The following is a 56,630-nucleotide window of genomic DNA, read 5'->3' on the forward strand; positions in this document are numbered from 1 at the left end:
TGGACATCGGCCGCCTGCCAGAACTCCGCGGGATCGCGGTCCATGAGGAGTCCGTCTCCATTGGCAGCGCCACGACGCACGCCGAACTCGAGGCGAGCGCGGAACTGAAGCGGCTGGCACCGCTGTTCCCGCTCGCCGCCGCGGTGATAGCCGATCCGACCGTCAGGAACCGTGGCACGATCGGCGGTGCGCTGGTGCACGCGGATCCGTCGGCAGACTGGCCGGCCGTGGTGCTCGCCATGGACGCCGAGATGGAAGTCGTGGGCGCACACGGGAGCAGGCGCATTCCCGCGCACGAGTTCTTTGCCGGCTTCATGGCGACCGCCGTCGAGCCGGACGAAATCCTGACGCGCATCCACGTGCCATTGCCGGCGCCGGCCCGGGTCGGCTACCGCAAGTTCCGCCATCCGTCGTCCGGCTATGCGGTCGCCGCGGCGGCCGTTGCGATCAATGTCGGCAAGGACGGCTACAGCTGGGGGCGGATCGCCATCACCGGCGTTGCCGATACGGCATTCCGCGCATGGGAGGCGGGGGCATTGCTGGAAGGCAGCTTCGCGGAGCTGCCGGACAAGGTCGATGCCATCGTCGAAGCCGCATTCGCCAATGTGCCCCCGCTGGAGGACAACTTTGCCGATGGGGCATACCGGCTGCAGCTTGGCCGGGTGATGCTCAGGCGCGCGCTTGCCGATGCGCTGAAGCCGCCTGGCGCTGACTGAGTCTCCCGGGGGAGGGTTACGCTTGCGCGGCGCTGCGTGACCTCGCCTTCGGCTTGCCTGCGGCGGCTTCAACAGCCGCCGCAGCTTTTTTCCGGCCCGCGGCCAGCAGGCCGGTCAGCACGAATTCCTGTACGCTCTGCCGCCATTGGCCGAGCGCCACGCGCGGGCGCGGGCTGGGTCCCGCCGGCCTGGCACTGAAGAACATGCTGACACCATGCATGGCCGACCACGCGCAGCGCACCATCATGTCGTCGAACTGCCCGGCAAGACCGTTCTCGCCGAAGTAGTCCTGCACGGCGCCCGACAACAGCTGGTAGGACGCGCTGCCGGCTTCGAGCAATTCCGGATACCGCTCCTTGTCCTCGATCTGCGGCCCGAACATCAGGTAGAACAGCGCCGGATGCTTGACGGCGAACTCGATGTAGCCATCCATGACCGTCAGCAGCCGTGCTTCGGCGCTCATGTCCGGCGAGAGGCGGGCCCGGCGCACCGCGACCAGTTCCCGGAACCCTTCGGCGGCGATCGCGGCCAGCAGGCCCTCCTTGTCGGAAAACTGGTTGCGCGGCGCGCCGTGTGAAACCCCGGCGAGCTTGGCCGCGGAGCGCAGCGTCAGTCCATGGACGCCCTGGCTGGCGAGGATTTCGCGGCCGCAACGGATCATTTCTTCCCGCAGGTTGCCATGGTGATAGCTTTGGCGGGCCGGGCGCTTGGTGGAGGTGGTCATGAAAATGCGGGTGGCGATATCGTCAGGCCTCAATATTAGCGCCAACCCGTGCCGTGTTAGTGCGCGTCGTTGCGCACCGGCGGGCCAATGACGGCGCGGGCGGCAACGGGCAGTTAGCGTACCAGGGCGTCGATGACCTGGACGTCGTCAAAGGCGATCGGCGAGCCATCGGCGCGCGACAGCGGCGGCGCCACGATCTCGCTGCCGGTCTGCTTGTCGACGAAACGCTTGGCGCGCCGCTTCGGTTCCTCCACCCATCGCTCCGCCCACGCCTTGAGGCTCAGGTACGTAGGCAGGAAATCGCGCGCGCTGTCGGTCAGGAAATAGGCGCAGCGCGTGCTGCCCTCAAGCTTCCTGCGCTCCAGCAGGCCATGGTCGGTCATTGCCTGGAGCCTCGCGCTCAGGATGTTGGAAGCGATGCCGAGCCGGCGCTGGAACTCCTCGAACCGTGTCGACCCGTAATACGCTTCGCGCAGGATCAGGATGACCCAGCGCTCGCCCAGCACTGCCGATGCATGGGCGACAGGACATGGCATGGCAAGGAAGCGGGATTGGCTCATGTCGGCTCGGATGCTGGCGCAGGTGGCGTTCGCGCTATACGTCCTGTACGCCCTACAGGCCGGCGTGAAGGCCGGCCTGGACGGCATCCAGGATCTCGCCGGACATCGCTTCCGACCTGACCGAACGCGCCAGCACCATCCCGCCGACCATGGCCGCCAGCGTGACGATGGCGTCCTTGCGCGCGGCCTCGTCATCGCCTCCGGCAATGGCGTCGATCATCGCTGTCACGCGCGCCTCGAAGCGCTTGCGCGTCCTGGCGTCAAGCCGCGATACATCGGCGCCGAGCGCCGCGATGGCGCAACCCGCGCCGGGATTGTCGCGGTGCTTCTTGTTCACATAGGCCTGGACGACGGCTTGCTTGCGCTGCCGCGAAGATGCCACCGACGTCGCATCCTCCAGAAAATCCATGGTCTGGTCGAAGGCCGCGTCGATGGCCTCGGCGACCAGCGCGTCCTTGGATTCGAAGTGTGCGTAAAAGCCGCCATGCGTGAGGCCGGCGCTTTTCATCAGCTGCGCAACGCCGATGCCGTTGACGCCATGCTTGCGGAATTGCGTCGAGGCGGCCTTGACGATGTGCTTGTGGGTTTCAGCCTTTTGGTCGAGCGAGTAGCGCATGATGGGGAGACAGCGATGGAAGGTCAGTCTCTGCAATATATAGCATTACGATCGTCATTGCATCGGGCGCTTCCCCAAGTCTGTCGATTGCGCCGGGAATGTGGCTGCCAGGAGGCTCGCGCCACCCGCTTTACTAGGGATAGCACCGAGGCAGCGGCAGGGTGATCGTCCTTGACCATGGCGCATCGCCTGACTAGCATGTAGACGCTGGATACATCAGCGGGGGCATTGCAGAAATCTCGCGACGAGCGGCATTGGGGAGGTCATGGCCGCTGCGATCGTTCGCCCTTTGATATGACGATCATCATTGCATGACAGACAACGGAGACAACGCGCATGAAACCACAGCAATCCAGCTCGCCGGGGACGGTTGACGTCCAGGCGTTCATCGACAACCAGCGATTCTCGCCTTACCAATGGATGATCCTTATCGTCTGCTTTCTGGTGGTGGTGGCGGATGGCTTTGACACCGCCGCGATCGGCTATGTGGCGCCGTCGCTGACGAAAGAGTGGGGCGTTTCCAAGCTGGCGATGGGCAATGTGCTGAGCGCTTCGCTGGTTGGCCTTGCGCTCGGCGCGCTGATCGCCGGGCCCTTCGCGGACCGCTTCGGGCGCAAGCCCGTGCTGGGTGTGTCGGTGGCGGTCTTCGGCCTGTTCAGCCTTGCCACCGCATCGGCGGCCTCCGCCGTCGAACTGTCCGGCTGGCGCTTCCTGACGGGCATGGGGCTGGGCGCCGCCATTCCAAACGCAACCACGCTGCTGGCCGAGTATGCGCCCGCCAGGCGCCGCGCCTTCCTGGTGAACAGCATGTTTTGCGGGTTTACGCTGGGTGCCGCGGGCGGCGGCTTCCTTGCCGCGGTCATGATTCCGGAATTCGGCTGGCGCAGCGTCTTTATCGTCGGCGGCGTGGTGCCGCTGGTCCTTGCCGTCATGGTGCTGGCGTTGCCGGAATCGATCCGCTTCATGGTGCTGCGCGACTGGCCGGCGCAGCGGATCGGTACGGTGCTGCGACGCATCGCAGGTTCCGCGCAATTCCAGGCGTCGCGCTTTACCTTGCCGGATGACCAGGCCGACAAGCTGCGCTCGCCGCTCGCGCTGATCCTGTCGCAAAAATACCGGGTGGGCACGTTCATGCTCTGGACCACCTACTTCATGGGTGTCCTGGTCTTCTACCTGGTGACGAGCTGGATGCCGACGCTGGTCAACGAAACCGGCGCGACCCAGGCCGAGGCAGCGCTGATCGCCGCACTGTTCCCGCTGGGTGGCACGCTGGGCGCGATGGCGTGTGGCTGGCTGATGGACCGCATGGATCCGCATCGCGTCATCGGCCTGGCCTACTTCTTTGCTGGCGTGTTCACGCTGGCAATGGGTCACGCGACCAGTGGCTCATACCTGACCATGCTGACGCCGGTCGCGGGGCTGTTCATGGGGGCGGGGCTGGTATCGATGCCGGCGCTGGCCGCCTCATTCTATCCAACGCAGGGCCGCGCCTGCGGCGTCGGCTGGATGCTCGGCATCGGGCGCTTTGGCGGCATTCTCGGCGCCGTTGCCGGTGGCACGCTGTTGCAGCTGGGTCTCGGCATGAGCGCGATCCTGAGCATCCTCGCCGTGCCATCCGTTCTCGCTGCCATCGCTGTCGCCGCAAAGGGAATCGCGGCGGAGGGGAAGCCGTCCCGGCAGGCCGCTGTCGCCAACGAGGCATGACCCATCTGTTGGCCCCCGGGCGTTGACCCAGACATGAGCCTGCCCCGCTTGCCCGGGGGCGCGGGCGCGGGCTCCACGGCAGGAACGATCATGGAAAGCGTGGATCTTGAAGTCTTGAGAAGCAGTGTCCGCTGGAGCGGGCAGGGGCACCGCAGTTTGCTGGTGACGGTGGTGCGGACCTGGGGTTCGTCGCCAAGGCCGGCCGGCGCGATGCTGGCGGTGCGCGACGACGGCCTGGTAGTGGGCTCGGTTTCCGGCGGCTGCATCGAGGACGACATCATCGACCAGACCCGCCGCGAGGGCATTCGCGACGGTAGCCCCGAGGTGCTCCGGTATGGCGTCAGCGCCGAGGAGGCACACCGGTTCGGCCTGCCTTGCGGCGGAACCATCGAGCTGGTGGCGGAGGCTGTCTCCGCGAAGAGCGGACTGCGCGAACTGCTGCAGGCGGTGGAGGATGGCCGGCTGGTGACACGCACGCTCGACGTCGTGACCGGCGTCGCGACGCTCGGACCGGCCGCGGCCGCCGACGGCCTGGCGTTCGACGGCAGGTTCCTGTCGACCATCCACGGACCGCGCTATCGCCTGCTGGTGATCGGCGCCGGCCAGCTTTCGAAGTACCTCTGTGAAATCGCCGTCGGGCTGGGCTTCGACGTCACGGTGTGCGACCCGCGCGAGGAATATACCGATACCTGGACGCTCCCCGGCATCACCATGGTGCGAACCATGCCGGACGATACGGTGATGGAGATGGCGCTGGACGAGCGCAGTGCGGTGGTGGCGCTGACACACGACCCCAAGCTCGACGACCTGGCCCTGATGGAGGCGCTGCGCACCCCGGCCTTCTACGTCGGTGCACTGGGTTCGCGCCGCAACAACCAGGCGCGGCGCGAGCGCTTGAAGGAATTCGACCTGGACAGCGGGCAGCTGGCGCGGCTGCATGGCCCGGCCGGCATCTATATCGGCAGCCGCACGCCGCCGGAAATCGCCATTTCGATCCTTGCCGAGGTGGTGGCAGCGCGAAATCAGGTGCGTTTGCCGGATGACCTGAAGGTCGAACACGCCAAATCCCTCCGGGAGATCTCGGCGGATACCATGAGCGCGTGCGGGATATCGGCAGGCCGTAACGGCGTTCCGGCCTGACCGGACTGACCAGCGTAAAGGCCGCGGCCGCGCAATCGCGGTCGCGGCCGCCTGCGTCATGTGGTGCTTGCGGGAGTGCCCGCGCCACCGTCGTCCATATCCATGCGATGCTGCGTGACCGCGGGCTTGCCCGGATCCCTCTCGTTCGCATCGGCAGGCACCCTGATCCGGTACCAGATCGCATACATCGCCGGCAGGAACACCAGGGTCAGCACGGTGCCGGCAAGGGTGCCGCCGATCAGCGTGTAAGCCAGCGTTCCCCAGAACACCGATTGCGTCAGCGGGATGAAGGCCAGGATTGCCGCCAGCGCCGTCAGGAGCACCGGACGGGTACGTTGCACCGTCGCTTCGACCACCGCGTCGAACGGCGCCATGCCCGCGTGCTTGTTCTCGTGGATCTGCCCGATCAGGATCAATGTGTTGCGCATCAGGATGCCGGACAGCGCGATCAGCCCGACCAGCGCGTTGATCCCGAACGGCTGCCGGAACAGCAGCAAGGTCGGCACCACGCCGATCAGTCCCAGCGGGCTGGTGGCAAGCACCATGACCATGGCCGAGATCGAACGCACCTGCAGGATGATGATCAGCAAGGTCAGGGCCAGCATGATCGGGAACAGCGGCAGCAACGCCCTGGTGGCCTTGCCGGATTCCTCGATGGCGCCCGCCTGCTCGATCCGGTAGCCTGCCGGCAACCTGGCCAGGATCGGCTGCAGTTGCTGCTGGATCGCCGCGGACACATCGGGCGGCTGCAGTCCCTCGGCGATGTCGCCGCGTACCGTGATCGTCGGCGTACGGTCGCGGCGGCGCAGGATCGGATCTTCCATGCGCACATCGACGGTGCCTACCTGGGACAGCGGAATGCGCTGTCCTGCCGCCCCGGTCAGCGTGAAGCCGGAGATCTTCGCCGGGTCCAGGCGGATGTCTCCCGCGGCGCGCGCCAGCACCTGTACCGAGCGGATGTCCTCGCGCACTTCGGTGACCGGCAGGCCGTTGAGGAGGAGCTGCAATTGCTGCGCGACGCCGCTGGAAGTCAGCCCTACGGCCTGCAAGCGGTCCTGCTGCAGCGTAAAGTGCAAGGCGGGCGCACGCGATCCCCAGTCGGTATTGACGGTTCGCATCAGGGGGCTGCTCTCCATCACGCGGCGCACGTCCGCGGAAATCGCACGCAGCTTGTCCGGATCCGGCCCTGCGACGCGGAATGCCACCGGGAAGGGCGAGTAAGGGCCGAATACCAGCTGGCTGACGCGCACGCGGGCCTCAGGCGCCAGCCCACCGGCAATTGCCTGGCGCAGGCGGGTCTTCAGCGCTTCGCGTTCGGCCTGGCTGTCGGTCCGCACCACGAGCTTCGCAAAGGACGGATCCGGCAGTTCCGGCGACATGGCGAGATAGAAGCGGGGCGCCCCCTGGCCGACATAGGCCGTCACGATCTTCGCTTCCGGCTGGCGGGCTAGCCAGGCCTCGACCTTGGCCGTGGCCGCGCTGGTCCGGCCAATCGCCGTGCCATAGGGCATCTGGACTTCGACCAGCACCTCGGGGCGATCGGAAGTCGGGAAGAATTGCTTCTTGACGATGTCCATGCCCAGCACCGAGACCACGAAGCTGCCCACCACCACCGCGGCCACGAGCCACTTGCGCCCGATGACGCGCCCCAGCAGGCGGCGGAAGCGGTTGTAGTTCGGCGTGCCATAGATGGCATCGTGGCCGCCTTCGGCCTTGCCGATCTCGGGCAGCAGCTTGACGCCCAGGTAGGGCGTAAAGGCGACTGCGACGATCCAGGACACGACCAGCGCAATGCCCACGATCCAGAACATGTTGCTGGTGTATTCGCCGGCCGTCGAGCGCGCAAAGCCGTTGGGCATGAAGCCCACCGCAGTGACCAGCGTGCCGGACAGCATCGGCGCGGCGGTGTGGCTCCAGGCATAGGCGGAGGCGGCGATGCGGCTGTAGCCTTCCTCCATCTTGACCACCATCATCTCGATCGCGATGATGGCGTCGTCCACCAGCAGGCCCAGCGCCAGGATCAGCGCGCCCAGGGTAATGCGGTCGAAATTCTTCCCTGTCGCCGCCATGACCACGAACACCGCGGCCAGCGTCAGCGGCACGGCGGCCGCCACGACGATGCCGACGCGCCAGCCCATGCTCACGAAGCACACCACCAGCACCACCATCAGCGCGACAAAGAACTTGACCATGAACTCGTCGACCGATGCGCTGATGTTGACGGACTGGTCGGTCACCTTGGCCAGGCTCATGCCCAGCGGCAACGCTTCATTGATCGCTGCCACTTCCGCATCCAGCGCCTTGCCGAGATCCAGGCCGTTCCAGCCGTCGCGCATCACCACGCCCAGCAGCAGCGCGGGCTCGCCGTTGTTGCGGACGAGGAAGGTCGCCGGATCCTCGTAGCCGCGCTCCACCGTGGCGACATCCGAAAGCTTGAGCGTGCGGCCCTGCGCCACCACCGGCGTGTCGCGGATCTTCTGCAGCTTGTCGAAGGCGCCGTCGAGGCGAATGAAGACCTGCGGACCCGCGGTGTCGATCGACCCGGCGGGCGTGAGGGCGTTCTGGCTGTTCAGGGCCGCGAAGATGTCCTGCGGCGCGATGCCCAGCGTGGCCAGGCGATCATGGGAAAAGCTGACGAAGATGCGCTCGGACTGTTCCCCGATGATATTCACCTTCTTCACGCCCGCGACGTGCAGGAGGCGCTGGCGCAATGCCTCGGCGTCGCGGACCAGCGCCCGCTGCGGCTCGCCCTTCGCCTTCAACGCGAACAGCGCGAAGGTCACGTCCGAATACTCGTCATTGACGATCGGGCCGATCACGCCTGCAGGCAGTGCGGCGGACTCATCCCGCAGCTTCTTGCGCGCCTGGTAGAACTCTTCCTGGACCTCCGCTGGCGGGGTGCTGTCGAGCAGGGTGACGGTGGTGAACGCCAGGCCGGGGCGGGTGTAGGTCTCCGTCCGGTCGTACCAGCGCAATTCCTGCATGCGCTTTTCCAGCCGTTCCGCCACCTGGTCCTGCATCTCCTGCGCCGTCGCTCCCGGCCAGGCCGTGATGACGGTCATGGTCTTCACCGTGAAGGCGGGATCTTCCGCGCGGCCCAGCTGGAAGAAGGCGATGACGCCTGCCGCCGACACCAGGATGATCAGGAAGAGCGTGACGGAGCGCTCGCGCACCGCGAGCGCCGAAAGGTTGAAACCACTCATTGCTGCGCTCCCTGGCCGGAAGCCTGCGCGGCCCCGGTCCCGATTGCCGCGATCCGTACCTGCTCGCCCTCGCGCAGCAGGTGGGCGCCCAGCGCGATGATCCGGTCGCCGGCGCGGAGGTCGCCGGCGACACGCGCGGCATCGTCGCCCAGGCTGCGTACCTTCACCGGGCGCCAGCTGACGCGATTGGACTTTCCGTTCAGCACCCATACGCCCGGGCCTTTGCCCGGATCGAAGAGCGCGCCGATCGGTACCTGCAGGTCGGCTTGCGCCGAAGCGCGGCTGACTTCCGGGATCTGCAGGACAACGGTGGCGCCAAGCGGGGCCTCGGCCAGCGCGCCTTCGAGCACGTACCTCGCTTCGTAGGTGCGGGTCTGCCGGTCCGCCGCATTGGAAAGCTGCCTGAGCTTTGCCGGTACGGTCAGCGTGTCATTGCCGTAAAGCGTCGCCTTGCCGACCGAACCCACCGGCGGCAGAAGGGTTTCCGGGAGGTGGACCACGGCTTCGCGCCGCCCCGCATGCGCCACGCGCACCACCACCTGGCCGGCATTGACGACCTGCCCGGCATCGGCCAGCGTTTCCACCACCACACCGTCGGCGTCGGCGACCAGGACTGCGTAGCCGGTGGCATTCTTCGCCACGTCGGCCTGGGCTTCCGCCGCCTTGAGCTGTGCCCTGGCCGATTCCGCCGCGGCCTTGATCTGGTCGTAGGCCGAGGCCGATACGGCGCCGGTCCCGACCAGGTCGCGATAGCGGGCTTCGTCCTCCGACGTTTGCCTGGCCCGGGCCCGCGCGGCAACGACGGTTTCCTGCTGCGCGTGCGCCGCCAGCTTCAGGTCGTTGGGGTCGATGCGCATCAGCGGCTGGCCGCGCTTGACGGTCTGGCCCGTATCGACTAGCCGCTCCAGGACTTTGCCCGAGACACGAAAGCCCAGGTCGCCCTGGACCCGGGCGGCAACGGTTCCGGTGAAGGAGCGTGTGGCGGCGGCCGGGTCCTGGACGATTCCGACCCGGACCAGCGGGGGCTTGACGCGGGGGTCGGGCGCCGGCGGCTCGCCGCAAGCGGCTAGTACAAGTGGCAACACGCACGCGGCGGCGGATGAAGCGATTCGGCGCTGAAGCATAAGGTCCTCTCTACGCGAGACTGAACCTGAATTATTGTTCTTGTGACCAATTTAGTCAATGGTCACAAGCGACCGCAGGAACGCTGCAACGAATATGCCGCTTGCAACGACGCGCAGGTGCTTCTTACGGGGCGAGGCTGCGCAGTATCAGGCTGGAAAGCTGGGCGTGAGCTTCTGCGGCAACGTCGAGGTTGTGCTGCAGCAGCAACGGATCGATGTAGGGGCGCATGACGAGGTAGATGCCGTTGGCGGTCTCGTCCAGCGGTGTCTTGCGCTCGAATTCACCGGATTTCCGACCCTCCAGGACGATCCGCATGGCGATATTCCGGATGTAGTCCTCATAGGCGAGAACCGGCTGCCACCGCTCCTGCGCGGCCGCCGCGGCAATCGCGTAGAGCTTGCGGTCCTGGAAAAACAGGCGCACGCCGGCTTCGACCAGCGTCTTGAACAACCGCCGCAATCGTTCGGAAGCTGTCGGGACGGCAGCAAGGGCCTCGTCGACCTCACTGGTGATCGCGCCCAGGCAGTTTGCGCAGATCACTTCACCGATCGCCTGCTTGGAATCGAAGAACTTGTAGATGTACGCCTTGGAGAAGCCGATCGCCTTGGCGAGGTCGGAAACCGTCGTCTTCTCGTAGCCGTAGAGGCTGAAGTGCTCGGTGGCCGCCTCAACGATCTGGGAGCGGACATTGTGATCTGCGGGGCCCCGGGAAGGCAGGGCGGAGGGTGTGGTTTCGGTCATTCGGCCAGCTTACCGTGGTAGATGATCATTGACAACTAGTGACCAGTTTATAATATAGTCACAACTCCGATCGCTTTTAGCCACGAACATTCCATGCTTTTCCCTCGCTATCTAACCCTGCTTCTGAGTGCCGGCGTCATGGCGGGTTGCGCCGTCGGCCCTGACTACCGAAAGCCGGACGTCCCGGTTTCGGAACGCTACCTGGGCCAGTCCGGCGTTGAGCAAAGGCGCGCGTCGCCGCCGGCCGAACTGACGACGTGGTGGGAAGGTTTCGGCGACCCCGTGCTGACCCGCCTGGTGTCGCTGGCGCTGGAACAGAACCTGGACCTGGCGCAGGCGTCAGCGCGCGTCACCCAGGCACGCGCGGGGCTCGGCGCGGCCAACGCGGCCTTGCTGCCTTCGGGCAGCGCCAGCGCGCAGGCGGGCAGGAGCTACCAGTCGATCGAGACGCCGCTTGGCAGGCTGCAGAATGCCACGCCGGGCTTTGACCGGTATGGCAACACCTACGAGGCAAACCTCGGCGCCGGCTGGGAGCTGGACGTCTTCGGCGGACTGCGCCGCGGGCGGGAAGCCGCGCTGGCGGAGTACCAGGCCTCGGCAGCGGGCGCGGCCGCGACGCGTCTCGCCGTGGCCGCGCAAACGGCCGACCTGTACATCACCGTGCGCGGATTGCAGACCCGTCTGGGCATCGCCAGGCGGCAAATGGAGACTCAGCAGAAATTGCTCTCCACGGTTGGCCTGCTGTTCGGCAAGGGCCTTGCCGCCGAGCTCGAGGTCCGTCAGGCCGAGGGCGCGCTGGCCCAGGTCAGCGCCACCGTTCCGGTGCTGGAGACGGGGCTCGATGCAGCGTTGAACGCGCTCGACGTGATGCTTGGTGTTCCGCCGGGCACGTATCGCGCCGAACTGGGCGGTCCCGGAACGATTCCCGCGGCACCGCAGCTCGCCGGTACGGGTTCGCCGGCGGACCTGCTGCGGCGCAGGCCGGACCTGATCGTCGCGGAGCGCCGGCTGGCGGCAGCCAACGCACGCATCGGTGTCGCCATTGCCGAGTACTACCCCAAGTTCTCGATCAGCGCCCTGTTGGGCAGCGCCACGACCGTGGCCGCCGGCAACCTGTTTTCCGCCGGCGCGAGCCAGGCGGCGGGCGTGCTGGGCCTGCGCTGGCGCCTGTTCGATTTCGGCCGCATCAATGCCCAGATCGACCTGGCCCGCGGCCAGGAGGCGGAAGCCCTGGCGGCATACCGGCAGGCCGCGCTGCGTGCGACCGAAGATGTCGAAAATGCCTTCTCCGCCCTGATCAAGCGTGAAGAGCAGGCCGGTACGCTGGCACAGGGCGAAGCCTCGCTGACGCGGGCGCGTAACGCCTCGCTCGCGGCCTACCAGAAGGGTGTGGTCCGCCTGATCGAGGTGCTGCTTGCCGACGAGAGCCTGCTGCGGACGTCCGATGCCAGGGCGCAGGCCCAGACGGAATCAGCACGCGCCGCCGTGGCCGCATTCAAGGCACTGGGCGGCGGGTGGGAGCCGGCAACCGCCTTGTAAGCCAATGCCACGCCACCGATGCCACCAATTCCGGCAGGCAGGGAACGCCTAGAATTTCTGTGTGGGCGTTGCCGGCGCCCCTCCCAAACCGGGATGGCAAGTTTTTGACAAGGCGCAGCGCTGGTGACCCCACATTAGCGGTGGCACGGTTTGGCGAAATGAATTAACGGCGTAATGAAAAAGCCCCGGCAAAATCGCCATCACGGCCGCTAGTGAGAAGGCGGATTCGCGCCCTCATCCTCCCGCAGCTTTTGCAAGGACTTGGTCAACCTGGCGCCATGTCCGCTGTCCGCGGCCAGCAGCAGCGCCTCGATGCCGGATTCGAGGTCTGCCAGTTCAGTATCTCCCGGCCTTGCCAGCTTCATCTCCTGAAACTCTTTGCAGATGCGCTTGGCCAGTTTGTGGACAAAATCGGGGTCCAGGTCGCCTTGCCCCACGGCATGCCTGATGTGCTCGATCAATCTCGCCAGACCCTCGGGTGTGGTCTCGCTCGCATTTGGTATTTCCGGTGTCATTGGCAACTCCATTGGGCAAGTCGGATTATTCTAGGTCGAGGTTGTTCCGTGAGGATTGCATATTTCACGAACACCGGTATGAGAATCGCGTCGATATGCGCGATACGCCAGCTAGAATCTGGAAAGGCTTCCCTTTGGCATGGAATCATGAAACGCGAATCTAGCTCCACGCAGAATGGGTCGTCGGCTGCTCGGAGGGCGGGACCCACGGACCCTCTGGCGGATGAGGAGAGCTTGCCCAATGGCAATGAGTTCTACATCAGCCGCGAACTCAGCCAGCTGGAGTTCTTCGGCCGCGTGCTGCAGCAGGCGGCCGATCCCGCCATCCCGCTGCTCGAACGCCTGCGCGCCTTGTGTACCTTCAGCAGCAACCTGGATGAGTTCTACGAGATCCGCGTGGCGGGCCTGAAGGAACAGTGCGTGCTGCAGTCGCCGGTGGTCGGCCCGGACGGGCTGACGCCGCAGGTCGTCTATGCCACGGTCAACCAGCGGGTGCGTGAATTGATCGATCAGCAGTATCGCCTCTTCAATGACGTGCTGATTCCAGCCATGGCAGAGCAGCAGATCTGCTTCCTGCGACGGCCATCGTGGAACGCAGAGCAGCAGGCCTGGATTCGCGATTTCTTCTTCGCCGAACTGATGCCGGTGCTGACACCCATCGGGCTGGATCCCGCGCATCCGTTCCCGCGCGTGCTCAACAAGAGCCTGAACTTCGCGGTCGAGCTCGAGGGCAAGGATGCGTTCGGCCGCAACTCCGGCTATGCGATCGTGCAAGCGCCACGGGCGCTGCCACGTGTCATCGCACTGCCCGCTGACGTTTCCGGATGCGAGCATGGCTTTGTCTTTCTCTCGTCCATCCTTCACGCCCATGTCGGCGAGCTTTTCAGTGGTATGTTGGTACGGGGCTGCTATCAGTTCCGTGTGACCCGCAACAGCGAATTGTTCGTGGACGAGGAAGAGGTCAAGAACCTGCGCGAGGCGCTGCAGGGCGAACTGCCGCACCGGCATCTTGGCGACGCGGTCCGGCTGGAAGTCGCGGACAACTGCACGCCGGCAATGACGACATTCCTGCAGGAACAGTTCGGGCTCGCGCCCGGTGAAGTGTTTGCGGTCAACGGGCCGGTCAACCTGGTCCGCCTGATGCAGGTGCCGGACCAGGTCGACAGGCCGGAACTGAAATACAAGCCTTTCCGGCCCGGCGTGCCGAAGATCTTGAAGGAGCATGCCGACGTCTTCCGCGCCATGCGCGAGGGCGACATCCTGCTGCATCATCCGTTCCAGTCATTAGCACCGGTCGTCGACTTCGTCAGGCAGGCGGCACAGGATCCCGATGTCGTGGCGATCAGCCAGACCGTGTATCGGGCCGGGCACGACTCGGTCCTGCTGTCGGCACTTATCGAGGCTGCGCGCAACGGCAAGGAGGTCACCGCCGTGGTGGAATTGCTGGCCCGCTTCGATGAAGAGGCGAACATCGGCTGGGCGGCGCAGCTGGAGGCGGTTGGCGCGCATGTCGTCTATGGCGTCGTCGGTTTCAAGGCGCATGCCAAGATGGTCATGGTGTTGCGCCGGGAAGGCGGAAAGCTCAGGCGCTATGTCCATCTCGGCACGGGGAACTATCACCTCGAGACCTCGCGCACCTATACCGATTTTGGATTGCTGACCTGCGATGAATCGCTGACGCAGGACGTGGCACAAGTCTTCAGCCAGCTGACCGGACGCGGGCAGACGCAGAGCATGACCCATATCTGGCAATCGCCGTTTACCTTGAAGAAGCAGTTGCTGATGGCGATCCGGGGCGAAGCCGAGCACGCCAGGGCCGGGCGCAAGGGACGGATCATCGCCAAGATGAATGCGCTGCTGGAGCCCGAGCTGATCCAGGCGCTATACGATGCCTCACGTGAAGGCGTGCGCATTGATCTGATCGTCAGGGGCGCCTGTGCGCTGCGGCCGGGCGTTCCCGGCCTGTCGGAGAACATCGCCGTGAAATCGGTCATGGGCCGATTTCTCGAGCATTCGCGCATCTTCTACTTTCGCGACGGCGGGGCAGAGAAGGTCATGCTGTCCAGCGGGGAATGGATGGAGCGCAGCCTGTCCCGGCGGATCGAGGTCTGTTTTCCCATCCTGGATTCCCGGCTGAAGGAACGGGTCATTGCCGAAGGCCTGAAGCCCTACCTTTCCGACCGGCGCGACACGTGGGTGATGACGCCTGGCGGGAACTATGAACGCCAGCTTGCGCAGGACGGCGAGGCAGCGCAGAACATTTTGCTGTCGGCGCTGACCTGAGTTTTTCTGACCTCTGCTGACTTTCCGACCGAAGGGCCTCAGGCCGCGGCAGCCATTGCCGGATAGTCGGTCAGCCCGCGCGCACCGCCGCCGAACAGCGTCTCGCGCTCATGCAGGTTGAGAGGCGCGCCTTGCCGCAGGCGTTCGGGCAGGTCGGGGTTGGCGACGAATGGCCTGCCGAAGGCGATCATGTCGGCCCAGCCTTCGCGTAACGCTGTGCGCGCACGTTCGGCGGTGTATTTGCCGGCATAGATCAGCACGCCGGGAAAGGCCGCGCGCAGTTGCTGCTTGAACGCGGCCGGCATGTGCGGCGCATCGTCCCAGTCGGCCTCGGCGATGTGCAGGTAGCCGACGCCGATCTCGCCGAGCAGCTTCGCGGCGGCGGTGTAGGTGGTCTGCGGTTCCGCATCGACGCAGCCGTTCAGCGTGGTCAGCGGTGCCAGCCGGACACCCACGCGCCGACTGTCGCCAGTGCCCTCGATCAGCGCGCGCGTCACCTCGTCGAGAAAGCGCAGCCGGTTCGGCAGCGAGCCGCCGTAGGCGTCGGCGCGGTCATTGGCGCCGGAGTCGATGAACTGGTTGACCAGGTAGCCGTTGGCGGCATGCAGCTCGACGCCATCGAAACCGGCCGCCATCGCATTGCGTGCCGCCTGCCGGTACTGCCCGACGATTTCCCGGATCTCTTCCACGCTGAGCGGGCGCGGCTTCGATGCCTGGACGAACCCGGGCCGGCCGTCGTTGTCGGCGATAAAGACGTTGACGCCCTCGGCCTGCAGCGCCGACGACGAGACCGGCGACTGCCCGCCGAGCAGGCTGACGTGGCTCAGGCGGCCGACATGCCAGAGTTGCGCGAAGATGCGCCCGCCCGCGGCATGCACGGCCGCGGTGACCTTGCGCCAGCCGGCGATCTGTTCGTCGGTATGGATGCCGGGGGTCCACGCATAGCCTTTGCCCAGCGGCGAAATCCACGTGCCTTCGCTGACGATCAGGCCGGCGCCGGCGCGCTGCGCATAGTACTCGGCCATCAGTGCGTTCGGCACATCGCCGGGCTGGCTGGCGCGCGAACGCGTCATCGGCGGCATCACGATACGGTTGGGCAGGATCAGGCCGGCCAGCGGCAGCGGCTGGAACAAGGGATCGAAAACAGTTTCGTCAGTCATCATGGGGCTCCGTGGCCGGTGCCGCGGCGCCGCGGCACCGGCGGATTCAAGGGTTGGGTGCAGTCAGTCCCACGCCGGGGCCAGGCCCTCGGGACTCACTTCACGGCCGTTGCGCTCGAGCGCGGCGATCTTCAGCATGTCGTCGTCGTCCAGCCGCAGTTCGAGGGCCAGCAGGTTGCCGGCGAGGTTTTCCCGCTTCGTTGACGAGGGGATCACGGCGTAGCCGAGTTGCAGTGCCCAGGCCAGCACCACCTGCGCCGGGGTGGCGTCGTGCTTGCGTGCGATCCCGGCGATGACCGGGTCGTCCAGCACCTTGCCGTAGGCCAGCGTCATGTACGAGGTCACGGCGATGCCATGGTCCTTCAGGAACGCGGTCAGCTTGCGGTTCTGCAGGTAGGGGCTGAGTTCGATCTGGTTGGTGGCAATGGCGTCCTTGCCGACCGCGGCGATCGCCTGCCGCGTCAGGTCGATATTGAAGTTCGAGATGCCGATCCGGCGCGTCAGCCCAAGCGCCCTGGCCTCGGCCAGCGCTGCCATGTACTCGGCCAGCGCAATGCCGTTGCCCGGCGCCGGCCAATGGATCAGCGTCAGGTCGACATAGTCGGTGCGCAGCCTGGCCAGGCTGTCGCGCAGGCTGGGCACGAGCTTGTCGCCGGCGTGGTTGTCGACCCAGATCTTGGTGGTGACGAACAGTTCGCCGCGCGGCACGCCGCTGCCGGCGATCGCCTGGCCGATGTCCGCTTCATTGCCGTAGATCTGGGCGGTATCGATGGCGCGGTAGCCCAGCGCCAGCGCATTGCGGACCGAATCGATCACGGTCTGTCCGGTCAGGCGGAAGGTGCCGACGCCGAAGGAAGGGATGCTCATGGAATGACTCGCGGGTTCAGGGATGGAGCGCAGTGTGACGGCTTTACATTTGCCGAAAAAGCCGTGTATAAGCCAAATACATTTGATTTGAAATCAATAATGAAGACCACCCTAGATGAGATGCAGGCGTTCGTCGCGGTCGTCGACACCGGCTCGATCACGGCGGCCGCCGACCAGCTCGGGCTGACCATCTCCGCGGCCAGCCGTACCCTGGGCCGGCTGGAAGAAAAGCTGCAGACCACGCTGCTCAGGCGCACGACACGCCGGCTGGAACTGACCGAGGAAGGTGCCGCCTTCCTGGCGCAGGCCCGCGCGATCCTTGCCTCGGTGGACGCCGCCGAAGAGCAGATGGCGGCACGGCGGATGCGGCCCGTCGGCCGTTTGCGTGTCGATGCCGCCACGCCGTTCATGCTGCATGTGATCGTGCCGCTGGTGGAGGGCTTCCGTGCCCGCTATCCGCAGGTGGAGCTGGAGCTGAACTCGAACGAGGGCATCATCGACCTGATCGAAAAGCGCACCGATGTGGCGTTTCGCATCGGCGCGCTGAAGGACTCGACGCTGCATGCGCGCACGATCGGCAACAGCCGTGTGCGCGTGCTGGCCAGCCCGGCTTACCTCGAACGCCATGGCACGCCGGCAGCGCCGGGTGATCTCGCCGGGCATGCGCTGCTGGGCTTCACCCAGCCGGAATCGCTGAATGACTGGCCGCTGCACGACGAGAGCGGCGGCGCGGTGCATATCAAGCCGACAATCGCCTCGTCCAGCGGCGAAACCCTGCGCCAGCTGGCGCTGGCCGGGCTCGGCATCGTGTGCCTGTCGGATTTCATGACGCGCGACGACCGGCGCAGCGGGCGGCTGGTGCAACTGTTCGACGCGCAATCGGCGGATGTGCGCCAGCCGGTCAACGCGGTCTACTACCGCAATACGGCGCTCGCCGCGCGCATCACCTGCTTTGTCGACCATGTGGTCGACGCGCTTGGCAAGCGGCCGTTTGACGAACCGGGCAGGGCGGAATAGCCGTTCCGGGCGGTTCAGGTCCCGCCCAGCAGGTCGTGCGCATCGACGATCGCGTAGGCGATCTCCGGATGCTGTTCCATGCTGCGCCGGATCGCCGCGGGAATGGACTGGCGGATCTTGCGGCACAGGCCCGGCTGTTCCTGCACCTGGATATTGATGCCGCGCACGGTCTTCACGCCGCGCGCGCTGGGCGTGATGGTCAGCACGATGTTCAGCTGGGACTGCATCAGGCCCTCCATGCGGCGCAGTTCGGCCAGGCTGGTCAGGTTCTCGAGCCGTTCGACCAGGCGCTTTTCCTCGGCGCGGGTGAGCCGCAGCACGCGCAGGTCGGCGTGGGGATCACTCAACAGCGCTTCGCGCCCGCAGATGCAGGCGCCTGGCGGGCACTCCGTGCGAAGGGGAAACGGCGCGTTCATGGGGGCGCGGCGGTGGCTCCGCCGGATTCCGGGGCGATGGCCGGATATGTTAAATCAGCTTGCCGGTCCGCGGCGCCCGCACCGTTATGTTGCCCGCAGATGCTGTAACAGACGCCGGCGCTGGCTGCAAAAGCGCGGGGAGAGACTCTGCAGCAAATGCCAATCCGCTCTATGCTCGCTGTGCTGCGCGGCAGGTTGCCAGAACAGCCTGCCGACCATCGACGTCCACTACAACCGCGACAAGACAAGCCACACCACACCAGGAGACCTCATGGCACTCTCGATGTACGACGTATCGATCCCGCCGTTTATCCGCGCCCTCGGCAACCTTGCCGCGATCCTCGACAAGGGTGCCGCGCATGCGCAGGCGCAGGGCATGGATCCGGCCGACCTGATCCAGACGCGGTTGATCGCCGACATGGATCCGCTCTCGGCGCAGGTCCAGCGCGCCAGCGACGCTGCCAAGGGGGCCGCGGCACGGCTGGCGGGAGTCGAGGTGCCGTCGTTCGCCGACACCGAAACCTCCTTTGCCGAGCTGCAGGACCGGATCGCGCGCACCATCGTATTCCTGGAGCAGATCACGCCGGCACAGCTCGAGGGCAGCGAAACGCGCGTGATCGAACTGAAATTGCGGCAGGGGCCGGTGACGTTCGACGGCAAGTCGTACCTGCTGGGGTTTGCGCTGCCCAACTTCTATTTCCACGTGACCACGGGCTACGACATCCTGCGCCACAAGGGCGTGCAGATCGGCAAGCGCGATTATCTCGGCCTCAAATAAGTGCCGCCGGCGGGCGACGCACGGGTCACCCGGCTCCTCAGGCCACCTCACGACCCCTCGCGCCTGCCCTTAGCGAAAACCCTAGGCCCTCTGGTATACTTATTTATTGTCCGAGCCGTGTCCGGAACGGCCGGACGCAGCCTGCGACAGGCCGCAGGGCGGATTCTCCGGCAGTGCCCGGACCCCGGCACCGGAAATCCGGTGCTTCCCGCCCGCGCTGCCATCGATTGCTACGATCGTCCGCCGCCTTGGGCGGCATCGGTCCCGCCGATCGATCCGCCCTGACTGGCCCCTGGCCGAGCCCAACCATACCAAGACACCCGGCCAGCCCGAAGGCTGCCGATAATCCGCTGCCGTTAATCCGTTTACGGTCCCAGAGAGACCCCACGCATGACTTACGCCGTCAAGGAAATCTTCTATACGCTGCAGGGCGAGGGCGCCAACGCCGGCCGCGCCGCGGTGTTCTGCCGCTTCGCCGGCTGCAACCTGTGGAGTGGCCGTGAAGAGGATCGCGCCAGCGCGGTATGCCAGTTCTGCGACACGGATTTCGTCGGCACCGACGGCACCCGCGGCGGCAAGTACCGTAGCGCCGTGGAACTGGCCGCGGTGGTCGCCTCGGAATGGCCACAGGGCGCGGGCGGCAAGCCGCTGGTCGTGTGCACCGGGGGCGAGCCGCTGCTGCAGATCGACGCGCCGCTGATCGATGCGCTGCATGCGCAGGGCTTCGAGATCGCCATCGAGACCAACGGCACCATCGCCGTGCCGCCCGGTATCGACTGGGTTTGCGTGAGTCCCAAGATGGGTTCCGAGCTGGTGGTCAGGCGCGGCGACGAGCTCAAGGTCGTGATCCCGCAGGCGGGCCAGGACTTTGCCGCATACGAGCAGCTTGATTTCGAGCATTTCCTGGTGCAGCCCATGGACGGCCCGCTGCAGCGCGAGAATACGGCCGCCGCGGTGGACTTCTGCCAGCGCCATCCGCGCTGGCGGCTGTCGCTGCAGACCCACAAGCTGCTGGGCATCCGCTGAGCGCGGGTTCCGGGGTTTTGCCCAACCCGGGGCAAACGTACACAATAGAGGCTGCGGGCGCACGCGCGGCGCCCGTCCAACGCAGGCGGCCTTGACCACGAAAAGGGCGCCGCTACACATGAGCAAACAAGTTTCCATTACCCGCCGGCTGGAGTTCGACTCCGGCCACCGCATCCCGAACCACTGCGGCCAGTGCCGCAATATCCACGGCCACCGCTACCGGCTCGACCTGACGCTGTCGGGCGAGGTGCTGCATCGCGAAGGTGCCTCGGATGACGGCATGATCCTGGACTTCGGCGATATCAAGGCGCTCGCCAACGAGCACCTGGTCAACAAGTGGGACCACGCCTTCCTGATCTATCGCGGCGACACCGCGCTGCTGAACTTCCTGCAATCGATGGAAGGGCACAAGACCGTGGTGCTTGATGCCATCCCCACCGTCGAGAACCTGGCCCAGGTCGCCTTCGACATCCTGGCGCCGGTGTTCAAGGACTGTTTCGGCCACCAGCTGCAGCTGACGAAGCTGGTGCTGTTCGAAACCCCCAATTGCTGGGCCGAAGTCAGCTCCCCGGCGGTGCGGCCGGCGCAAGACTGAGCCAGGCGATGCCAGAGACGCCGCCGCTGCCGCTGCGCGCCCCGCGCGCGCTGCCGGACGATCCGGCCGAGGCCGCCGCGCGCGATGCGCACTACATGCGCGCCGCGCTGGAAGAATCGCGCCTGGCCGAGGCCGCCGGCGAAGTCCCGGTCGGCGCGGTGGTGGTCTGGAACGACACCATCATCGCGCGCGGCCACAACCTGCCGATCCGCGCGGTCGACCCTTCCGCGCATGCCGAGATGCAGGCACTGCGCGCCGCCGCGCAGGTGATCGGCAACTACCGCATGCCCGAGTGCGAGCTGTACGTGACGCTTGAACCGTGTGCCATGTGCAGTGGCGCGATCCTGCACGCGCGGCTGCGCCACGTGGTGTTCGGCGCCACCGATCCCAAGACCGGTGCCGCGGGCAGCGTGCTCAACCTGTTCGAGCACGCGCAGCTCAACCACCAGACCACCATCGCCGGCGGCGTGCTGGCCGACACCTGCGGGCAGATGCTGAAGGATTTCTTCGGCGCCAGGCGCCGCGCGCAGAAGGCCGCCCGTAGCGAGGCCGCCAACAGCGAGGCCGGAAATGGCGCGGGCTGCGCCTGTCCGAACCATCCCGAACCGAAAACACAGAACAAAGCCAACGACGCATGAGTACGCCGAACAGCAGGCCGCCGCATACCGAAGTCCGACTGATCGCCTCGTCCGGCTATCCGCACGACGTCGCCGTTGCCGCGCGCGGCGTTGCCTGGCTCAAGCAGCACGGCTACCACACCACCAATCCCGACGTGCTGGCCCGGCGCTACCTGCGTTTCGGCGGCACCGACGCGGAGCGGCTGGCCGACCTGCACGCCATCGGCACCGGCGCGCCGCATGAGCTGACGCTGGCGGTGCGCGGCGGCTACGGCATCGCCCGGCTGCTGGCGCAGGTGGACTTCGCGCGCATCGCCGGGCAGGCGCGCGCCAGCGCCACGCCCATCGTCGGGCACAGCGATTTCACCGCGTTCCAGCTGGCGTACCTCGCGGCCACCGGCGGCGTGACGTTCGCCGGGCCGATGCTGCTGGCGGATTTCGGCGTCGACAGCGTCGATCCCTACATGTGGGAGCACTTCGAAGGCATCCTGCGCGACCCGGCCTACCGGGTCGACGTGGCGGCGCCGCAGGCGGGTGGGCAGCCGTTCAGCGGCGAAGTGTCCGGCACGCTGTGGGGCGGCAACCTGGCGATGCTGTGCAGCCTGCTCGGCACGCCCTTCATGCCGCGGGTCGAGGGCGGGGTGCTGTTCCTGGAGGACATCAACGAGCCGCCGTACCGGGTCGAACGCATGCTGGTCCAGTTGCAGCAGGCCGGCGTGCTCGGCAACCAGCGCGCCATCGTGCTGGGCGACTTCTCCAACTATCGCGTCACCGACTACGACAACGGCTACGACATGGACGCCGTGGTGGCCTACCTGCGCGACCAGCTGCCGGTGCCGGTGCTGACCGGCCTGCCGTTCGGCCATTGCGCGCGCAAGCTGACGCTGCCGGTGGGCGCGCAGGTGCGGCTGGCCGCACGTGCCGACGGGTTCTCGATGGCGTTTTCCGGCTATCCGGTGCTGCCGCCGCTGGCCTGAGCGCAGCGCGCGAAGCGCGGCCGCCACATGCATGGCCGCCATGCGGCCATCCATCACCATCAGTGCGGCCATCCGGGTGCAAGGAATGCATCCGGATGGTAGAATATGCGGTTATTTCCTGACTTCCTGCCGGGTTCTCGCAAGAACCGGGCGCGGCCCGTGCCGCATCGCCAGCCATGGCTCCGGAATGCCCCGGGCGGCGCGATGCCTGCCAGCAGGGCCGGCCCCTGAACGGCATGGGGTGCACCCCGGTGCAACAATCTGCGCAACGCGGCCAGTGCCGCGGCGCCACATTCTCCAGACAAGGTTCCAGACGTGCTTTCTACCGCAAACATCACCATGCAGTTCGGCCCCAAGCCGTTGTTCGAGAATATCTCGGTCAAGTTCGGCGAGGGCAACCGCTACGGCCTGATCGGCGCGAACGGCTGCGGCAAGTCCACCTTCATGAAGATCCTGGGTGGCGACCTCGAATCGTCCGCTGGCAACGTCATGCTGGAGCCGGGCATCCGCCTGGGCAAGCTGCGCCAGGACCAGTTCGCCTATGAAGACATGCGCGTGCTGGACGTGGTGATGATGGGCCACACTGAAATGTGGGCCGCCGCGCAGGAGCGCGACGCCATCTACGCCAACCCGGAAGCGACCGACGAAGACTACATGAAGGCCGCCGAGCTGGAGGCCAAGTACGCCGAATACGACGGCTACACCGCCGAGGCGCGCGCCGGCGAACTGCTGCTGGGCGTGGGCATCCCCACCGCGCAGCACCAGGGCCCGATGAGCGACGTCGCGCCGGGCTGGAAGCTGCGCGTGCTGCTGGCGCAGGCACTGTTCTCGAACCCGGACGTGCTGCTGCTGGACGAGCCGACCAACAACCTGGACATCAACACGATCCGCTGGCTGGAGACCGTGCTCAACGAGCGCAACTCCACCATGATCATCATCTCCCACGATCGCCACTTCCTGAACTCGGTCTGCACCCATATGGCCGACATGGACTACGGCACGCTCAAGGTCTACCCGGGCAACTACGACGACTACATGGAAGCGTCGATGCAGGCCCGCGAGCGCCAGATGGCCGCCAACGCGCGCGCCAAGGAGCGCATCAGCGAACTGCAGGACTTCGTGCGCCGTTTCTCGGCCAACAAGTCCAAGGCACGCCAGGCCACCTCGCGCGCCAAGCAGATCGAGAAGATCAAGGTCGAGGACATCAAGCCGTCGTCGCGCCAGAACCCGTTCATCCGCTTCGAGTTCGAGAAGAAGCTGCACAACCTGGCGGTCGAGGTGGAAGGCGTCACCAAGAGCTACGAGCGCAAGATCGTCAATAACCTGTCGATGGCCATCCAGGCCGGCGAGCGCGTGGCAATCATCGGCGAGAACGGCGCGGGCAAGACCACGCTGCTGCGCAGCCTGCTGAACGGTGCGGTGCAGACCGGCGTGCAGCGCGGCGTCGAAGTGGACCGCGGCGAGATCAAGTGGGCGGAAAACGCCAACGTGGGCTACATGCCGCAGGACACCTACGAGGAATTCCCCGCGGACCGCGACGTGATGGACTGGATGAGCCAGTGGACGCAGGCCGGCGATGATGAAACATCGCTGCGCGGCACGCTGGGCCGCCTGCTGTTCTCGGCCGACGATATCAAGAAGAACGTCAAGGTGCTGTCCGGCGGCGAGAAGGGCCGCATGATCTGGGGCAAGCTGATGCTGGGCCGCCATAACGTGCTGGCGCTGGACGAGCCGACCAACCACATGGACATGGAGTCGATCGAGTCGATGCAGATCGCGCTGGACAAGTTCCAGGGCACGCTGATCTTCGTCTCGCACGACCGCGAGTTCGTCAGCGGCCTGGCCACGCGCGTGATCGAAGTGCGCACCGACGGTACGCTGACCGATTACCTGGGTACGTATGACGAGTACCTGCAGTCGCAGGGGATCGACGGCTGAGCTTGCCTCATGCCCATGGAAAAGGCCGCCTTCCGAGGCGGCCTTTTTGTTGTCTGGTGCACCGGTGGCCGCTCATCCGGCTGCCGCAGGCAGGTCTTGTGCGATGGTGTCCAGTTCACGCAGGATCGCGTGCGCCGTGATTTCGCCCTTGGCCTTGAGCAGCGCCGCGTGCAGCGGCTCGCGCAGGATCAGCAGCGCAGGCAGGTCCTGCGCCTTTTCCACCTTGACTTGCAGCATATAGCCGCGCAGGCCCAGATGCTGGCCGATGACTTCGGTATAGAAGTGGTAGAGGCGCTGGAATGCGTCGATCTCGGCGGCAGAGTGCGCCGGCCGGGTCGGGTCAGGCGTTGCCGCGGACCCGGCTGCCGGCGCGTGCCGCATGGCGTACACCGAAAACATATTGGTATCGGCCGCGGCGTTCGCAGTACGTGCGGGGACCTCCGGAGCGGCAGCCGCGAGCGCCGGTGCCGACTCCTGCACGGGCTCGACCAGCCCCTGGGCGGCCAGCATGTCCATGGCATCGGGCCCGACGCCCATGCCTGCCACCTGCGCCAGCAGGTCTTGCCCGCGGCGTTCGCCGTTGACCATCAACAGCAGCGCGCGCAGCTTGTGATCCAGCTTGCGCGCGCGCGTCCTGATCTCGTCTTGTCCCGCATCCGTCTTGCGGTAGATCGGATCGACCATGTGTCTCGCTCCCTTTTTATGCCGGCCGTCCGTGCGAGCATCCCGTATTGCGGGCGCGGCCGATTATCGCCATTTGATAAGGAGCGGCCGGCGCGGGGGCTGCCGGGGCTGGAAACATAGTCTCCAAACCGCTCTACAATGTGCGTGCACCATAAAAGTAACAAAAAATTGCGGGTTGCCCCTCCGTCAAACTCTGCACCAACCGAGAACTGTGGCCATGCAACAACGAGACAAACTGTTTATCAACGGCAAGTGGGTCGCGCCCCACGGTACCGGCACCATCGACGTCATCCATTCCAGCACCGAAGCGGTGATGGGGACCATTCCCGAAGGCTCGCCGCGCGACGCGGAAGACGCCATCCAGGCCGCCCGCGCTGCCTTTGACGGCTGGGCGGCGACGCCCGCGTCGGTACGCGCCGGCTATATCGCCAAGGTCGCCGAAGGACTGAAGGCGCGCAGCGAAGAACTGGCCCAGATCATTGCCGGCGAAGTCGGCATGCCGATCAAGCTGGCGCGCGCGATCCAGGTGGGCGGCCCGGTCTACAACTGGGGCCAGGCCGCGAAGCTGCTCGATACCTTCCCCTTCGAGGAAGAAGTCGGCAATTCGCTGGTGGTGCGCGAGCCGGTGGGCGTGGTGGCGGCGATCACGCCGTGGAACTTCCCGCTCAACCAGATCACGCTGAAGGTCGCGCCGGCGCTGGCCGCTGGCTGCACGGTGGTGCTCAAGCCGTCGGAAGTGGCGCCGCTGAACGCCTTTGTGCTGGCCGAGGTGATCGAGGCCGCGGGCCTGCCGCCGGGGGTGTTCAACCTGGTCACGGGGTTCGGCCCGGTGGTGGGCGAGGTGCTGGCGAGCCATCCGGAGGTCGACATGGTGTCGTTCACCGGTTCGACCCGGGCCGGCAAGCGCGTGTCCGAACTGGCGTCGCAGACGGTCAAGCGCGTGGCGCTGGAGCTGGGAGGCAAGTCTGCGTCGGTGGTGCTGGACGATGCTGACCTGCCGGCTGCGGTCAAGGGCACGATCAGCGCCTGCTTCCTCAATTCGGGCCAGACCTGCTCGGCGCATACCCGCATGCTGGTGCCGCGTGCCCGCTACGACGAAGTGAAGGCGATCGCGCAGAAGGTGGTGGCCGGCTTTACCGTGGGCGATCCGCTGCAGGAAACCACCCGGCTCGGACCGCTGATCTCCGCCGTGCAGAAAGAGCGTGTCACCGGCTATATCCGCCGCGGACTGGAAGAGGGCGCGGAACTGGTGGCCGGCGGCCCCGAGGCGCCGGAAGGGCTGGACCAGGGCTTCTTCGTCAGGCCGACCGTGCTCGGCAATGTCGAGCCGCGCGCCACCGTGGCGCAGGAGGAGATCTTCGGGCCGGTGCTGTCGATCATCTGCTATGACACCGAGGACGACGCGGTGCGTATCGCCAATGACAGCATCTACGGGCTGGGCGGCGGCGTCTGGTCCGGCGATGAGGCGCGCGCGATCCGCGTGGCGCGGCGCATCCGCACCGGCCAGGTCGACATCAACGGCGGGCCGTTCAACATGGCGGCGCCGTTCGGCGGCTACAAGCAGTCCGGCAACGGGCGCGAAGCCGGCAAATACGGGCTGGAGGAATTCCTCGAATACAAGGCCCTGCAGTTGAGGAAGCCGGCCTGAGGCCTGCGCGACATGGGAAAATGCCCGGCTGGTCCGGGCATTTTTTGCATCGCCGCCGAAGAGCGGCGGCCGTCGCCGGGACCATGCAACGACAACGACAAGGGGGAGCAACGATGCGCTGGTTCGGTCGTCTGGCCAGGCTTGTGGGATGGCTGCTGGTGCTGGCGGTAGCCGGCACGGCGGGGATTTTCGTCTGGTATCGCCAGGCCGCGCAGCCGCCCGCATCCGGCACTGTCGCGCTGCCTGGCTTGCGTGGGCAGGTCACCATCGTGCGCGATGGCAACGGCGTGCCGCAGATCCGTGCCGCCAGCAAGGCCGACGCCTGGTTCGCGCTGGGCTATGTCCACGCGCAGGACCGGCTGTGGCAGATGCAGATGAACAAGCGCGTGGTGGCCGGCCGGCTTGCCGAGATCCTCGGCCCGTCCGCGCTCGATACCGACAGGTTCCTGCGCACGCTGGGCGTGCGGCGCAACGCCGAAGCGATCCTCGCGCAGGCCTCGCCGCAGACGCGGGCCGCCCTGCAGGCATACGCCGACGGCGTCAATGCGTGGATCGATCACCGGCAGGGACCGCTGCCGCCTGAATTCCTGCTGCTGCGCACGCAGCCGGAGCACTGGGAGCCGGCCGATACGCTGGGCTGGCAGACCATGATGGCCTGGGACCTGGGCGGCAACTGGAACCAGGAAACGCTGCGCATGCGCCTGGCGCAGGTGCTGCCGGTGGCGCGCATCAGCGAGCTGCTGGCGCCGTACCCGGGCGAGCAGCCGGTGCGCACCATGGACTACGGGCACCTGTACAAGCAACTGGCGCCGCTGGCCAATGCCATGGCCAGCGTCAGCGACAAGGCGCCGCCGGGCTATGTCGAGGGCATGGGCTCGAACAACTGGGTGGTCTCCGGCGCGCACACGCAATCGGGCAAGCCGATGCTGGCAAACGACCCGCACCTGGGTTTGCAGGCGCCGGCGCTGTGGTATTTCGCCCGCATGACGGCCCCGGGCCTCGACGTGGCGGGCGCCACGCTGCCCGGCATTCCGGTGGTGGTGCTCGGGCACAACGACCGCATCGCATGGGGCCTGACCAATACCGCGCCGGATGTGCAGGACCTGTTTATCGAACGGCTGCGGCCCGGCAGCGAAACCCAGTACCAGACGCCGGACGGCTGGGCTACCTTCGAGACCCGCACCGAGACCATCCGCGTCAAGGGCGCGCCCGACGTGACGCTGAAGATCCGCAGCACGCGCCACGGGCCGGTGGTCTCGGACGTGGCCGAGCCGCTGACCGCCGCGGCCGGGCCGCTTGGCGCGCAATACGTGGTCGCGTTCCAGTGGACCGCGCTGCGTCCGGACGACCGCACCTTCCAGGCCGGCTTGATGATGAACGAGGCGCGCGACTGGGCCAGCTTTACCGCCGCGCTGCGCGACTTCCATTCTCCGCAGCAGAACATCGTCTACGCCGATGTCGACGGCAATATCGGCTTCTTCGCGCCGGGCCGGGTGCCGCTGCGCCGCGCCGACAACGACCTGAAGGGCCTGGCGCCCGCGCCGGGCTGGGATGCGCGCTATGACTGGGCCGGCTTTATCCCGTTCGAGGGCCTGCCGCAGCGCTACAACCCGGCGCAAGGCGTGATCGTGACTGCCAACCAGCGCATCGTGCCGCCGGACTACCCCTACTTCATCACCAGCGAATGGACGGTGCCGTACCGCCATGACCGCATCCAGGCGTTGCTGGCGGCCACGCCCAGACATACCTTCGACACCTTCGCCGCGATCCAGAAAGACGTGCTGTCGCTGGCCGTGCGCGACGCCTTGCCGCTGCTGCTGGCCGCACCGGTCAGCCACGACGGCGCACGGCCGCAGCGCGAGCGCGCGCTGCTCGATGCGCTGCGCAAGTGGGACGGCACCATGGACGCCGATCGCGCCGAGCCGCTGGTGGTCACCGCCTGGCTGCGCGAACTGTCGCGGCGGCTGTTCGAGGAAAAGGTCGGCGAGGCGATCTTTGTCCGGCTGTGGGACCAGCGCAACGTGCAACAGCCGATGCTGAATATCCTGCGCGACCCCGGCAAGCTCGGCGCGTTCTGGTGCGACCGTCCGCATACGGGCCCGGCGGAAAGCTGCAACGACGCGATTGCCGATGCCTGGACCCAGGCGATGGCCGACCTGTCGCGCCGCTATGGCGAGGACCCGAATCGCTGGCGCTGGGGCGAAGCGCATGCGGCCCGCTCCGAGCACAAGCCGTTCGGCAAGGTCGCGTACCTGTCGCCGCTGTTCAACCTGCGCGTGCCGACCGGCGGCGACACGTATACGGTCAACGTCGGCCGCCACAACCTGCGCGACGAGAAGGCGCCGTTCGAGAACACCCATGCCGCCAGCGTGCGGGCGCTGTACGACCTGGCCGACCTGCCGGCATCGCGCTTCATGGATTCGACCGGGCAGTCCGGCAACGCGTTGCTGCCGCGCTATCGCGACTGGACCGGCAAATGGGCGGCGGTCGAGTACGTGACCATGCCCCTGGCACCCGCGCAGGCCGACGCCATGACCCTGGTCCCGGCTGCGACAAATTAGCGCACCATGGCGGCATGCCGTGCCGGGATGCCGCCCCGATAGGCGATATCCCGCCGTGGTTTTCTCGCGGCGTGGCCATTGGCGCTACCCATTGGCGCTACCATGAGGGCCCTTTTCGATCGGCAGGAGCCGCCCATGGCCACGCGCACCACCCATGTCATCCAGCACCTCGCATTCGAGCACGCGGGCGTGATCGGCAATGCGCTGCGCGCGCGCGGCCATGCTCTGCGGGCATTCCAGGCGGGCGTCGACGACCTGAGCCCCATCGTCGATGACCCGGCCGACCTGCTGCTGATCCTGGGCGGCCCGATCGGCGTCTACGAGACCGATGCCTATCCATGGCTGGAAGGCGAGATCGCGCTGATCGGCCAGCGACTGGCCGCCGGCGGCAAGATGATTGGGGTTTGCCTGGGCGCGCAGCTGATCGCCCGTGCCGCGGGCGCGCGCGTGTATCCCGGCACGCGCGAGATCGGCTGGGCGCCGATCGTGCCGACGCCGGCCGGACGGGATTCGGCGCTTGGCGAACTGCACGCAGCCAACTGGGAAGTGCTGCACTGGCATGGCGATACCTTCGACCTGCCGGCCGGCGCCGAACTGCTGGCGTCCACCGCCGCGGTGACGAACCAGGCGTATGCCATCGGCAACCAGGTGCTGGCGCTGCAATTCCATCCCGAAGTGATGCCGGGAGACATCGAGGCCTGGCTGGTCGGCCATACCGTGGAACTCGGCAAGGCCGGCATCGACCCCCGCACCATCCGTGCACGCACGGCGGAAGTCGGCGCCAGTGTGGCAGCGGCAGGCGAGCGCATGTTTGCCCGCTGGCTGGAGCAGGCGGGGTTATGAGCAATGCTGCATTGCCGGTGCCGCTCGTGCGCGCCGTTGTCGACGCGGTGCTTGTCGGCGCAGTGCGGCCGTTCGGGCCCAGGGGCGTGCCCAGCGGCATCGCCAAGTACGCCGCCAGCGGGCGTGTGCGCATCGCCTCGCTCGGGCTGGAGGGCGACCAGCAGGGCGATCCGCGCCATCATGGCGGCCCGGAAAAGGCGCTTCACCATTATCCGCGCGACCACTATCCCGGCTGGCGTGCCGAACTGGCGGAACAGGGCGCGGCCGGCATTGATGTGCTCGATGCTCCCGGTGCGTTCGGCGAGAACCTGAGCACGCAAGGTCTGACCGAGACCGATGTCTGCATCGGCGACCGTTTCCGGCTCGGCACGGCGCTGGTCGAGGTTTCCCAGGCTCGCCAGCCGTGCTTCAAGCTCAATCACCGCTTTGGCTATCCTGGCATGTCGCGGGCGGTGCAGCGGAGCCTGCGCACCGGGTGGTACTACCGCGTCCTGGAAGAAGGTGAATTAAGCGCGGGCGATACGCTGGCGCTGGTGGCCCGCCCGTACCCGCAATGGCCGCTGCAGCGGCTGCTGCACGTGCTGTATGTCGGCAGGCTCGACTATGCCGCGCTCGGCGACATGGCCGGGCTGGATCCGCTGGCGGAAAGCTGGCGCAAGCTCGCGCGGCAGCGCCTGGAGCGGCGCGAGGTCGAAGACATGGAGCGGCGCCTGGCGGGCGGCTGAGTCGCCGGTCGGGAAGGGCTGGTATCAGCCCTGCCGGAAGCGGCGGGCCGTGCCCTCGCGCGTGATGCGCTCCCACACCACCTGCTTTTCCTCGTCGCTGAAGAACACCCAGTTGCTGACCTCGGCCGCGGTGCGCCCGCAGCCCTGGCAGATTTCATCGAAAAGCGTGGAGCAGATGCCGACGCAGGGGCTGTCCGGGCGCTCGGACAGCGTGGAATCCGTGTTGCCGGTGTCCGGTTCGGGGCGGAGCGGGGCGGATTCGAAAGACTGCGGCATGGTGGCGGGAGCGGGATTGGGCTGAAACGGGGGGACATTATACGGGGTCCGGGTGGTGGCCCGCCGGGCACGGGCGGAGCGCAAGCCAACTACGTCGCACGTAATTGAGCCTGGCCAACGCAGCCACTACCCTCCATCCATGCCCGCAAGGACCACACCCTGGAGCCGCTCCATGCCGCAAGCCATTGCCACTCTCGCCCCCTCGCGCCGCGAGGCTGCCGTCGACCCGCGCATGCGCGCGATGATCGACAACATCCTGCTGGGCTCGCCGGTCGCGCGGGCGCTGGGCGTGCGGCTGGCGAGTCTCGCCCCCGAGCATGTCGAACTGGAAATGCCGTTCCTGCCGACCAATGTGACCCATGGCAGCATCGTGCACGGTGGGGTAATCGCCACGCTGATCGATATTGCCGGCGCCGCGGCGGCAGCGTCCGGCGCCAGCGCCGACGAAGTGAAGGGCGGGGCGACCAGTTCGCTGTCGATCCAGTACCTTGCGCCGGCGCAGGGGGCGGCATTGCGCGCCGTGGCGGCAGTGGTGCGGCGTGGGCGGCGGCAGGTGGCCACCGAGGTGTCCGTCTACGCCGAGGCTGCCGATGAGGGCGTGCTGGTGGCAAAGGCGTTGATGAGCAGCGCGATGTATTGAGCTAAAAGGGCCAGCGCAGGATGCTGGTATGTACTCAAAAACGCAATTAACCGCCAGAACGAATCCCACCACCTATGCGCGCCAGCTAGCACTGGCGCGAACGCACTGCCAGAAACGAGGCTGCCCGCCTTGCGGGCGTCCAGGCGATCGATGACGCTGGATATGCGTTGTCGCGGGAATCCAGCGTCACCAGGTTTGCTCAGGCGGCGGCGCGCAGGCTGATCTTCGGAAAATCCACCGGCACGGCGAAGGCGACGTTCACATAGTTCGTGAACAGGTTCAGCGCCACGTGCGCGAGGATTTCGACGATCTGTTCATCGTTGAAGCCGGCTTCGCGAAGTTGCGCGACATCGGCGTCCGTGACCTGGCCGCGGTCGTTGACCAGCTTGAGCGCAAACGACAGCGCGGCGGCGGTCTGCGGGTCCTGTGCGCGTCCGGCCTGCGCTTCGGACATTTCCTGAGCGGTCGCGCCGGCCTTGCGGCCAAGTGCAGTGTGGGCTGCCAGGCAGTACTCGCACCGGTTGCGGTCAGCGACGGCCACGGCGATCTTTTCGCTGAGCGCGGCGCCCAGGACGCCGCTGCCCAGCGCGCCAAATGCGCCCCACATGCTGCGCAGCGCAGCGGGGGAATTGGCAACGGCGCGGAACATGTTGGGGGTGGCGCCAAAGGCACCGTGGATTTCGCTCAGGACAGCCCTGGCATCGCCGGACGCGGTGGCGGCGGTGACAAGAGGAACGCGGGACATGATGGACTCCTTGGTACTGGTTTAAGGGAACAGGCGTTGCGATCGCCCTGGAACCCAGTATGGTCGGCCATCGCGTACTATGAGATACGCAACGTCCTCCATTCTTACCAATTCGTCCACGCAGCCATGAATGCATCCGTCGACCGCCTGTCCGCCCTGCTGGAACGCTTTCGCGCCCGCGCCCACCTGTTTCATCAGGGGCCACTGTGTGGACTGACGCAATTCGCGGCGCAGCCCGGCCGCGGCTTCCTGCACGTGCTGCGGCGGGGCGACCTGGAATTGCTGCATCCGCCCGGCGCAGGGCTGCCGCCGACAATGCGCTTCGAGGAACCGACGCTGCTGTTCTATCCGCGCCCCATTCACCACATGTTTCACAACCCGCCAGTGGAAGGATCGGATTTCACCTGCGCGGCGCTGGATTTCGACGGTGGCGCGCGTAATCCGGTGGTGCGCGCATTACCGCCACTGATCGCGCTGCCGATGGCGCGTGTGGCCGGGCTGGAACAGGCCCTGGCGCTGCTGTTCGCCGAGGCCGAGCAGGTGCGCTGCGGACACCGGTTGCTGGCGGACCGTCTCTTTGAAGTCGTGCTGATCCAGCTGCTGCGCTGGCTGATCGACCATCACCACGAGGCCGGCATCCAGGCCGGGCTGATCGCCGGATTGTCTGACCCACGCCTGGCGCGCGCGCTGGTGGCGTTGCACGAGGATCCCGGCGCGGCGTGGGACCTGCCGCGCATGGCGGAGCGGGCGGGCATGTCGCGCAGCGCGTTTGCCGCTGCGTTCCGGCGCATCGTGGGCCAGCCGCCGGCTGACTACCTGACCGACTGGCGGCTGTCGCTGGCACAGGCGCAGCTAAGGCTGGGCCGACCGGTGAAATCCGTGGCGGTGGAACTGGGCTATGCCAATGCGTCGGCGCTGTCGCGCGCATTCTCGGCGCGGCTGGGAGAGTCGCCGCGGCAATGGCTTGAGCGGGAGGACGCAGGGAGCGCAGTCTTGCTCCCCGCTCCCGCAAGTGGGGGAGAGGCTGGAGGAACGGGCGGGCGCGTCTAGCATCCACGCGGCCACGCCCGCGCCGCCATCAGTACTTCCAGAAAACCTGCTGCAGCGCCTTCGGGTCGTTGGTCTTGGTCAGCGCCAGCGCCATCAGGATGCGCGCCTTCTGCGGCAGCTGGTCATCGGTGACGATCCAGTCGTACTTGTCGTCCGGCTGCTCCGCATTGCGGATCACCACGCCGCTGCCGGTGCGCGAGGCGCGCACGATCTGCACGCCCTTGGCGCGCGCTGCCTTGAGCGGCTCGACCATGTAGTCGCCGACGCTGCCGTTGCCGGTGGCGGCGTAGACGATGGCCTTAGCGCCGTTCTTCACGGCGGCATCGATGCTGGCCGGGTTGACGTTGCCGTAGGCGTAGACCACGGCCACTTCAGGCAGCTTGTCGATCTTGTCGATATCCCACTCGGTCTGCACGGTGTGCGGGCGCGCCGGCAGGCGGTAGTACAGCGAGCGGCCTTCCACCACGTAGCCCAGCGGGCCGAACGGCGAGCGGAAGGTCTCGGTCTTGAAGGTATTGCTCTTGGTGACGTCGCGGCCGGTGTGGATCTCGTCGTTCAGCACCACCAGCGTGCCCTTGCCCTTGGATGCCGGATTGGAGGCCACCAGCACCGCGTCATACAGGTTGAGCGCGCCGTCCGCGCCCAGCGCCGTGCCAGGGCGCATCGAGCCGACCACCACCACCGGCTTGTCGCTCTTGAGCGTCAGGTTGAGGAAGTACGCGGTTTCCTCGATGGTGTCGGTGCCGTGGGTGATGACAATGCCGTCGACGTCCGGCTGCTTGAGCAGTTCCGACACGCGCTTGGCCAGCTTCAGCAGGCGTTCGTTGTTGAAGCTCTCCGAACCGATCTGGAAGATCTGCTCGCCCTTGACGTTGGCGACCTTCGAGATTTCCGGGACCGAGGCGATGATCTTGTCGACCGGCACCACGGCGGACTGGTAGGCGGCGGTGTTGATGGCCGACGCGCCGGCGCCGGCAATGGTGCCGCCGGTACCGATGATGACGATGTTCGCCTTGCGGGCTTCGGCCGGGGCCGTGGCAGCGGCAGTGGAGGCAGTGGCGGGCTGGGCTGGCTGGGCGGCCGGTGCCAGTTGCGCACTGGCGGTGCCGGTAATCAGGCTGGCCGACAGCAGGGCGGCAGCCAGCGTGGTGGCGCGGGCAAAAGGTTTCATGATTCTCCTCGGTATATATACGAACGTGTAGGCGCGTATAGGAACGGCAGCGGTAACGGCAGCACATGCCTTATGGGCACAGCGGTGCCATCCGCATTCAGTCTTCGTCCGCCTGCCGCGGCCTGGGCCCAGGTGGCGGTCGGGCAGGGCTGAGACTATACGTTAGGAGAATCTTCAGGGGTTATGCCGATTCGGCATGAAAATCCGCAGGCGATAATCTAAATCGCATACATATCGAGGTAGTCGCTCACGGCGATCGCCTCCAGGCGAGCCTGGTCCAGCGATACCGCCAGGATCGCCTGCTGCTGTTTCGGCGGGAAACGCCGCGCCAGGTTAGTGCGGAACTTCTCCACCAGCAGCGGGATGCCTTCGGCGCGCCGGCGCTTGTGCCCGAGGGGATATTCGACCAGCACTTCGTCCAGCACGGTGCCGTCGTTCAGCGTGACGGTCAGTGCATTGGCGATCGAGCGCTTGTCCGGGTCGTGGTAGTCGTGCGTCAGCGCGGGGTCTTCCAGGCAGGCGATCCTGCCGCGCAGCGCGTCGATGCGCGGATCGGCCGCAACGTCATCCTCATAGTCCGCGGCGGTCAGGCGGCCGAACAGCAATGGCACCGCCACCATGTACTGGATGCAATGGTCGCGGTCGGCAGGGTTGCTGAGCGGGCCCTGCTTGTCGATGATGCGCAGGCAGGCCTCATGGGTACGGATGGTGATGGCTGCAATATCCGCCGCCGATCGCCCGGCGCGCGCGAGCGCGCCATGCAGCTGCATGGCCGCTTCCACCGCCGTCTGTGCATGGAACTCCGCGGGGAACGAGATCTTGAACAGCACGTTCTCCATCACGTACGAGCCGTAGGGCCGCTGGAACCTGAACGGCTGGCCCTTGAACAGCACGTCATAGAAGCCCCAGGCCTTTGCCGTCAGCGCCGACGGATAGCCCATTTCGCCGGTGCGCGCGATCAGCGCCAGACGCACTGCGCGGCTTGTGGCATCGCCCGCGGCCCAGCTCTTGCGGCTGCCGGTGTTCGGCGCATGGCGATAGGTACGCAGGCTCTGGCCATCGACCCAGGCCAGCGAGACCGCATTGATGATCTCGTCGCGCGTCAGCCCCAGCATCTGCGCGACCACGGCAGTGGAGGCCACCTTGACCAGCACCACGTGGTCCAGGCCCACTTTGTTGAACGAATTTTCCAGTGCGATGCAGCCCTGGATCTCATGCGCCTTGATCATGGCCGTGAGCACGGCCTTCATCGTCAGCGGCTTGCGGCCGGCGGCCAGGTTATTGCGCGAGATCCAGTCGGCGGTGGCCAGGATGCCGCCGAGGTTGTCGGACGGATGCCCCCATTCGGCCGCCAGCCAGGTGTCGTTGAAATCCAGCCAGCGGATCATCGTGCCGATATTGAACGCGGCCTGGACCGGGTCGAGCTGGAACTGGGTGCCCGGTACGCGCGCGCCGTTGGGCACGATCGTGCCGGGGACAATGGGGCCGAGCAGCTTGGTGCAGGCCGGGTAGGACAGGGCTTCGAGCCCGCAACCGAGGGTGTCGATCAGGCAGTTGCGGGCGGTATCGTAGGCGAGGCCGCTCTTGATCTCGTAGCGGGTGACATAGTCGACGATGTCGACCAGCACCTGGTCCGGATCGGGGCGTTGCGCGGACGGCGTGTCGGTAGACATGATCGGCCTCGCGGAAGGGGGCTCAGCTCAGAATGCGTCGCCCGGCACGCGCACCCAGCCTTCCATCAGCACGCGCGCGCTGCGGCTCATGATGGCCTTCCGGACCGCCCATTCGCCATCGACCTGCTGCGCCTCGGCGCCCACGCGCAGCGTGCCGGACGGATGCCCGAAACGCACGGCGTTGCGTTCGCCGCCGCCGGCGGCCAGGTTGACCAGCGTGCCGGGGATGGCCGCCGCGGTGCCGATGGCAACGGCTGCCGTGCCCATCATCGCGTGGTGCAGCTTGCCCATGGAGAGCGCGCGCACCAGCAGGTCCACGTCGGCTGCGGCCACCTTCTTGCCGCTCGATGCAACGTAGTCAACCGGCTTTGCGACGAAGGCAACCTTGGGCGTGTGCTGGCGCTTGGCGGCCTCGTCCACGTCCTTGATCAGTCCCATGCGCAGCGCGCCATAGGCGCGGATGGTCTCGAACATCGCCAGCGCCCTGGTGTCGCTGTTGATGGCGTCCTGCAGCTCGGTGCCGGTATAGCCGATGCTCTCCGCGTTGACGAAGATGGTCGGGATGCCGGCGTTGATCATGGTCGCCTTGAGCGTACCGACGCCGGGCACTTCCAGGTCGTCGACCACATTGCCGGTCGGGAACATCGCGCCGCCGGCACCTTCTTCCTCGGCGGCCGGATCCATGAACTCGAGCTGCACTTCGGCGGCGGGGAAGGTCACGCCGTCGAGCTCGAAGTCACCGGTTTCCTGTACTTCGCCGTTGGTGACGGGCACGTGGCCGATGATGGTCTTGCCGATATTGGCCTGCCAGATGCGCACGGTGGCGACGCCGTTCTGCGGCACGCGGCCCGGATCGACCAGGCCGGCGCTGATGGCGAACGGGCCGACCGCGGCGGACAGGTTGCCGCAATTGCCGCTCCAGTCGACGAAGGACTGGTCGATCGAGACCTGGCCGAACAGGTAATCGACGTCGTGGTCCGGACGCGTGCTCTTCGACACGATCACGGTCTTGCTGGTGCTCGACGTGGCACCGCCCATGCCGTCGATCTGCTTGCCGTACGGGTCGGGGCTGCCGATCACGCGCATCAGCAGCGCATCGCGCGCCGGGCCGGGCGACTGCGCGCGCTCGGGCAGGTCCTGCAGGCGGAAGAACACGCCCTTGCTGGTGCCGCCACGGATGTAGGTGGCGGGAATCTTGATCTGGGGTACGTGGGCCATGAGAATGAATGTCGTGGTTAGGTATGCGAAGGAAGCCGATCGTAGCCGGCACCCCTGGCGGACGCTCCCCTCTCCCGCAAAGTGGGAGAGGGGTGGGGGTGAGGGCGGGAGCACCCACGAAGTGAAGCGCTTCGGTACTGCACGCGCCGGCCCTCACCCCCGGCCCCTCTCCCGCGCGCGGGAGAGGGGAGCCAACACTCGGCAACTTGTTAAGCCGCCGCCTTGCTCGACTCCAGAAAGTCCTGCGCAAACCGCTGCAGCACCCCGCCAGCCTCGTAGATCGAAACTTCCTCGTCGCTGTCGAGACGGCAAGTCACCGGCACTTCCACACGCTCGCCATTCTGGCGATTAACCACCAGCGTCAGCGTCGCACGCGGCTGGCGCTCACCGATCACGTCATAGGTCTCGGTACCATCCAGCCCCAGCGTCAGGCGATTTACGCCCGGCTTGAACTCCAGCGGCAGCACGCCCATGCCGATCAGGTTGGTGCGGTGGATGCGCTCGAAGCCTTCGGCGACGATGGCTTCCACACCAGCCAGGCGTACACCCTTGGCGGCCCAGTCGCGCGAAGAGCCCTGGCCATAGTCCGCGCCGGCGATGATGATCAGCGGCTGCTTGCGGTCCATGTAGGTCTCGATCGCTTCCCACATGCGCACCACCTTGCCTTCCGGCTCGATGCGCGCCAGCGAACCCTTCTTGAGCTGGCCGTCGACCACGGCCATTTCATTGATCAGCGTGGGGTTGGCGAAGGTGGCGCGCTGCGCGGTGAGGTGGTCGCCGCGGTGCGTCGCGTACGAGTTGAAGTCCTCTTCCGGCAGGCCCATCTTGGCGAGGTACTCGCCGGCCGCGCTGTTCAGCATGATGGCGTTGGACGGCGACAGGTGGTCGGTGGTGATGTTGTCGCCCAGCACCGCCAGCGGACGCAGGCCCTGGAGCGTGCGCTCGCCGGCCAGCGCGCCTTCCCAGTACGGCGGGCGGCGGATATAGGTGCTCTGCGGGCGCCAGTCGTACAGCGGCGCGGCGCTCTCGCCGGTTTCCGCGGTCAGCGCGAACATCGGCTCGTAGACCTTGCGGAACTGCTCGGGCTTGACGCTTTGCTTGACGATGGCATCGATCTCTTCGTCGGTCGGCCAGATGTCCTTCAGGTAGACCGGCTTGCCGTCCTGGTCCGTGCCCAGCACATCCTTCTCGATATCGAAGCGGATGGTGCCGGCGATGGCGTAGGCGACCACCAGCGGCGGCGAGGCCAGGAAGGCCTGCTTGGCGTACGGGTGGATGCGGCCGTCGAAGTTGCGGTTGCCGGACAGCACGGCGGTGGCGTACAGGTCGCGGTCGATGATTTCCTGCTGGATCTTCGGATCGAGCGCACCGGACATGCCGTTGCAGGTGGTGCAGGCGAACGCGACGATGCCGAAGCCGAGCTTCTCCAGGTCAGGCAGCAGGTTGGATTCTTCCAGATACAGCTCGACCGCCTTGGAGCCAGGCGCCAGCGACGACTTGACCCACGGCTTGCGCGTCAGCCCGCGCGCGTTGGCGTTGCGCGCCAGCAACGCGGCGGCGATCACGTTGCGCGGGTTGCTGGTGTTGGTGCAGCTGGTGATGGCGGCGATGATCACGGCGCCATCGGGCATCAGGCCTTCGGCCTCCTGCGCGCGGGCGCGGTCCAGGTCCACGGCGATGCCGCGCTCGGCCAGCGCCGAGGTCGGCAGGCGCTTGTGCGGGTTGGACGGGCCGGCCATGTTGCGCACCACGCTCGACAGGTCGAACTTCAGCACGCGCTCGTATTCGGCGTTCTGCAGCGAATCCGCCCACAGGCCCGCGGCCCTGGCGTACGTTTCGACCAGCTTGAGCTGCTCGTCGGTGCGGCCGGTCAGGCGCAGGTATTCGATGGTCTGCTCGTCGATGAAGAACATCGCCGCGGTGGCGCCGTATTCCGGGGCCATGTTGGAGATGGTGGCGCGGTCGCCGAGCGTCAGGCTCGACGCGCCTTCGCCGCGGAACTCCAGGTAGGCGCCGACCACTTTTTCCTTGCGCAGGAATTCGGTCAGGGCCAGCACGATGTCGGTGGCGGTGATGCCGGGCTGGCGCTTGCCGGTCAGCTCGACGCCGACGATATCCGGCAGGCGCATCCACGAGGCGCGGCCGAGCATCACGTTCTCGGCTTCCAGGCCGCCCACGCCGATGGCGATCACGCCCAGCGCATCGACGTGCGGGGTGTGGCTGTCGGTGCCGACGCAGGTATCGGGATAGGCCACGCCGTTGTCGGCGTGGATCACGGGCGACATCTTCTCCAGGTTGATCTGGTGCATGATGCCGTTGCCCGGCGGGATCACGTCGACGTTCTTGAACGCCTTCTTGGTCCAGTCGATGAAATGGAAACGGTCTTCATTGCGGCGGTCTTCGATGGCGCGGTTCTTCTCGAACGCCTGCGGGTCGAAGCCGCCGCATTCCACCGCCAGCGAGTGGTCGACGATCAGCTGCACCGGCACCACCGGGTTGACCTTGGCGGGGTCGCCGCCCTGGTCGGCAATGGCGTCGCGCAGGCCGGCCAGGTCCACCAGCGCGGTCTGGCCCAGGATGTCGTGGCACACCACGCGTGCGGGGAACCACGGGAAATCGAGGTCGCGCTTGCGCTCGATCAGCTGCTTCAGCGAATCCGTCAGCGTGGCGGGTTCGCAGCGGCGCACCAGGTTTTCTGCCAGCACGCGCGACGTGTACGGCAGCTTGTCGTAGGCACCCGGCTGGATGGCCTCGACCGCGGCGCGCGCGTCGAAGTAATCCAGCTTGGTGCCCGGTAGCGGTTTGCGGTTTGCAGAATTCATGGTGTAGGGAAATCTATATAAGTATGAAAAAGGGGTAGTGGCCCCGTGTCAGCGACCAACTACCCCCTTTGCCCTCAGGCGGATCAATGCAACCCGACGCAGGGCAATCCGGCAGCCGGTCTTACTTGCGATCCTTGATCGGCACGAACTTCAGGTTCTCCGGACCGGTGTAGTTGGCGCTCGGTCGGATGATCTTGTTGTCGATGCGTTGCTCGATGATGTGCGCGGCCCAGCCGGACGTGCGCGCGATCACGAACAGCGGCGTGAACATCGCGGTCGGCACGCCCATCATGTGGTAGCTCACCGCGCTGAACCAGTCCAGGTTCGGGAACATCTTCTTGATGTCCCACATCACGGTCTCCAGGCGCTCGGCGATGTCGAACATCTTCATCGAGCCGGCATCCTTCGACAGCTTGCGCGCGGTTTCCTTGATCACCTGGTTGCGCGGGTCGGCAATGGTGTACACCGGGTGGCCGAAGCCGATCACGACTTCCTTGTTCTCGACGCGGCGGGTGATGTCGGCCTGCGCCTCGTCCGGGCTGTCATAGCGCTTCTGGATCTCGAACGCGACTTCGTTGGCGCCGCCGTGCTTGGGGCCGCGCAGCGCGCCGATCGCGCCGCAGATCGACGAGTACATGTCCGAGCCCGTGCCGGCAATCACACGGCCGGTGAAGGTCGATGCATTGAACTCGTGCTCCGCGTACAGGATCATCGAGGTGTGCATGGCACGCTCCCACAGCGCCGACGGCTTCTCGCCGTGCAGCAGGTGCAGGAAGTGGGCGCCGATCGAGTCATCGTCGGTCTCGACTTCGATGCGGCGGCCGTTGTGGCTGTAGTGGTACCAGTACAGCAGCATCGAACCCAGGCTGGCCATCAGGCGGTCGGCGATGTCGCGCGCGCCCGGGGTGTTGTGGTCTTCCTTCTCCGGCAGCACGGTGCCCAGCACCGACACGGCGGTGCGCATCACGTCCATCGGGTGGGCGCTGGCGGGAACCCATTCCAGCGCGGCCTTGACGTTGGCGGGCAGGCCGCGCAGGGCCTTCAGCTTGGTCTTGTAGGCAGCCAGTTCAGCCTTGTTTGGCAGCTTGCCGTGCACCAGCAGGTGCGCGATTTCTTCGAATTCGCAGGCGTCGGCGACATCGAGGATGTCATAGCCGCGGTAGTGCAGGTCGTTGCCGGTACGGCCGACCGTGCACAGCGCGGTGTTGCCTGCGGTGACGCCGGACAGCGCGACGGATTTCTTGGGCTTGGGAGTGACGAGCGGTTGCGCTTCGGACATCTGGGTCTCCTTGGTGTGATGCCTGGTGTTGCCTGTTTGGGATCGGCCGGATCTATGCGGCCGAACGGCCGGGAGGGGATATACCCGCCCCGGCCGTGCCTTGTCTGGTTGCCTTACTTGCCCTTGCCTTGTGCGAACAGGGCGTCGAGCTTCTGCTCGAAGTCATGGTAGCCGATGCTCTCGTAGAGCTCCGAGCGGGTCTGCATGGTATCGACCACGTTCTTCTGCGTGCCGTCGCGGCGGATCGCCGCGTACACGTTTTCCGCGGCCTTGTTCATGGCGCGGAAGGCAGACAGCGGGTACAGCACCATCGACACGCCGGCGCTGCCCAGTTCTTCGGTGGTGAACAGCGGCGTGGCGCCGAACTCGGTGATGTTGGCCAGCACCGGCACCTTCACCGCGTCGACGAACTTGCGATACATGGCGAGGTCGGTCATGGCTTCCGGGAAGATGGCGTCGGCGCCGGCTTCCACGCATGCCACGGCGCGCTCGATGGCGCTGTCCAGGCCTTCCACGGCCAGTGCGTCGGTGCGGGCCATGATGACGAAGTTCTCGTCGGTGCGGGCGTCGACAGCGGCCTTGATGCGGTCGACCATTTCACCCTGGGTGACGATTTCCTTGTTGGGACGGTGGCCGCAGCGCTTGGCGCCGACCTGGTCCTCGATGTGCATGGCCGCGGCGCCGAACTTGATCAGCGACTTGGTGGTGCGGGCCACGTTGAAGGCCGAGGCGCCGAAACCGGTGTCGACGTCGACCAGCAGCGGCGTGTCGCACACATCGGTGATGCGGCGGATATCGGTCAGCACGTCGTCCAGGTTGGAGATGCCGAGGTCGGGCAGGCCCAGCGAGCCGGCAGCGACACCGCCGCCGGACAGGTAGATGGCGCGGTAGCCGGCGCGCTTGGCCAGCAGGGCGTGGTTGGCATTGATGGTGCCGACCACCTGAAGCGGATGCTCTTCGGCAAGCGCCTGGCGGAAACGGGCGCCTGCGGAGCGCGCGAGGTCGGAAGCGGAGTAGGTCATGGCGTTTGCTTGGCGTTTGCGTCGGGTTGAACAAGACGGAGCCATAAGCGCAAGGCCCGTGCCAGCCCTTGCGCGGGCGTCGGTGAAATCCCCGCAAAGCCTTGTCAGGCCTTGGCTGGCGGGTCGCAGGGAGAATTCTCGCCGAGGCCGGATGTCATCATTTCAGCACATTTGCATTTCACATTCGCAAATCGTGAATTCAAAGTTGAAATCGAAACTCGCATGACGGACAATGTGCCAGCACTGTACGCCTGTTCCGGCGGGGTTTCACCCGCTCCCCGCTCCGTTCCCACCTGGCACCGCACCATGAGTCCTCCCGCCTCCACGCCCGCCCGCCCGCGCATCTGGGCCATCGGCATCAGCCGCCTTGCGCGTGCCTTTGCCGACCTGATTCCGTCCTATGCCGCGCGCGCGGAATTCCGCATCGTCGGCAAAGGATTTGAAGCCGCCGCCAGCGCGGTCTCACGTGAAGCGCGCGAAGGGCGGCTCGACGTGGTGGTCGCCGGCGGCTCCAACGGCGCCTACCTGCGGCAGCACGTCGACGTGCCGGTGGTGCTGGTCAAGGTGACGGGCTTCGACGTCATGAGCGCACTCGCCACCGCGCGCCGCATCTCGCCCAGGGTGGCGCTAGTCACGCATGCCTCCACCTTTGCCGAGGTCGATGAATTCGTGCGCGCGTTCTCGCTGGCGATCCCGGCCTATACCTACCTGACCGAGGACGACGCCGTGGCGCGGGTCAAGGCGCTCAAGCAGGAGGGCATCCAGGTGGTGGTCGGCCCCGGGCTGGTCACCGACCTGGCCGACCGCTACGGCCTGACCGGGGTGTTCCTGTATTCGGGCAATTCGGTGCGCATGGCGCTGGAAGACGCGATCGAGGCCGCACGGCTGCGCCGCATTGAATCCACCCGGCGCGATTATGTCAACACCATCCTGGCCCACCTGAACGAGGGCGTGGCAGCCGTCGATGCGGAAGGGCGGATCCAGTCGTTCAATCCGGCCATGGAGCGTTTCCTCGGCACCTCGGCCGCGGCCGCGGTCGGGCGCAAGCTGCAGACGCTGGCGCCCAACCTGTCGCTCGAAGGCGTGATGCAGAGCGGCGACAAGGAGCTGGAAGCGATCCACAAGCTCGGCGACAAGATGGTCGTGGTCAACCGTATCCCGATCGCCAGCGAAGCCGGCACCCTCGGCGCGGTGCTTACCATCCAGGATGCCAGCGCGATCCAGCGCGTGGACCGCAACCTGCGCTCGCGCAGCCGCGCCCGGCCCGCTGGCGTGCGCTACAGCCTGGACGACCTGGCCGGCACCTCGGCGGTGATGACCGAATTGCGCACGCTGGCGCGGCGCTACGCCGTGGTCGATTCCACCGTGCTGATCGGCGGCGAGAGCGGCACCGGCAAGGAAGTGCTGGCGCAGGGCATGCACGACGCCAGCCCGCGCCGCGCGTTCCCGTTCGTGGCGGTCAACTGCGCCGCGTTTCCGGAGGCGTTGCTGGAGAGCGAGCTGTTCGGCTACGAAGAGGGCGCCTTCACCGGCGCGCGCCGCGGCGGCAAGGCCGGCCTGTTCGAGTCCGCGCACAACGGGACGCTGTTCCTCGACGAAGTGGGCGACATGCCGCCGACGCTGCAGACCCGCCTGCTGCGCGTGCTGCAGGAAAAACAGGTGCTGCCGATCGGCGGGCTCGACGCCGTGCCAGTCAACGTGCGCGTGATCGCCGCCACCCACCGCGACCTGCCCGCGATGGTGCGCGACGGCACCTTCCGCCAGGACCTGTACTACCGCCTCAACATCCTGCGCATCGAGATGCCGCCGTTGCGCGAGCGCGCCGAAGACCTGACCGAGCTCGCCGAACTGCTCTACCGCCGTGCGCAGGAGCGCCTGGGCACCGAGCGTGCGCAGCGCCTGCCAGCCGTGGCGCGCTCGCGGCTGGCGCGCTACGCGTGGCCGGGCAATATCCGCGAGCTGGAAAATGTCACGGAACGCATCGCGGTGCTGGTGGCCGGCCGCAAGCTGGAAGCCGATGCACTGCTGCGCGAGCTGCAGGCTGCCGTGCCGGAACTGTTCGGCGGCGAGGGTGTGGCGATGGTCATGGCGGAAGCGCCGGCCGAACCCGCCGCGCGCACTGCAGCGCCCGGCAAGCCCGGCCATTCGCTGGCGCGCGTCAAGCAATCGAGCGAAGTCGAGCATATCCGCCGCGTACTGGCCGAATGCGGCGGCGACCGGACCGCCGCGTGCCATGTCCTGGGCATCAGCCCGACCACACTGTGGCGGCGGCTGAAGGCGGCGTAGCCGCTGGCGGCGCCTTACTCCCGGGGCCTAAACCCCCGGGCCGACGCGCCGGAACGGAATCGGCTGCAGGTTCTTGCCGGCCAGCCATGCCTCGTTGAAGAGGCGGCCCATGTACAGGTCGCCGCGGTCGCACAGCAGCGTCACGATGGTATGGCCCGGACCCATCTCCCGGGCCAGCGCTACCGCGGCGCCGACATTGATTCCGGAAGAGCCACCCAGGAACAGCCCTTCCTCGCGCAGCATCCGGTAGACCATGTCCACGCAGGTCTGGTCGTCGATCCGCACCGCATCGTCGATCGGCGTGTCCTGCAGGTTGGCGGTGACGCGGCTCGAGCCGATGCCCTCGGTGATCGAGCTGCCCTCGGCCTTCACCTCGCGGTGCTTCACGTAGTGGTAGAGCCCGCTGCCATGCGGGTCGGCCAGCACGATGCGCACGGCCGGCTTGTGCTCCTTCAGGCAGCGCGCGATGCCCGCCAGCGACCCGCCGGTGCCGGTGGAGCAAGTGAAGGCATCGATGCGGCCAGCCGTGGCGTGCCAGATCTCGGGGCCGGTGGTTTCGTAGTGGGCCTGCCGGTTGGCGAGGTTGTCGAACTGGTTGGCCCAGATCGCGTTGTCGGTTTCCTCGGCCAGCCGCCCGGCGATCTTCTGGTAATTGCCGGGATCGGCATAGGGCTTGGCGGGAACGGGGCGCACCTCCGCGCCGAGCATGCGCAGCCGCTCCATCTTCTCGGGCGACTGCGTGTCGGGGATCACCACGATGCAGCGATAGCCGCGCGCCGCGCACAGGTGGGCCAGGCCGATGCCGGTATTGCCGGCGGTGCCTTCGATCACCGTGCCGCCGGGCTTCAGCAGGCCGCGGCGCTCGGCGTCGCGGATGATGTAGAGCGCGGCGCGGTCCTTGACCGAGCCGCCCGGGTTCAGGAATTCGGCCTTGCCGTAGATATCGCAGCCGGTCTCGGCGCTCAGCCCCGCCAGCCGGATCAGCGGGGTGTGGCCGATGGTGCCGGCAAATCCGTCCCTGACTTCCATGATGCACTCCTGCCGGGCCGCGGCGGCGGCCGTAGATTAAGGTCAATCTGATTGATAGACCGGTGCGGCGGGAATGACAAGCGGGCGAGGCGGCCGGAAAGGCGGCGGTGGAAGTGGCGTGCCTGACGCCTGGCGCCCCTTGTGGCGCAAGGAGGTGGCGGGGACGAGGGAGGCGGCGTCAGGCCGCGTTCAGCCAGCGGAAGCTGAAATCGCCTTCGACGAATTCCCGGCGCGAGGCATGGAAATCGCGCATATACGGCCGGTTCAGGTGTGATTCCAGGGCATTCTTCGAGTCCCAGACCATATAGATCACGAAGACCTGTGCGTCCTCGGCATCCTGCCCGACATGGTAGTCCAGGCAGCCGGGCTCCTTCCGTCCGCGCGTTTGCAGCGTGGTGAGCTGGGATACCAGCGCCTCGCGGCGATGGGACTTGGCACGGGCGATGCCGACTAGCGTGTACGTTCCGGACATGGTTGAACGGGGGCGACTGGCTGGCGTCTGGTGAGCACTGGGCGCGCCATTGTAGCGCCGGCGCCGGGGCCGCCTGGAATGCCTGACGGCGCCGTCCGGGCATTTGGCCGCCCCTTGACAATGCCGGCGGGCCCGGTTCCGGCAGGCAAAAAACAGGGCTCAAGTCCGGCGCCGGCCTGCCGATAGCCATCCCGACAAGAGAAAAACCAGCGTCCGGGGGGACATCGCATGCTGAGACGAATCGGGTCTGAACAATTACAGGTCGGGATGTTTGTCGCCAGGCTGGGCGGGCCGTGGATCAACCACCCGTTCTGGCGCGCGAAGTTTCTGGTCAGCCACGAAGACCAGATCCGGCAGATCCAGTCCGCGGGCGTCCGCGAAGTCTGGATCGATATCCTCAAGGGCCGCAACCTGCCGGCGGCAGCCGTGCCCGAGGCGCCGCCGGTGCCGCCGGGGCTGGTCGCGGAGCCTGCGCCACAGGCGTGGGAGCCTGCGGCCGCGCAGCCGGTCGCTTCGCTCGAAGCCGAACTCGGCCGCGCGCGCGACTTGCTCCAGTCCGGCAAGGCCGTGATCGGCTCCATGTTCGCCGACATCCGCATGGGCCGCGCGCTGGAGGTCGAGCGCGCGCTGCCGCTGGTCGACGCCGCGTCGCGCTCGCTGTCGCGCCACGGGCAGGCGCTGCTGGCGATGGCGCGGCTCAAGGCGCGCGACGACTACAACTACCTGCATGCCTTTGCCGTCTGCGCGCTGATGATCGCGGTGGGGCGGACGCTGGCCCTGCCGGACGACGAGGTGCGCGAACTCGGCCTGGCCGGCCTTGTGCACGACATCGGCAAGCTGACGCTGCCCGAGTCCGTGCAGCACAAGGCCGCCGCGCGCACGCCCGAGGAAGAGGAGAGCTACCGCCGCCATCCTTCGGCGGGCTACCGCATCCTCAACGAGGCGCGGCTGGTTTCCAATATCCCGCTCGATGTCTGCGTCCACCACCACGAACGGGTGGACGGCCGCGGCTACCCGTTCGGGCTGGTCGGCCGCGAGCTGAGCATCCACGCCAGGATTGCCGCGATCTGCGATGCCTACGATGCATTGACCTCGGACCGTCCAGGCCACCAGCAATGGTCGCCGGCGCGCGCCATGGAATACATGGCCGTGCGCGTCGACACGCTGTTCGACCGCCGCGTGTTCAAGGCCTTCACGCGCACCGTCGGCATCTACCCGCTGGGCACCGTGCTGCGGCTGCGCTCCAACCGCTTGGCGGTGGTTTGCGGTCAGAACGAAGCCGATCCGTTGCGGCCGCTGGTGATGGCGTTCTATTCGGTGTCGCAGTCACGTCCGGTGCCGACGGAGCTGATCGACCTGCGGCACAGCGAGGAGACGGTGGTCGCGTTTGAGAATGCCGCCGAATGGGGTTACACGGACGAGCAACTGATGGCGATGTACACCAATACGAACGCTTCATAGCGCTGGCGCTGGCTTCAACCAGGGCGACGCGCCGAGCTTCGCGTAAAGGAAGTCGTTGAACGCCCGGACGCGCGCGCTGTGGCGGAGATCGGGATGGGTCAGGATCCATAACGGCGTGCCCAGCGCAGGGTCGGGCCGGGCGAGCCGGACCAGGCCCGCGTCGTGCTCGGCCAGCAGGCACAGCAGCATGCCGACACCCATGCCATGCCTGACGGCATCGACCATGGCCACCAGGCTGTCGATGCTCACCAGCCGGCGCGCCGGCGGCACGTGTTCGGCCACCCAGCGTGCCTGCGCGAGATGCGCGAGCGAGTCGTCCGGGACCACCCAGTCGTGGTCGGCCCAGTCCGCCGCGGTGGTTGCCCGGGCCGCGGCCTTACCGGTCCGCGCCAGGTAGTCGCGCGATGCGTACGGCGCCGTTTCCAGCATCCCGACCTGGCGCCCGACCAGATACTCCGGCGGCGCACTGGCCGGCCGTATCGCCACATCCGCCTCACGCCGGCTCAGGCTCAGGAAAGTGTTGTTGACCACGATCTGCAACTGGATGCGCGGATGCAGCGCGCGGAATTCGGCGAAGAGCGGCATCAGCAGCCCGGTCAGCAGCGTGTCCGTGGTGGTGACCCGCAAGGGCCCGCTCAGCTGGCTGTCCAGGCCGGACAACTGCCGTTGCGCGGCATCGATCTGTTCGCCGACGCCGGCAAGCCGTTGGGCCAGCGCTTCGCCCGCAGCCGTGAGGGCGTAGCCGGTCGGATGCCGCTCGAAGAGCAGGGTGCCCAGCACCTCTTCCAGCCGGGCGAGCCGGCGCAGCACGGTGGAGTGGTTGACGCGCAGCGTCCGCGCGGCGCCGGCCAGCGAGCCTGACTGGCTGACGGCAAGGAAGTACTTCAGGTCATCCCAGTCCGCTTCCTGCATGTTTGCATAGCCCTTTTGCGAAAATTGCCAGTTCTCGTGCCGATTCGCACAGCCTACATTGGCCTCGCAGGCGCGGCAATGGTCGCCGGGCGGCAAAACCGGAAAGGGAGACGCAATGGCGTGGATGCTGCTGGTGCTGGCGGGACTGATCGAGATCGTGATGGCGCTCGCCCTCAAATACACGGATGGGTGGACACGGCCAGGGCCGACGGTGCTGGGGATCGGCGCCGCACTGGCCAGCATCTTCCTGCTCAGCGCGGCCTTGCGGCACCTGCCGGTGGGGACGGCGTACGCGGTATGGACCGGGATCGGGGCGATCGGGGTCACCGTGATCGGGATCGTGTTTCTCGGGGAGAGCGCGGCGCCGATGCGGCTGGCGTTGATCGCGCTGATATTTGTCGGGATCGGGGGGCTGAAGCTGCTGCCTGCCTGAGCGAAACTTGGCGAACCTGAGCGAGCCAGAGTAAGGATTGGGCCGGGACACGTGGTCCCCCGGGTTCGCGGTTTTACGAAGGGGCGCGTGCACGTTTTGTACACTATCTGGCCAAACCAATGGCTTGACGTCGCCCCCTTATGAGTTTCGATGCCCTGCTGGAGCTGTTCCAGCAACGTATTCCGGCCCATCCCTGGGCGCAGATCACGCTGTACTCGGTGGTGCTGGTGCTGATCGCGGTACTCGCGCAATGGCTGTTCGGCCATGTGATGTCGCGCATCGCCCATCGCGTGCTGACGGTCTGGGGCAAGGGGCCCTGGAGCAAGGCGCTGACGCGCCATCGCGCGTACCGGCGCTTCGGCTATGCGGTGGGTTTCGCGGTGATTACCGTCGGCATCGGCGAGGTGCCGCATATGGGCCGCTATGCGCTGCTGGTGGAGCGCCTGGCCCATTCCTGCCTGTGGGTCTGCTTTTTCCTGATGCTGGGCGGCGTGCTGGGCGCATGGCAGGACGTTTATGCCAGCAGCCGGCGCGCGCAGACACGCTCGATCAAGGGCTACATCCAGGTGGGGCGGCTCGGGCTCGGGCTGGTGTGCGCGGTGCTGGTGCTGTCGATCCTGATCAACCGTTCGCCGCTGTGGATGCTGTCCGGCCTGGGCGCGTTGTCGGCGGTGCTGCTGCTGGTGTTCAAGGACACCCTGCTGTCGCTGGTCGCCAGCACCCAGCTGACCTCGAACGACATGCTGCGCATCGGCGACTGGATCGAGATGCCGCAATGCAATGCCGATGGCTACGTCAAGGACATCGCGCTGCATACGGTCAAGGTGCAGAACTGGGACAACACCGTGACCACGGTGCCGACCTACAAGCTGTTTTCCGAGAGCTACCGCAACTACCGCCAGATGTTCGAGTCAGGCGCGCGCCGCATCAAGCGGACGCTGCGCATCGACGCCAGCAGCGTGCGCTTCCTGGAAGACGACGAAGTCCATGCGCTGATGCGCTACAAGTTGCTGCACGATTACCTGGCGGAGAAGCAGGCCAAGGTCGACGAGGCCAACCGGATGCTGATCGCCGCAGGCAATGACCCGGTGAACCGGCGGCGGCTGACCAATGTCGGCACCTTCCGCGCGTATGGCATTGCCTACCTGAAGGCGCATCCGGAAATCCACCACGACCTGCTGCTGAACGTGCGCATGATGGAGCCCGATTCGCAGGGCATCCCGGTGGAGATCTACTGCTTTACCGCGCTGACGGCGTGGATGGACTACGAGCGCATCCAGGGCGATGTGTTCGACCACCTGCTGGCGATCCTGCCGGAACTGGGCCTGCGGCTGTACCAGGCTCCGTCCGGCGCCGACCTGAGCGGCGTGCGCATGGCGCCGGTGCTGGCCGCGGCGCAGGCTGCCGCACAGGTGGCAGCATCGCACCCGCCCGGCCACGCCGCCGCGGGCAGCTACGTGCTCTGAGGCCTTCCGCTCCTTGATGTATCAGCCCACCGCGCGCGGACGCACGCGGCTGGCGGCTTCCTTGGCGCGGATGCGGGCGGTGTCGACGTCCTCCGCATAGGCCAGCGCCACGCCCATGCGGCGCTTGACGAAGCTCTCGGGCTTGCCGAACAGGCGCACCTCGGTCTGCGGCACGCTCAGCGCCTGATCCACGCCGTCGAACACCACACCCTGCGCATCCACGCCGCCGTAGATCACCGCGCTGGCGCCGGGGCTGCGCAGCGAGGTGTCGACCGGCAGGCCAAGGATGGCGCGCGCATGCAGCTCGAATTCGTTCTGGTGCTGCGTGGCCATGGTGACCATGCCGGTATCGTGCGGGCGCGGGCTGACTTCGCTGAACCAGACCTGCTCGCCCTTGACGAACAGTTCCACGCCGAACAGGCCCATGCCGCCCAGGTCGGCGGTGACGGCCTGCGCGATCTGCTGGGCCTTCTGCAGCGCGGCGGGGTGCATCGGCTGCGGCTGCCAGCTTTCCACGTAGTCGCCGCTGACCTGGACGTGTCCGATCGGCGCGCAGAACTGCGTCTCGACCTGGCCGCTGGCGCCCATCGCGCGCACGGTCAGCAGCGTGATCTCGTAGTCGAAATCGATAAAGCCTTCCACGATGATGCGGCCGTGGCTGACGCGGCCGCCGGCCATGGCGTAGTCCCAGGCGGCCTGCACGCCCTCGGGGCCGTCGATCTTGCTCTGGCCCTTGCCGGAACTGCTCATCACGGGCTTGACCACGCACGGATAGCCAATGCCGCCATCGATGGCGGCCTGCAGTTCGTCGAGCGAATCGCAGAACTTGTACGGGCTGGTGGGCAGGCCGAGCGACTCGGCCGCCAGGCGGCGGATGCCTTCGCGGTCCATGGTGAGGCGAGCAGCGCGCGCGGTGGGAATCACGCGCACGGTGCCGGCGGCTTCCAGCGTTTCCAGCATGGGGGTGGCGATGGCTTCGATCTCGGGCACCACCAGGTGAGGCTTCTCGGCCTCGATCAGCGCCTTGAGCTGGTCCGGGTCGCTCATGGCGATGGTGCGCGCGTGGTGCGCCACCTGCTGGCCCGGCGCATTGTCATAGCGATCGACGGCGATGGTCTCGACGCCCAGGCGCTGCAGTGCGATCAGTACTTCCTTGCCCAGCTCGCCGGAGCCAAGCAGCATTACTTTGGTGGCAGAGGGGGAAAGGGGCGTTCCGAGGGTGGTCATGGCGGCAAGGCGGCGGGGCGAAGGGAAAACCCAGATTGTACGGGGTGCCGCCCGCCGGCGGTGCCGTCAGGCCTAGTCTTCGGCGTCGCGCGATCCGGGGTGGCGCCGCGCCGCCTCGTCCTTGCGGTCTGCCGCCTCGGCCTCTGCCGGGGTGGACGCGACCCCGTACATGCCGTGCCGCGGCGTGCCCGCCGGCAGGTTGCCGAGATCGGTAGCCTGGTAGGGGTGCGGCCCGGGCGGGGGCTGCGAGGTGTCGCTCGACGGATGCGCGCGCCCGGTCAGCTTTTCGTCCCGGGTCACGCTGTGCCCGCCGTAGTGGTAGTCGGTCAGCGATCCTTCATGCGCGGGGGCCGAGGGTGCCGGCGCGCCGGAGATGTCGGTCACGCGTAGCGGAATCGACGGATAGACCTGCTGGGCGCCGGCAATGGCCATGTCGGGGGAATCGAATTCGCCGGCGAGCCGCTCCGGTGCGCCGTTGCCGGTGCGAATTTCGAGGTGCCAGCGGCCGTTTTCCGGGCCGCACACGAGGATTTCCTGTTCGGTCGAGGTCATGGCTGGGCTCCTTGTGCAAGGTTCTGGCGTGCCGGCGCCGATATCGGCCTCACGGTCCGTCTGCGTGTCAGGCAGCAAGTTGCATTCCAGCGACGCGGTGCTGGAACGGAACATGCTGCTTCATCGGGGATGCGCCGTAACTTGCGCCGCCAACCCTGCAAGAGGTCCACCATGCCCACGACCCGACCGCTTACCGTTGTCATCACCGGCGCTTCGAGCGGCATCGGGCTCGCTACCGCGCTGGCCTTCGCACGCGCCCAGGCGCGCGTGGTGCTGTGCGCGCGCGGCGAGGCGCCGCTGGCGCGCGCCGCCGCGGCCTGCCGCGAACTGGGCGCGCGGGCACTGGCCGTGCCCGGCGACGTCACGCAGCCGGCGGCCATGCACCGGCTGGCCGAGCGCGCGGCGGAGTTCGGCGATGGCGGCATCGATGTGTGGGTCAACAATGCCGGTGTCGGCGCCGTGGGCCTGTTTGACGAAACCCCGGTGGCCGCGCACGAGCAGGTGGTCCGCATCAACCTGCTGGGCTACCTGCACGGCGCGCATGCGGTGCTGCCGTTCTTCAAGGCGGCGCGCAAGGGCGTGCTGGTCAATATCGTGTCGCTGGGCGCATGGGCCCCGTCGCCATATGGCGTGTCGTATACGGCAAGCAAGTTCGGGCTGCGCGGTTTTTCGGAGGCATTGCGTGCCGAGCTGGTCGACTATCCGCAGATCCGCATCTGCGACATCTTCCCGGCCACCGCCGACACGCCGGGCATGCGCCACAGTGCCAACTACACCGGCAAGGTACTGCGTCCGCCGCGGCCGCTGGTCGAGGCGGGCGCGGTCGCGCGCGCCGTGCTGCGCGCGGTGGCGTCGCCAGCCTCGCAGGCGGTGACGGTGGGCGTCGTCGCAAGGCTGGCGCGCGTTGCCAACCTGCTGGCGCCAGGCCTGCTGCAGCTGGCGTACGGCCGCATCCTGCATCGGCATTTCAGCGGGGCGCACGAGATACCGGTCACCGACGGCAATCTGTTCCATGCCTCGCTGGGGCACATGGACGTCGAGGGCGGATGGAGCTCGCCGGAACGGATGCGCCAGTTTCGCATTGCCGGCGCGGCGGTGGCGGCCGGACTTGCCGGCCTCGCGCTGTGGCATTGGCGCCGCCATGCCCGCTGAGTGCCCGCAACGAGGGGCAGAATTACAACCACGGGCGATTCTTACCTGCGCCGCTTGAGGCTGCCGGCCCATTAGAAAAAGGCCCGCGCGAACGCGGGCCGCAAAGGCCTGAGGATCCGCTAGAGGACCGCTCAGCGTTTATCCTAATTGTCTGGCATCGGCAGCACATCCCCCGTTCGGGGTGCAGCACACATTCTCTGCTTGTGACGCTGCGATCGCACCGCGAAAGCAGGAGATGGCAACCTATCATGGCAACCCTACGCTTCCCGGCGCTTGCCGCCGGAATCATGACAGTCTGTGCGCTTGCTTTTGACGCAGTCCGGGCCGCGCCGGTGATCGTCGAGGTGCGTAACTTCACCACACCGACCCAATGCACCGAAGAGGACAATGTCTCGTTCGCCATGAGTTCGCCGGCAATCCGGCGCTTCCGCATAGAGGCGCTACATCCGCCATATCTGAGCAAGGTTGGAGGGCTCCGTTTTCCGCCGGCGGACTTCTCCAACTGCGACTTCGACGAAAATTCGCCCCGCACGGATCCGGGCCGTCGCTTCGAGCCACGCAAGGTGCGAATCTACGACGCGCCTGATTTCGCCATCGAAGGCAATACCTACGAGACGTTCTGGCGGCCACAGTCTGTGCCAGTCACGGTGCGGGGCAGCGTGTACGACGAATTCCATCTGCTGCAGTTCTACGTGAAGCACCCGCATGCCGGAAAATTGCGCGAGACGCAGGTGCTGGTGTTGTACCCGCCCGACGGATACTGGCGGGCCAAGCCATTGCCGGCAACACACACCAGCGGCAATTCATACGGCTCATCGTTCCTGATTGGCCCGATCACGGAGGCAGTCAGGCCCGTCGTCGAGATCGCAGGTATCGATATCGACCCCAAGGAGCGGTCCATCCGGCTGCGCTTCATCGCAGGCGGCGAGGCCAGCGTGCGACTGATCGAAGTGAGCCGCGTGCGCACCGCGCTCGATGTGAAATTCAGGCCGAGCTATCGCCCCCCCAGCGTGTCCATGGCAGACGGCATGTCAGGCTTCGCGATGTTGCGCTCGATGTATGTCGCCGAAGACAACGCCGATATGAGCCGCGTCGAGTGGCGTGATGCCGCCGGCCGCGCGCATCACACCTCGGTGGCCGACACTGCCGTGATTCAGGCGCGTTCCGTGCGTTTCGGCAGGGTGGTGCCGTCGCGGCATAACATCGACGCGCCCGACATACGCTTTGAGGCCTTTGAGGGCCCCCTTGAGCCCTTGCGTTGAGCCTGTTGGCAAATTTGACTTGGTGGCCTGCCGTGGCGCAGGAGCGTTGAATCCGCAGGCAGAACGCGTTCTATATCCCGGCCGGCAACGCCTGGCACTGAAGCGGCGGCATCAGAGCCGCGAACTGCAATCAGCGTGCAATCAGCATGCAATCAGCGCGACGCGGGCTGCAGCGCGATCACGGCCATGCCGGCCAGCGCAATGGCGGCGCCGGCCACGTCCCAGCGCGTCAGTGCCAGGCCATCGACGAAGCGCAGCCACAGCAGCGCCACGGCGATATACATGCCGCCATATGCGGCGTAGGTGCGCCCCGCGGCGGCGGGATGCAGCGTCAGCAGCCAGGCGAACAGGCCCAGCGCGACGGCGGCGGGCAGCAGCAACAGCGCGCTCTTGCCTTGGCGCAGCACCAGCCAGGGGAGGTAGCAGCCGACGATTTCGGCAACGGCGGTCACGGCGAAGAGCAGGGCGATGCGAAGCAGGTCCAAGGTCCGGAAGAAGTGGGAACAAAAAAGGGTTCCATGCAGGAACCCCGGATTCTGACATGGCGCCGCGACGTCAGGACGTCGCCATCAACGGTGGCCGGCGCTGCGTCGCCACCGCAAACGCGATCTGCGCGAGCCCGGCCGCCAGCCCCATCGCCACGCCCGCCTGCCAGGCAACGGTGTACGAGCCCAGCGCGTCATAGACCACCCCGCCGCCAAAGGCACCGGTAAAGCTGCCGATCTGGTGGCTGAAGAAGGCCACGCCGCCCAGCATCGCCTGCCAGCGCAGGCCGAAGGTCTCGGCGATCCAGCCCGATACCAGCGGCGCCACGCCCAGCCACAGGAAACCCATCACCGCGGCAAACACCAGCGTGCTGCCCGGCGTGGGCGCCGACGAGAAATACCACGTGAGCGCCAGCGAGCGCACGGTATAGATGCCGCCCAGCAGCATCAGCTTGTTGAAGCGCCCGCCGGCCCAGCCGAAGAAGATGCTGCCGAGCACGTTGAAGCCCCCGATCACGCCCAGCGCCTGCGCGCTGAGCATCGGGTCCATGCCGCAGATGTCCAGGTACGACGGCAGGTGCGTGGTCAGGAAGACCAGCTGCATGCCGCAGACGAAGTACGCCAGCGCCATGACGATGAACGGAACGTGCCGCAGCGCCGCGCCCAGCGCCTGCCGCGCATTGCTCTGGTCGGCGCCGACGAACGCTGGCAGCGGCAGCTTGTCCACGCGCCCCGCCATCCAGGCCGCCGGCAGCATCACCAGCGCCAGCAGCACGAAGGCGGCCAGCCCGGCGCGCCAGCCGTAAGCCTGCGTCACCATCTGCCCGATCGGCGCCGCCAGCAGCGCGCCGAGCGAGCCGGCCCCCGACACCAGCCCCAGCACCGTGCTGCGCAGCGCCGCCGGCACCGGCCGTGCCGCCACCGCCATCGCCAGCGCGCTGCCGGTGCAGGCCATCGAAGCGCCGATCGCCACGCCTGCGCCCAGCGTGACGCCGATCATTCCCTGCGCGGTCGCCAGCAGCACCAGCCCGGCTATATACGACAGCGAGCCGGCCAGCATCAGCGGCCGGAAGCCGATCCGTGCCGCCCATGCGCCCGCCAGCGGCTGCAGCAGCCCCCAGACCAGGTTCTGCACGGCGATGGCGACCGTGAAGTCGGAGACCGAGATGCCGATGTCCCGCGTCAGCGGCGGCATGAAGATGCCCAGGCTCTGGCGCAAGCCCATGGCCAGGCTGAGCATCAGGGAGGCGCCCAGGAGGATCGGCAGGGCCGGGCGCAG

Annotated in this window: 50 protein-coding genes (2 of these 50 cut by a window edge); 24 read left to right on the forward strand and 26 right to left on the reverse strand. The window is 66.9% G+C overall.

Features of this window, described 5'->3' with window-relative positions; genetic code table 11:
* On the forward strand, positions 1–716 hold the 3' portion of the coding sequence (locus VSR71_RS18805) for a xanthine dehydrogenase family protein subunit M (protein ID WP_342915356.1). 151 nt of this gene lie to the left of the window's left edge; only the last 716 of its 867 coding nucleotides appear in the window; its start codon lies beyond the left edge, outside the window; the stop codon is at positions 714–716.
* 16 nt (positions 717–732) lie between these two features.
* On the opposite strand, the gene VSR71_RS18810 is transcribed toward VSR71_RS18805, so the two are convergent.
* The 3 genes from VSR71_RS18810 to VSR71_RS18820 form a co-directional block, all read right to left on the reverse strand.
* Entirely contained in the window at positions 733–1,440 is a 708-nt protein-coding gene (locus VSR71_RS18810; protein WP_342915357.1) for a TetR/AcrR family transcriptional regulator, read from the reverse strand.
* Between the two features lie 113 nt (positions 1,441–1,553).
* Positions 1,554–2,000, reverse strand: a complete 447-nt coding sequence (locus tag VSR71_RS18815) for a helix-turn-helix domain-containing protein (protein ID WP_342915358.1) — start codon at positions 1,998–2,000, stop codon at positions 1,554–1,556.
* Between the two features lie 52 nt (positions 2,001–2,052).
* Positions 2,053–2,616 carry a TetR/AcrR family transcriptional regulator gene (locus VSR71_RS18820; protein ID WP_342915359.1) on the reverse strand — a complete coding sequence of 188 codons (564 nt, stop codon included), beginning with the start codon at positions 2,614–2,616 and terminating at the stop codon, positions 2,053–2,055.
* Between the two features lie 336 nt (positions 2,617–2,952).
* On the opposite strand from VSR71_RS18820, the gene VSR71_RS18825 reads away from it, so the two are divergent.
* A complete protein-coding gene (locus VSR71_RS18825; RefSeq protein WP_342915360.1) occupies positions 2,953–4,320 on the forward strand; it encodes an MFS transporter in 1,368 nt (455 codons plus the stop codon).
* A gap of 90 nt (positions 4,321–4,410) precedes the next feature.
* Positions 4,411–5,460: an XdhC family protein gene (locus VSR71_RS18830; RefSeq protein WP_342915361.1), complete on the forward strand. Its 1,050-nt coding sequence runs from the start codon at positions 4,411–4,413 to the stop codon at positions 5,458–5,460.
* Between the two features lie 56 nt (positions 5,461–5,516).
* On the opposite strand, the gene VSR71_RS18835 is transcribed toward VSR71_RS18830, so the two are convergent.
* The 3 genes from VSR71_RS18835 to VSR71_RS18845 all read right to left on the reverse strand — a co-directional run bounded on the left by VSR71_RS18835 (position 5,517) and on the right by VSR71_RS18845 (position 10,529).
* A complete protein-coding gene (locus VSR71_RS18835; protein ID WP_342915362.1) occupies positions 5,517–8,663 on the reverse strand; it encodes an efflux RND transporter permease subunit in 3,147 nt (1,048 codons plus the stop codon).
* Positions 8,660–9,787, reverse strand: a complete 1,128-nt coding sequence (locus VSR71_RS18840; RefSeq protein WP_342915363.1) for an efflux RND transporter periplasmic adaptor subunit — start codon at positions 9,785–9,787, stop codon at positions 8,660–8,662. The genes VSR71_RS18835 and VSR71_RS18840 overlap by 4 nt, the downstream gene beginning before the upstream one ends.
* 124 nt (positions 9,788–9,911) lie before the next feature.
* Complete coding sequence (locus VSR71_RS18845; RefSeq protein ID WP_342915364.1) at positions 9,912–10,529, reverse strand: TetR/AcrR family transcriptional regulator; 618 nt, start codon at positions 10,527–10,529, stop codon at positions 9,912–9,914.
* Between the two features lie 93 nt (positions 10,530–10,622).
* On the opposite strand from VSR71_RS18845, the gene VSR71_RS18850 reads away from it, so the two are divergent.
* Positions 10,623–12,068, forward strand: coding sequence for a TolC family protein (locus VSR71_RS18850; protein WP_342915365.1), 1,446 nt, complete (start codon positions 10,623–10,625; stop codon positions 12,066–12,068).
* A 209-nt stretch (positions 12,069–12,277) separates the two neighbouring features.
* On the opposite strand, the gene VSR71_RS18855 is transcribed toward VSR71_RS18850, so the two are convergent.
* On the reverse strand, positions 12,278–12,529 hold the full coding sequence (locus VSR71_RS18855) for a hypothetical protein (protein ID WP_342915366.1): 252 nt from the start codon (positions 12,527–12,529) through the stop codon (positions 12,278–12,280).
* Between the two features lie 201 nt (positions 12,530–12,730).
* On the opposite strand from VSR71_RS18855, the gene ppk1 reads away from it, so the two are divergent.
* On the forward strand, positions 12,731–14,866 hold the full coding sequence (gene ppk1, locus VSR71_RS18860) for a polyphosphate kinase 1 (RefSeq protein ID WP_428979430.1): 2,136 nt from the start codon (positions 12,731–12,733) through the stop codon (positions 14,864–14,866).
* A gap of 38 nt (positions 14,867–14,904) precedes the next feature.
* Here the strand turns inward: ppk1 and VSR71_RS18865 are convergent, their stop codons facing one another.
* On the reverse strand, positions 14,905–16,026 hold the full coding sequence (locus tag VSR71_RS18865) for an alkene reductase (RefSeq protein WP_428979427.1): 1,122 nt from the start codon (positions 16,024–16,026) through the stop codon (positions 14,905–14,907).
* A 63-nt stretch (positions 16,027–16,089) separates the two neighbouring features.
* Entirely contained in the window at positions 16,090–16,893 is an 804-nt protein-coding gene (gene dkgB / locus VSR71_RS18870; protein WP_342915369.1) for a 2,5-didehydrogluconate reductase DkgB, read from the reverse strand.
* A 99-nt stretch (positions 16,894–16,992) separates the two neighbouring features.
* Between dkgB and VSR71_RS18875 the strand changes: the two genes are divergently transcribed.
* Positions 16,993–17,910 carry a LysR family transcriptional regulator gene (locus VSR71_RS18875; RefSeq protein ID WP_342915370.1) on the forward strand — a complete coding sequence of 306 codons (918 nt, stop codon included), beginning with the start codon at positions 16,993–16,995 and terminating at the stop codon, positions 17,908–17,910.
* Between the two features lie 14 nt (positions 17,911–17,924).
* On the opposite strand, the gene VSR71_RS18880 is transcribed toward VSR71_RS18875, so the two are convergent.
* Positions 17,925–18,326: a hypothetical protein gene (locus VSR71_RS18880; protein ID WP_209754241.1), complete on the reverse strand. Its 402-nt coding sequence runs from the start codon at positions 18,324–18,326 to the stop codon at positions 17,925–17,927.
* Between the two features lie 271 nt (positions 18,327–18,597).
* On the opposite strand from VSR71_RS18880, the gene VSR71_RS18885 reads away from it, so the two are divergent.
* The 6 genes from VSR71_RS18885 to VSR71_RS18910 all read left to right on the forward strand — a co-directional run bounded on the left by VSR71_RS18885 (position 18,598) and on the right by VSR71_RS18910 (position 24,257).
* Complete coding sequence (locus VSR71_RS18885) at positions 18,598–19,104, forward strand: DUF1993 domain-containing protein (RefSeq protein ID WP_342915371.1); 507 nt, start codon at positions 18,598–18,600, stop codon at positions 19,102–19,104.
* A gap of 390 nt (positions 19,105–19,494) precedes the next feature.
* A complete protein-coding gene (queE, locus tag VSR71_RS18890; protein ID WP_342915372.1) occupies positions 19,495–20,130 on the forward strand; it encodes a 7-carboxy-7-deazaguanine synthase in 636 nt (211 codons plus the stop codon).
* A 118-nt stretch (positions 20,131–20,248) separates the two neighbouring features.
* The gene (locus tag VSR71_RS18895) at positions 20,249–20,725 is read left to right on the forward strand and encodes a 6-carboxytetrahydropterin synthase (protein WP_342915373.1); all 477 of its coding nucleotides are present in this window, start codon (positions 20,249–20,251) and stop codon (positions 20,723–20,725) included.
* 8 nt (positions 20,726–20,733) lie between these two features.
* On the forward strand, positions 20,734–21,363 hold the full coding sequence (tadA, locus tag VSR71_RS18900) for a tRNA adenosine(34) deaminase TadA (protein WP_342915374.1): 630 nt from the start codon (positions 20,734–20,736) through the stop codon (positions 21,361–21,363).
* The gene (gene ldcA / locus VSR71_RS18905; protein ID WP_342915375.1) at positions 21,360–22,319 is read left to right on the forward strand and encodes a muramoyltetrapeptide carboxypeptidase; all 960 of its coding nucleotides are present in this window, start codon (positions 21,360–21,362) and stop codon (positions 22,317–22,319) included. Before tadA ends, ldcA begins: the two co-directional genes overlap by 4 nt.
* A gap of 315 nt (positions 22,320–22,634) precedes the next feature.
* Positions 22,635–24,257: an ABC-F family ATPase gene (locus VSR71_RS18910; RefSeq protein WP_342915376.1), complete on the forward strand. Its 1,623-nt coding sequence runs from the start codon at positions 22,635–22,637 to the stop codon at positions 24,255–24,257.
* A gap of 72 nt (positions 24,258–24,329) precedes the next feature.
* Here the strand turns inward: VSR71_RS18910 and VSR71_RS18915 are convergent, their stop codons facing one another.
* The gene (locus tag VSR71_RS18915; protein WP_342915377.1) at positions 24,330–24,941 is read right to left on the reverse strand and encodes a hypothetical protein; all 612 of its coding nucleotides are present in this window, start codon (positions 24,939–24,941) and stop codon (positions 24,330–24,332) included.
* A 217-nt stretch (positions 24,942–25,158) separates the two neighbouring features.
* Here VSR71_RS18915 and VSR71_RS18920 point away from each other — a divergent pair, with 217 nt between their 5' ends.
* The 4 genes from VSR71_RS18920 to VSR71_RS18935 all read left to right on the forward strand — a co-directional run bounded on the left by VSR71_RS18920 (position 25,159) and on the right by VSR71_RS18935 (position 30,718).
* Positions 25,159–26,589: an aldehyde dehydrogenase family protein gene (locus VSR71_RS18920; RefSeq protein WP_342915378.1), complete on the forward strand. Its 1,431-nt coding sequence runs from the start codon at positions 25,159–25,161 to the stop codon at positions 26,587–26,589.
* A 113-nt stretch (positions 26,590–26,702) separates the two neighbouring features.
* Positions 26,703–29,150, forward strand: a complete 2,448-nt coding sequence (locus VSR71_RS18925; protein WP_342915379.1) for a penicillin acylase family protein — start codon at positions 26,703–26,705, stop codon at positions 29,148–29,150.
* A gap of 135 nt (positions 29,151–29,285) precedes the next feature.
* Positions 29,286–29,993, forward strand: a complete 708-nt coding sequence (locus VSR71_RS18930) for a glutamine amidotransferase (protein WP_342915380.1) — start codon at positions 29,286–29,288, stop codon at positions 29,991–29,993.
* Entirely contained in the window at positions 29,990–30,718 is a 729-nt protein-coding gene (locus VSR71_RS18935; protein WP_342915381.1) for an MOSC domain-containing protein, read from the forward strand. Before VSR71_RS18930 ends, VSR71_RS18935 begins: the two co-directional genes overlap by 4 nt.
* A gap of 24 nt (positions 30,719–30,742) precedes the next feature.
* Here VSR71_RS18935 and VSR71_RS18940 read toward each other — a convergent pair whose 3' ends face one another.
* A complete protein-coding gene (locus tag VSR71_RS18940; protein ID WP_342915382.1) occupies positions 30,743–30,994 on the reverse strand; it encodes a DUF1289 domain-containing protein in 252 nt (83 codons plus the stop codon).
* Positions 30,995–31,166: 172 nt separating this feature from the next.
* On the opposite strand from VSR71_RS18940, the gene VSR71_RS18945 reads away from it, so the two are divergent.
* A complete protein-coding gene (locus VSR71_RS18945) occupies positions 31,167–31,634 on the forward strand; it encodes a PaaI family thioesterase (RefSeq protein ID WP_342915383.1) in 468 nt (155 codons plus the stop codon).
* 199 nt (positions 31,635–31,833) lie between these two features.
* Here VSR71_RS18945 and VSR71_RS18950 read toward each other — a convergent pair whose 3' ends face one another.
* Positions 31,834–32,379 carry a peroxidase-related enzyme gene (locus tag VSR71_RS18950; protein WP_342915384.1) on the reverse strand — a complete coding sequence of 182 codons (546 nt, stop codon included), beginning with the start codon at positions 32,377–32,379 and terminating at the stop codon, positions 31,834–31,836.
* 126 nt (positions 32,380–32,505) lie between these two features.
* On the opposite strand from VSR71_RS18950, the gene VSR71_RS18955 reads away from it, so the two are divergent.
* Positions 32,506–33,429, forward strand: a complete 924-nt coding sequence (locus tag VSR71_RS18955) for an AraC family transcriptional regulator (RefSeq protein WP_342915385.1) — start codon at positions 32,506–32,508, stop codon at positions 33,427–33,429.
* Between the two features lie 28 nt (positions 33,430–33,457).
* On the opposite strand, the gene VSR71_RS18960 is transcribed toward VSR71_RS18955, so the two are convergent.
* The 6 genes from VSR71_RS18960 to prpB all read right to left on the reverse strand — a co-directional run bounded on the left by VSR71_RS18960 (position 33,458) and on the right by prpB (position 42,614).
* Positions 33,458–34,600: an asparaginase gene (locus VSR71_RS18960; RefSeq protein WP_342915386.1), complete on the reverse strand. Its 1,143-nt coding sequence runs from the start codon at positions 34,598–34,600 to the stop codon at positions 33,458–33,460.
* 218 nt (positions 34,601–34,818) lie between these two features.
* On the reverse strand, positions 34,819–36,273 hold the full coding sequence (locus tag VSR71_RS18965; RefSeq protein WP_342915387.1) for a bifunctional 2-methylcitrate dehydratase/aconitate hydratase: 1,455 nt from the start codon (positions 36,271–36,273) through the stop codon (positions 34,819–34,821).
* A 27-nt stretch (positions 36,274–36,300) separates the two neighbouring features.
* Positions 36,301–37,491: a 2-methylaconitate cis-trans isomerase PrpF gene (gene prpF / locus VSR71_RS18970; protein WP_342915388.1), complete on the reverse strand. Its 1,191-nt coding sequence runs from the start codon at positions 37,489–37,491 to the stop codon at positions 36,301–36,303.
* Between the two features lie 209 nt (positions 37,492–37,700).
* Positions 37,701–40,313 (reverse strand): Fe/S-dependent 2-methylisocitrate dehydratase AcnD, encoded by a 2,613-nt coding sequence (gene acnD / locus VSR71_RS18975; RefSeq protein WP_342915389.1) that lies wholly within the window; start codon positions 40,311–40,313, stop codon positions 37,701–37,703.
* Between the two features lie 121 nt (positions 40,314–40,434).
* Positions 40,435–41,592, reverse strand: a complete 1,158-nt coding sequence (gene prpC / locus VSR71_RS18980; protein WP_342915390.1) for a bifunctional 2-methylcitrate synthase/citrate synthase — start codon at positions 41,590–41,592, stop codon at positions 40,435–40,437.
* A gap of 113 nt (positions 41,593–41,705) precedes the next feature.
* Entirely contained in the window at positions 41,706–42,614 is a 909-nt protein-coding gene (gene prpB, locus VSR71_RS18985; RefSeq protein ID WP_342915391.1) for a methylisocitrate lyase, read from the reverse strand.
* A gap of 306 nt (positions 42,615–42,920) precedes the next feature.
* On the opposite strand from prpB, the gene prpR reads away from it, so the two are divergent.
* On the forward strand, positions 42,921–44,900 hold the full coding sequence (prpR, locus tag VSR71_RS18990; RefSeq protein WP_342915392.1) for a propionate catabolism operon regulatory protein PrpR: 1,980 nt from the start codon (positions 42,921–42,923) through the stop codon (positions 44,898–44,900).
* A gap of 27 nt (positions 44,901–44,927) precedes the next feature.
* On the opposite strand, the gene VSR71_RS18995 is transcribed toward prpR, so the two are convergent.
* The gene (locus VSR71_RS18995) at positions 44,928–45,929 is read right to left on the reverse strand and encodes a cysteine synthase A (protein WP_342915393.1); all 1,002 of its coding nucleotides are present in this window, start codon (positions 45,927–45,929) and stop codon (positions 44,928–44,930) included.
* A 178-nt stretch (positions 45,930–46,107) separates the two neighbouring features.
* Entirely contained in the window at positions 46,108–46,401 is a 294-nt protein-coding gene (locus tag VSR71_RS19000; protein ID WP_342915394.1) for a putative quinol monooxygenase, read from the reverse strand.
* A gap of 228 nt (positions 46,402–46,629) precedes the next feature.
* On the opposite strand from VSR71_RS19000, the gene VSR71_RS19005 reads away from it, so the two are divergent.
* On the forward strand, positions 46,630–47,862 hold the full coding sequence (locus VSR71_RS19005; RefSeq protein WP_342915395.1) for an HD-GYP domain-containing protein: 1,233 nt from the start codon (positions 46,630–46,632) through the stop codon (positions 47,860–47,862).
* Here the strand turns inward: VSR71_RS19005 and VSR71_RS19010 are convergent.
* A complete protein-coding gene (locus VSR71_RS19010) occupies positions 47,857–48,774 on the reverse strand; it encodes a LysR family transcriptional regulator (RefSeq protein WP_342915396.1) in 918 nt (305 codons plus the stop codon). The genes VSR71_RS19005 and VSR71_RS19010 overlap by 6 nt on opposite strands.
* A gap of 115 nt (positions 48,775–48,889) precedes the next feature.
* Between VSR71_RS19010 and VSR71_RS19015 the strand changes: the two genes are divergently transcribed.
* The gene (locus tag VSR71_RS19015) at positions 48,890–49,207 is read left to right on the forward strand and encodes a multidrug efflux SMR transporter (protein ID WP_342915397.1); all 318 of its coding nucleotides are present in this window, start codon (positions 48,890–48,892) and stop codon (positions 49,205–49,207) included.
* A gap of 140 nt (positions 49,208–49,347) precedes the next feature.
* On the forward strand, positions 49,348–50,673 hold the full coding sequence (locus tag VSR71_RS19020) for a mechanosensitive ion channel family protein (protein WP_342915398.1): 1,326 nt from the start codon (positions 49,348–49,350) through the stop codon (positions 50,671–50,673).
* Positions 50,674–50,694: 21 nt separating this feature from the next.
* Here the strand turns inward: VSR71_RS19020 and purT are convergent, their stop codons facing one another.
* Both purT and VSR71_RS19030 read right to left on the reverse strand, forming a co-directional pair.
* Positions 50,695–51,900 (reverse strand): formate-dependent phosphoribosylglycinamide formyltransferase, encoded by a 1,206-nt coding sequence (gene purT, locus VSR71_RS19025; protein WP_342915399.1) that lies wholly within the window; start codon positions 51,898–51,900, stop codon positions 50,695–50,697.
* Between the two features lie 72 nt (positions 51,901–51,972).
* The gene (locus VSR71_RS19030) at positions 51,973–52,452 is read right to left on the reverse strand and encodes a hypothetical protein (protein ID WP_342915400.1); all 480 of its coding nucleotides are present in this window, start codon (positions 52,450–52,452) and stop codon (positions 51,973–51,975) included.
* A gap of 171 nt (positions 52,453–52,623) precedes the next feature.
* On the opposite strand from VSR71_RS19030, the gene VSR71_RS19035 reads away from it, so the two are divergent.
* Positions 52,624–53,604 (forward strand): SDR family oxidoreductase, encoded by a 981-nt coding sequence (locus tag VSR71_RS19035; RefSeq protein ID WP_342915401.1) that lies wholly within the window; start codon positions 52,624–52,626, stop codon positions 53,602–53,604.
* A 248-nt stretch (positions 53,605–53,852) separates the two neighbouring features.
* Positions 53,853–54,866, forward strand: a complete 1,014-nt coding sequence (locus VSR71_RS19040; RefSeq protein ID WP_342915402.1) for a hypothetical protein — start codon at positions 53,853–53,855, stop codon at positions 54,864–54,866.
* 152 nt (positions 54,867–55,018) lie between these two features.
* Here the strand turns inward: VSR71_RS19040 and VSR71_RS19045 are convergent, their stop codons facing one another.
* Complete coding sequence (locus tag VSR71_RS19045; RefSeq protein ID WP_342915403.1) at positions 55,019–55,351, reverse strand: YnfA family protein; 333 nt, start codon at positions 55,349–55,351, stop codon at positions 55,019–55,021.
* Between the two features lie 70 nt (positions 55,352–55,421).
* Positions 55,422–56,630 carry the 3' portion of an MFS transporter gene (locus VSR71_RS19050; RefSeq protein ID WP_342915404.1) on the reverse strand. Its footprint extends 36 nt past the window's final position, so only the last 1,209 of its 1,245 coding nucleotides appear in the window; the start codon falls outside the window, past its right edge; its stop codon occupies positions 55,422–55,424.

This window comes from Cupriavidus oxalaticus (assembly GCF_038900635.1).
In the GTDB taxonomy this organism is placed as follows: domain Bacteria; phylum Pseudomonadota; class Gammaproteobacteria; order Burkholderiales; family Burkholderiaceae; genus Cupriavidus; species Cupriavidus oxalaticus_B.

Bases quoted from the DNA above. Each gene is read 5' to 3' on its own strand.
- VSR71_RS18810 (WP_342915357.1), bottom strand. From the start codon at position 1,440: ATGACCACCTCCACCAAGCGCCCGGCCCGCCAAAGCTATCACCATGGC.
- VSR71_RS19030 (WP_342915400.1), bottom strand. From the start codon at position 52,452: ATGACCTCGACCGAACAGGAAATCCTCGTGTGCGGCCCGGAAAACGGC.
- VSR71_RS18945 (WP_342915383.1), top strand. From the start codon at position 31,167: ATGCCGCAAGCCATTGCCACTCTCGCCCCCTCGCGCCGCGAGGCTGCC.
- prpF (WP_342915388.1), bottom strand. From the start codon at position 37,491: ATGGCCCACGTACCCCAGATCAAGATTCCCGCCACCTACATCCGTGGC.
- VSR71_RS18880 (WP_209754241.1), bottom strand. From the start codon at position 18,326: ATGAACGCGCCGTTTCCCCTTCGCACGGAGTGCCCGCCAGGCGCCTGC.
- VSR71_RS18845 (WP_342915364.1), bottom strand. From the start codon at position 10,529: ATGACCGAAACCACACCCTCCGCCCTGCCTTCCCGGGGCCCCGCAGAT.
- VSR71_RS18885 (WP_342915371.1), top strand. From the start codon at position 18,598: ATGGCACTCTCGATGTACGACGTATCGATCCCGCCGTTTATCCGCGCC.
- VSR71_RS18895 (WP_342915373.1), top strand. From the start codon at position 20,249: ATGAGCAAACAAGTTTCCATTACCCGCCGGCTGGAGTTCGACTCCGGC.
- prpR (WP_342915392.1), top strand. From the start codon at position 42,921: ATGAGTCCTCCCGCCTCCACGCCCGCCCGCCCGCGCATCTGGGCCATC.
- prpC (WP_342915390.1), bottom strand. From the start codon at position 41,592: ATGTCCGAAGCGCAACCGCTCGTCACTCCCAAGCCCAAGAAATCCGTC.
- VSR71_RS18930 (WP_342915380.1), top strand. From the start codon at position 29,286: ATGGCCACGCGCACCACCCATGTCATCCAGCACCTCGCATTCGAGCAC.
- dkgB (WP_342915369.1), bottom strand. From the start codon at position 16,893: ATGAGCATCCCTTCCTTCGGCGTCGGCACCTTCCGCCTGACCGGACAG.
- VSR71_RS18925 (WP_342915379.1), top strand. From the start codon at position 26,703: ATGCGCTGGTTCGGTCGTCTGGCCAGGCTTGTGGGATGGCTGCTGGTG.
- queE (WP_342915372.1), top strand. From the start codon at position 19,495: ATGACTTACGCCGTCAAGGAAATCTTCTATACGCTGCAGGGCGAGGGC.
- VSR71_RS18995 (WP_342915393.1), bottom strand. From the start codon at position 45,929: ATGGAAGTCAGGGACGGATTTGCCGGCACCATCGGCCACACCCCGCTG.
- ldcA (WP_342915375.1), top strand. From the start codon at position 21,360: ATGAGTACGCCGAACAGCAGGCCGCCGCATACCGAAGTCCGACTGATC.
- VSR71_RS18920 (WP_342915378.1), top strand. From the start codon at position 25,159: ATGCAACAACGAGACAAACTGTTTATCAACGGCAAGTGGGTCGCGCCC.
- prpB (WP_342915391.1), bottom strand. From the start codon at position 42,614: ATGACCTACTCCGCTTCCGACCTCGCGCGCTCCGCAGGCGCCCGTTTC.
- VSR71_RS18850 (WP_342915365.1), top strand. From the start codon at position 10,623: ATGCTTTTCCCTCGCTATCTAACCCTGCTTCTGAGTGCCGGCGTCATG.
- purT (WP_342915399.1), bottom strand. From the start codon at position 51,900: ATGACCACCCTCGGAACGCCCCTTTCCCCCTCTGCCACCAAAGTAATG.
- VSR71_RS18950 (WP_342915384.1), bottom strand. From the start codon at position 32,379: ATGTCCCGCGTTCCTCTTGTCACCGCCGCCACCGCGTCCGGCGATGCC.
- VSR71_RS19035 (WP_342915401.1), top strand. From the start codon at position 52,624: ATGCCCACGACCCGACCGCTTACCGTTGTCATCACCGGCGCTTCGAGC.
- VSR71_RS18960 (WP_342915386.1), bottom strand. From the start codon at position 34,600: ATGAAACCTTTTGCCCGCGCCACCACGCTGGCTGCCGCCCTGCTGTCG.
- VSR71_RS18875 (WP_342915370.1), top strand. From the start codon at position 16,993: ATGAAGACCACCCTAGATGAGATGCAGGCGTTCGTCGCGGTCGTCGAC.
- VSR71_RS19040 (WP_342915402.1), top strand. From the start codon at position 53,853: ATGGCAACCCTACGCTTCCCGGCGCTTGCCGCCGGAATCATGACAGTC.
- VSR71_RS18955 (WP_342915385.1), top strand. From the start codon at position 32,506: ATGAATGCATCCGTCGACCGCCTGTCCGCCCTGCTGGAACGCTTTCGC.
- VSR71_RS18915 (WP_342915377.1), bottom strand. From the start codon at position 24,941: ATGGTCGATCCGATCTACCGCAAGACGGATGCGGGACAAGACGAGATC.
- VSR71_RS19015 (WP_342915397.1), top strand. From the start codon at position 48,890: ATGGCGTGGATGCTGCTGGTGCTGGCGGGACTGATCGAGATCGTGATG.
- VSR71_RS19005 (WP_342915395.1), top strand. From the start codon at position 46,630: ATGCTGAGACGAATCGGGTCTGAACAATTACAGGTCGGGATGTTTGTC.
- VSR71_RS18825 (WP_342915360.1), top strand. From the start codon at position 2,953: ATGAAACCACAGCAATCCAGCTCGCCGGGGACGGTTGACGTCCAGGCG.
- VSR71_RS18815 (WP_342915358.1), bottom strand. From the start codon at position 2,000: ATGAGCCAATCCCGCTTCCTTGCCATGCCATGTCCTGTCGCCCATGCA.
- VSR71_RS19010 (WP_342915396.1), bottom strand. From the start codon at position 48,774: ATGCAGGAAGCGGACTGGGATGACCTGAAGTACTTCCTTGCCGTCAGC.
- VSR71_RS18935 (WP_342915381.1), top strand. From the start codon at position 29,990: ATGAGCAATGCTGCATTGCCGGTGCCGCTCGTGCGCGCCGTTGTCGAC.
- ppk1 (WP_428979430.1), top strand. From the start codon at position 12,731: ATGAAACGCGAATCTAGCTCCACGCAGAATGGGTCGTCGGCTGCTCGG.
- VSR71_RS18840 (WP_342915363.1), bottom strand. From the start codon at position 9,787: ATGCTTCAGCGCCGAATCGCTTCATCCGCCGCCGCGTGCGTGTTGCCA.
- tadA (WP_342915374.1), top strand. From the start codon at position 20,734: ATGCCAGAGACGCCGCCGCTGCCGCTGCGCGCCCCGCGCGCGCTGCCG.
- VSR71_RS18965 (WP_342915387.1), bottom strand. From the start codon at position 36,273: ATGTCTACCGACACGCCGTCCGCGCAACGCCCCGATCCGGACCAGGTG.
- VSR71_RS19020 (WP_342915398.1), top strand. From the start codon at position 49,348: ATGAGTTTCGATGCCCTGCTGGAGCTGTTCCAGCAACGTATTCCGGCC.
- VSR71_RS18835 (WP_342915362.1), bottom strand. From the start codon at position 8,663: ATGAGTGGTTTCAACCTTTCGGCGCTCGCGGTGCGCGAGCGCTCCGTC.
- acnD (WP_342915389.1), bottom strand. From the start codon at position 40,313: ATGAATTCTGCAAACCGCAAACCGCTACCGGGCACCAAGCTGGATTAC.
- VSR71_RS19000 (WP_342915394.1), bottom strand. From the start codon at position 46,401: ATGTCCGGAACGTACACGCTAGTCGGCATCGCCCGTGCCAAGTCCCAT.
- VSR71_RS18865 (WP_428979427.1), bottom strand. From the start codon at position 16,026: ATGACTGACGAAACTGTTTTCGATCCCTTGTTCCAGCCGCTGCCGCTG.
- VSR71_RS18940 (WP_342915382.1), bottom strand. From the start codon at position 30,994: ATGCCGCAGTCTTTCGAATCCGCCCCGCTCCGCCCCGAACCGGACACC.
- VSR71_RS18830 (WP_342915361.1), top strand. From the start codon at position 4,411: ATGGAAAGCGTGGATCTTGAAGTCTTGAGAAGCAGTGTCCGCTGGAGC.
- VSR71_RS18820 (WP_342915359.1), bottom strand. From the start codon at position 2,616: ATGCGCTACTCGCTCGACCAAAAGGCTGAAACCCACAAGCACATCGTC.